The sequence below is a fragment of the Cytobacillus firmus NBRC 15306 genome (assembly GCF_001591465.1).
In the GTDB taxonomy this organism is placed as follows: domain Bacteria; phylum Bacillota; class Bacilli; order Bacillales; family Cytobacillaceae; genus Cytobacillus; species Cytobacillus firmus.
Genome location: NZ_BCUY01000002.1, coordinates 57205 through 114875, shown reverse-complemented (window position 1 = coordinate 114875; position 57671 = coordinate 57205). Strand labels below are relative to the sequence as shown.

General features: G+C 43.1%; 50 protein-coding genes (2 of these 50 only partly in view). 2 read left to right on the top strand and 48 right to left on the bottom strand.

Annotated elements, in window-relative coordinates:
• The 17 genes from BFI01S_RS01260 to BFI01S_RS01180 form a co-directional block, all read right to left on the bottom strand.
• On the bottom strand, positions 1-448 hold the 5' portion of the coding sequence (locus BFI01S_RS01260) for a DUF58 domain-containing protein (RefSeq protein ID WP_061790987.1). The gene continues 419 nt to the left of window position 1, outside the view; only the first 448 of its 867 coding nucleotides appear in the window; it begins with the start codon at positions 446-448; its stop codon lies off the left edge, out of view.
• The gene (locus BFI01S_RS01255) at positions 448-1452 is read right to left on the bottom strand and encodes an AAA family ATPase (RefSeq protein WP_061790986.1); all 1005 of its coding nucleotides are present in this window, start codon (positions 1450-1452) and stop codon (positions 448-450) included. Before BFI01S_RS01255 ends, BFI01S_RS01260 begins: the two co-directional genes overlap by 1 nt.
• A gap of 5 nt (positions 1453-1457) precedes the next feature.
• A complete protein-coding gene (locus BFI01S_RS01250; protein ID WP_061790985.1) occupies positions 1458-3044 on the bottom strand; it encodes a DUF8809 domain-containing protein in 1587 nt (528 codons plus the stop codon).
• A 183-nt stretch (positions 3045-3227) separates the two neighbouring features.
• The gene (locus tag BFI01S_RS01245; RefSeq protein WP_061790984.1) at positions 3228-4076 is read right to left on the bottom strand and encodes an ABC transporter permease; all 849 of its coding nucleotides are present in this window, start codon (positions 4074-4076) and stop codon (positions 3228-3230) included.
• Positions 4073-5008: an ABC transporter ATP-binding protein gene (locus tag BFI01S_RS01240; protein ID WP_061790983.1), complete on the bottom strand. Its 936-nt coding sequence runs from the start codon at positions 5006-5008 to the stop codon at positions 4073-4075. Before BFI01S_RS01240 ends, BFI01S_RS01245 begins: the two co-directional genes overlap by 4 nt.
• Positions 5005-7380 (bottom strand): DUF8725 domain-containing protein, encoded by a 2376-nt coding sequence (locus BFI01S_RS01235; protein ID WP_061790982.1) that lies wholly within the window; start codon positions 7378-7380, stop codon positions 5005-5007. The genes BFI01S_RS01240 and BFI01S_RS01235 overlap by 4 nt, the downstream gene beginning before the upstream one ends.
• 312 nt (positions 7381-7692) lie before the next feature.
• Positions 7693-8694: a signal recognition particle-docking protein FtsY gene (gene ftsY, locus BFI01S_RS01230; protein WP_061790981.1), complete on the bottom strand. Its 1002-nt coding sequence runs from the start codon at positions 8692-8694 to the stop codon at positions 7693-7695.
• 69 nt (positions 8695-8763) lie between these two features.
• Positions 8764-12330 carry a chromosome segregation protein SMC gene (smc, locus tag BFI01S_RS01225; RefSeq protein ID WP_061790980.1) on the bottom strand — a complete coding sequence of 1189 codons (3567 nt, stop codon included), beginning with the start codon at positions 12328-12330 and terminating at the stop codon, positions 8764-8766.
• 59 nt (positions 12331-12389) lie between these two features.
• Entirely contained in the window at positions 12390-13130 is a 741-nt protein-coding gene (gene rnc, locus BFI01S_RS01220) for a ribonuclease III (protein ID WP_048009056.1), read from the bottom strand.
• Between the two features lie 331 nt (positions 13131-13461).
• On the bottom strand, positions 13462-13695 hold the full coding sequence (locus BFI01S_RS01215; protein ID WP_009330799.1) for an acyl carrier protein: 234 nt from the start codon (positions 13693-13695) through the stop codon (positions 13462-13464).
• A gap of 91 nt (positions 13696-13786) precedes the next feature.
• The gene (gene fabG, locus BFI01S_RS01210) at positions 13787-14530 is read right to left on the bottom strand and encodes a 3-oxoacyl-[acyl-carrier-protein] reductase (RefSeq protein WP_061790979.1); all 744 of its coding nucleotides are present in this window, start codon (positions 14528-14530) and stop codon (positions 13787-13789) included.
• Complete coding sequence (gene fabD, locus BFI01S_RS01205; RefSeq protein ID WP_061790978.1) at positions 14527-15474, bottom strand: ACP S-malonyltransferase; 948 nt, start codon at positions 15472-15474, stop codon at positions 14527-14529. Before fabD ends, fabG begins: the two co-directional genes overlap by 4 nt.
• Positions 15475-15500: 26 nt before the next feature.
• A complete protein-coding gene (plsX, locus tag BFI01S_RS01200; protein WP_061790977.1) occupies positions 15501-16505 on the bottom strand; it encodes a phosphate acyltransferase PlsX in 1005 nt (334 codons plus the stop codon).
• A gap of 20 nt (positions 16506-16525) precedes the next feature.
• Complete coding sequence (fapR, locus tag BFI01S_RS01195) at positions 16526-17086, bottom strand: transcription factor FapR (protein ID WP_061790976.1); 561 nt, start codon at positions 17084-17086, stop codon at positions 16526-16528.
• A 111-nt stretch (positions 17087-17197) separates the two neighbouring features.
• Positions 17198-19246: an ATP-dependent DNA helicase RecG gene (gene recG, locus BFI01S_RS01190; protein WP_061790996.1), complete on the bottom strand. Its 2049-nt coding sequence runs from the start codon at positions 19244-19246 to the stop codon at positions 17198-17200.
• A 234-nt stretch (positions 19247-19480) separates the two neighbouring features.
• Complete coding sequence (locus tag BFI01S_RS01185; protein ID WP_061790975.1) at positions 19481-21157, bottom strand: DAK2 domain-containing protein; 1677 nt, start codon at positions 21155-21157, stop codon at positions 19481-19483.
• Positions 21158-21173: 16 nt separating this feature from the next.
• Positions 21174-21536: an Asp23/Gls24 family envelope stress response protein gene (locus BFI01S_RS01180; protein WP_009330806.1), complete on the bottom strand. Its 363-nt coding sequence runs from the start codon at positions 21534-21536 to the stop codon at positions 21174-21176.
• A gap of 446 nt (positions 21537-21982) precedes the next feature.
• On the opposite strand from BFI01S_RS01180, the gene rpmB reads away from it, so the two are divergent.
• The gene (gene rpmB / locus BFI01S_RS01175; RefSeq protein ID WP_019381740.1) at positions 21983-22171 is read left to right on the top strand and encodes a 50S ribosomal protein L28; all 189 of its coding nucleotides are present in this window, start codon (positions 21983-21985) and stop codon (positions 22169-22171) included.
• Positions 22172-22315: 144 nt separating this feature from the next.
• On the opposite strand, the gene spoVM is transcribed toward rpmB, so the two are convergent.
• The 17 genes from spoVM to BFI01S_RS01090 all read right to left on the bottom strand — a co-directional run bounded on the left by spoVM (position 22316) and on the right by BFI01S_RS01090 (position 40281).
• Positions 22316-22396: a stage V sporulation protein SpoVM gene (gene spoVM / locus BFI01S_RS01170; protein WP_019381739.1), complete on the bottom strand. Its 81-nt coding sequence runs from the start codon at positions 22394-22396 to the stop codon at positions 22316-22318.
• Between the two features lie 177 nt (positions 22397-22573).
• The gene (locus BFI01S_RS01165) at positions 22574-23221 is read right to left on the bottom strand and encodes a thiamine diphosphokinase (RefSeq protein WP_061790974.1); all 648 of its coding nucleotides are present in this window, start codon (positions 23219-23221) and stop codon (positions 22574-22576) included.
• Between the two features lie 68 nt (positions 23222-23289).
• Positions 23290-23940 carry a ribulose-phosphate 3-epimerase gene (gene rpe / locus BFI01S_RS01160; RefSeq protein WP_061790973.1) on the bottom strand — a complete coding sequence of 217 codons (651 nt, stop codon included), beginning with the start codon at positions 23938-23940 and terminating at the stop codon, positions 23290-23292.
• A gap of 3 nt (positions 23941-23943) precedes the next feature.
• Complete coding sequence (gene rsgA / locus BFI01S_RS01155; protein WP_061790972.1) at positions 23944-24825, bottom strand: ribosome small subunit-dependent GTPase A; 882 nt, start codon at positions 24823-24825, stop codon at positions 23944-23946.
• Positions 24826-24840: 15 nt separating this feature from the next.
• On the bottom strand, positions 24841-26823 hold the full coding sequence (pknB, locus tag BFI01S_RS01150; RefSeq protein ID WP_061790995.1) for a Stk1 family PASTA domain-containing Ser/Thr kinase: 1983 nt from the start codon (positions 26821-26823) through the stop codon (positions 24841-24843).
• Positions 26816-27580: a Stp1/IreP family PP2C-type Ser/Thr phosphatase gene (locus BFI01S_RS01145; protein WP_061790971.1), complete on the bottom strand. Its 765-nt coding sequence runs from the start codon at positions 27578-27580 to the stop codon at positions 26816-26818. The genes pknB and BFI01S_RS01145 overlap by 8 nt, the downstream gene beginning before the upstream one ends.
• A 4-nt stretch (positions 27581-27584) precedes the next feature.
• A complete protein-coding gene (rlmN, locus tag BFI01S_RS01140) occupies positions 27585-28670 on the bottom strand; it encodes a dual-specificity RNA methyltransferase RlmN (RefSeq protein WP_061790970.1) in 1086 nt (361 codons plus the stop codon).
• Positions 28671-30026 carry a 16S rRNA (cytosine(967)-C(5))-methyltransferase RsmB gene (gene rsmB, locus BFI01S_RS01135; RefSeq protein ID WP_061790969.1) on the bottom strand — a complete coding sequence of 452 codons (1356 nt, stop codon included), beginning with the start codon at positions 30024-30026 and terminating at the stop codon, positions 28671-28673.
• Positions 30023-30973, bottom strand: a complete 951-nt coding sequence (gene fmt, locus BFI01S_RS01130; RefSeq protein ID WP_061790968.1) for a methionyl-tRNA formyltransferase — start codon at positions 30971-30973, stop codon at positions 30023-30025. The genes rsmB and fmt overlap by 4 nt, the downstream gene beginning before the upstream one ends.
• A complete protein-coding gene (gene def / locus BFI01S_RS01125; RefSeq protein ID WP_061790967.1) occupies positions 30970-31455 on the bottom strand; it encodes a peptide deformylase in 486 nt (161 codons plus the stop codon). The genes fmt and def overlap by 4 nt, the downstream gene beginning before the upstream one ends.
• A gap of 107 nt (positions 31456-31562) precedes the next feature.
• A complete protein-coding gene (gene priA, locus BFI01S_RS01120) occupies positions 31563-33977 on the bottom strand; it encodes a primosomal protein N' (RefSeq protein WP_061790966.1) in 2415 nt (804 codons plus the stop codon).
• Positions 33974-35182, bottom strand: a complete 1209-nt coding sequence (gene coaBC / locus BFI01S_RS01115; RefSeq protein ID WP_061790965.1) for a bifunctional phosphopantothenoylcysteine decarboxylase/phosphopantothenate--cysteine ligase CoaBC — start codon at positions 35180-35182, stop codon at positions 33974-33976. The genes priA and coaBC overlap by 4 nt, the downstream gene beginning before the upstream one ends.
• Before the next feature lie 196 nt (positions 35183-35378).
• Entirely contained in the window at positions 35379-35600 is a 222-nt protein-coding gene (rpoZ, locus tag BFI01S_RS01110; RefSeq protein WP_035328865.1) for a DNA-directed RNA polymerase subunit omega, read from the bottom strand.
• 3 nt (positions 35601-35603) lie between these two features.
• Positions 35604-36218 carry a guanylate kinase gene (gene gmk / locus BFI01S_RS01105; protein ID WP_061790964.1) on the bottom strand — a complete coding sequence of 205 codons (615 nt, stop codon included), beginning with the start codon at positions 36216-36218 and terminating at the stop codon, positions 35604-35606.
• A 10-nt stretch (positions 36219-36228) separates the two neighbouring features.
• Positions 36229-36492 (bottom strand): extracellular matrix/biofilm regulator RemA, encoded by a 264-nt coding sequence (gene remA / locus BFI01S_RS01100; RefSeq protein WP_026585597.1) that lies wholly within the window; start codon positions 36490-36492, stop codon positions 36229-36231.
• A gap of 60 nt (positions 36493-36552) precedes the next feature.
• A complete protein-coding gene (locus BFI01S_RS01095) occupies positions 36553-37425 on the bottom strand; it encodes a YicC/YloC family endoribonuclease (protein WP_061790963.1) in 873 nt (290 codons plus the stop codon).
• A gap of 177 nt (positions 37426-37602) precedes the next feature.
• On the bottom strand, positions 37603-40281 hold the full coding sequence (locus BFI01S_RS01090) for a calcium-translocating P-type ATPase, SERCA-type (RefSeq protein WP_061790962.1): 2679 nt from the start codon (positions 40279-40281) through the stop codon (positions 37603-37605).
• 626 nt (positions 40282-40907) lie between these two features.
• Here BFI01S_RS01090 and BFI01S_RS01080 point away from each other — a divergent pair.
• Positions 40908-42623, top strand: coding sequence for an Rqc2 family fibronectin-binding protein (locus tag BFI01S_RS01080; RefSeq protein ID WP_061790960.1), 1716 nt, complete (start codon positions 40908-40910; stop codon positions 42621-42623).
• A gap of 44 nt (positions 42624-42667) precedes the next feature.
• Here BFI01S_RS01080 and pyrE read toward each other — a convergent pair whose 3' ends face one another.
• The 14 genes from pyrE to ileS form a co-directional block, all read right to left on the bottom strand.
• A complete protein-coding gene (pyrE, locus tag BFI01S_RS01075; protein WP_061790959.1) occupies positions 42668-43303 on the bottom strand; it encodes an orotate phosphoribosyltransferase in 636 nt (211 codons plus the stop codon).
• The gene (gene pyrF / locus BFI01S_RS01070; RefSeq protein ID WP_061790958.1) at positions 43293-44009 is read right to left on the bottom strand and encodes an orotidine-5'-phosphate decarboxylase; all 717 of its coding nucleotides are present in this window, start codon (positions 44007-44009) and stop codon (positions 43293-43295) included. The genes pyrE and pyrF overlap by 11 nt, the downstream gene beginning before the upstream one ends.
• Entirely contained in the window at positions 43981-44922 is a 942-nt protein-coding gene (locus BFI01S_RS01065; RefSeq protein ID WP_061790957.1) for a dihydroorotate dehydrogenase, read from the bottom strand. The genes pyrF and BFI01S_RS01065 overlap by 29 nt, the downstream gene beginning before the upstream one ends.
• The gene (locus BFI01S_RS01060; RefSeq protein ID WP_280525182.1) at positions 44919-45695 is read right to left on the bottom strand and encodes a dihydroorotate dehydrogenase electron transfer subunit; all 777 of its coding nucleotides are present in this window, start codon (positions 45693-45695) and stop codon (positions 44919-44921) included. Before BFI01S_RS01060 ends, BFI01S_RS01065 begins: the two co-directional genes overlap by 4 nt.
• Positions 45695-48907 (bottom strand): carbamoyl-phosphate synthase large subunit, encoded by a 3213-nt coding sequence (carB, locus tag BFI01S_RS01055; protein WP_061790955.1) that lies wholly within the window; start codon positions 48905-48907, stop codon positions 45695-45697. Before carB ends, BFI01S_RS01060 begins: the two co-directional genes overlap by 1 nt.
• Positions 48886-49992, bottom strand: a complete 1107-nt coding sequence (locus BFI01S_RS01050) for a carbamoyl phosphate synthase small subunit (RefSeq protein ID WP_061790954.1) — start codon at positions 49990-49992, stop codon at positions 48886-48888. The genes carB and BFI01S_RS01050 overlap by 22 nt, the downstream gene beginning before the upstream one ends.
• Positions 49989-51275: a dihydroorotase gene (gene pyrC / locus BFI01S_RS01045; protein ID WP_061790953.1), complete on the bottom strand. Its 1287-nt coding sequence runs from the start codon at positions 51273-51275 to the stop codon at positions 49989-49991. Before pyrC ends, BFI01S_RS01050 begins: the two co-directional genes overlap by 4 nt.
• On the bottom strand, positions 51238-52176 hold the full coding sequence (locus BFI01S_RS01040; protein WP_061790952.1) for an aspartate carbamoyltransferase catalytic subunit: 939 nt from the start codon (positions 52174-52176) through the stop codon (positions 51238-51240). Before BFI01S_RS01040 ends, pyrC begins: the two co-directional genes overlap by 38 nt.
• 160 nt (positions 52177-52336) lie before the next feature.
• Positions 52337-53632, bottom strand: coding sequence for a solute carrier family 23 protein (locus BFI01S_RS01035; protein ID WP_061790951.1), 1296 nt, complete (start codon positions 53630-53632; stop codon positions 52337-52339).
• A 138-nt stretch (positions 53633-53770) separates the two neighbouring features.
• Entirely contained in the window at positions 53771-54316 is a 546-nt protein-coding gene (pyrR, locus tag BFI01S_RS01030; protein WP_061790950.1) for a bifunctional pyr operon transcriptional regulator/uracil phosphoribosyltransferase PyrR, read from the bottom strand.
• Between the two features lie 191 nt (positions 54317-54507).
• Complete coding sequence (locus BFI01S_RS01025; RefSeq protein WP_061790949.1) at positions 54508-55419, bottom strand: RluA family pseudouridine synthase; 912 nt, start codon at positions 55417-55419, stop codon at positions 54508-54510.
• A complete protein-coding gene (lspA, locus tag BFI01S_RS01020) occupies positions 55391-55888 on the bottom strand; it encodes a signal peptidase II (protein WP_009330836.1) in 498 nt (165 codons plus the stop codon). The genes BFI01S_RS01025 and lspA overlap by 29 nt, the downstream gene beginning before the upstream one ends.
• Positions 55889-55967: 79 nt before the next feature.
• Positions 55968-56255, bottom strand: coding sequence for a hypothetical protein (locus BFI01S_RS01015; RefSeq protein WP_061790948.1), 288 nt, complete (start codon positions 56253-56255; stop codon positions 55968-55970).
• Between the two features lie 174 nt (positions 56256-56429).
• A protein-coding gene (ileS, locus tag BFI01S_RS01010) for an isoleucine--tRNA ligase (protein WP_061790947.1) crosses the window boundary here: on the bottom strand, positions 56430-57671 show its final stretch. It continues 1530 nt past the right edge of the window; the window shows 1242 of its 2772 coding nt (coding positions 1531-2772); its start codon lies beyond the right edge, outside the window; it ends in the stop codon at positions 56430-56432.

The window sequence follows — 57671 nt, the reverse complement described above, 5'->3', positions numbered from 1 at the left end:
CAATTTTCTGGATTTCCATGAATGTTCGCCTGCTGTAAACAGAGCCTTTTCTTTTGATAGGCTGTAAGCCAGCTGAAGAAACAGGTGAAAACAGGAGGCGGTCTTCACCAGAAAGAACCATAAAGCTCAAAGCCGCAGCCAGCGCTTTGGCATACTCCCATTTTGCTACCATTTTGGTCATTGATGAAGTGGCATCCAGATAAACAGCAATAGACAGTTCCTGCTCATCCAGGAAACGTTTAATATAATGTTTTTGTGTTCTGCCAAAGACATTCCAATCTATTTGCCGGATATCGTCTCCGGGCTGATATGCCCTGAAATCAGAAAATTCCATGGAAGATCCGAATTTATGGGATTGCCTGGAACCTGAATGAAACCCTCTTTTCCTGGTCTTTACAGCAATTTTACGCTTCTGCAGCTTTCCAAGAAGGATTTGATGGCTGTTCATCAGCTCTTAGCTCCCCGGGAATTTTCTTTTATTAGAGCTTCAATAATCGAATCTGCTGTAATCCCCGCTGCTTCTCCTTCAAAGTTTAAAATGAGGCGGTGGCGCAAAACGGGATAGGCAACATTTTTAAGGTCGCCTATTGAAACATGGAATCTTCCTGAGCACAATGCTCTTGCCTTTGCCATATTTATCAGACTCTGAAGGCCGCGGGGACCGCTGCCATATTGGACGTATTCTTTTACTGTTTCCGAAGCATCCTCTGAATCCGGGTGTGTGGCTGTGATCAGCCATACAGCATAATCCAGGATATCCTCTGATACGAGGATTTCTCTTGAAAGTTCCTGAAGAGCAACAACATCATTCAGCCCAGCTGCCTTATTTAAATGAGTATTTTGAACACCCGTAGTTCTCCGGGCAATTTCTTTTAATTCTTCTTGTGTCGGATAAGCTACATTTACCTTACATATAAACCGGTCGGTTTGGGCCTCCGGCAGAGGATATGTTCCTTCCATATCAATCGGATTTTGAGTTGCGAGAACAAAAAATGGCTTTTCCATTCTTTTGGTTTCACCCATAATGGTAACCGTTTTTTCTCCCATTGCCTCAAGCAGGGCACTTTGTGTTTTAGGTGTTGCCCTGTTAATTTCATCTGCCAGGATGATGTTGGCGAATATGGGCCCTTTATGAAAACTGAATGTTTGCCTGCCTGCTTCATCAGGCTGAAGCAGCATCGTTCCGGTTATATCGGATGGCATAATATCAGGGGTAAATTGAATGCGGGAAAATTTCAGATCCAGCACTTCTGCAATAGTCTTAATTAGCATCGTTTTACCAAGCCCAGGCAAACCTTCAAGCAAAACATGGCCTCCTGAGAAAATGCTCCATAATACTTGTTCGACTACTTCCCCCTGGCCTACTATAAATGATTGAATTTCATCTCTTACTCTCGCAATAATATCTGCTGCTTGTGCGAATTGCTGTTCTTTTTCCTGTGTTACGGACATTGAAGTCACTCCTTGTCAGGATCTATACTTGTAAAATAATTTTTAACGATTTCCTCTAAATCAGCCGGCAGCTTATACCGGTCGGTGCTCTGCCTGTATGACGCCTCATAATTTCCAAATACCTCACTGTAAGGTCTGATCGTTCCCTTTAATACAGGACCTTCCCCGTCAAATTGCTGGCCAGGAGTCCCTTGACCAAGACCGCCATTGTCATTTTCAATCTTCGTCTTCCCTTCCATGCCAGATGGAATGGTGAGCAGATCCCTGGATCCCTGTCCAAGTCCGGCACCTCCACCAAGACCACTGCCCGAACCACTCCCTGAACCAGATCCTGTACCACTTCCGGAGCCGCTGCCTGAACCACTTCCGGAGGCACTGCCATTTCCGTTGTTTGGGTTATTGCCAGGCTGATTTTGATTATTTTGCGAATTTGAATTATTCTGCTGCGAAGGAGGCGATGAATTAGGATTATTTGCCTGGCTACCCGGCTGCCCGGGAGGCGAAAATGCAAGCTGCCCCGGCGGCAGTCCATTGGCAGCCATTTGCTGCTGTAATGAAAGACCTGAACTCTGAAGAGCATTTTGAGCTGCTGCCAGCTGTTTTATGAGGTCTTCTGATTGCAAGAGGTTCTCGAGCTGTTCAATAAGTTTTGACAGCTCCTCTTCAGACAGCTTCTCCTCACTGCCGGTAAGCTGTTTCAATGCATTGCTTTGGTCTTCACTAAGTTCCTTCTTCTGCTTATCAAGCTTTGATAATTCTTCCCGAAAAGAAGACAGATCTTTTTCCTCAAGCATTCGGCTTAATTGCTTTAAATCGCTATTATTAAGGGTGTTTTTCATATTTTCCAGGCTCAGCGATTTTTCTTTTTCTTTGATTGCCTTTAATTCCAGGCTTTTTGTTTGTTTCGCCAGCTCCTTCAAAGCTTCCTCAGCTGACTTTTTTTCTGCAATCTTCTCTTTCGCTTTCTCTAATGCTTTTTTTACTTCAGGATTCTTTTCTTTCACAGCTTTTTTCTCAAGTTCCTCTTTTGCTTCTTCAACTATCTTGTTTTCCTTCTCCCATTTTTGAGCCAATTCCATTTTCTCTCCCGGAATCATGTATAAAAGTACTGCCAGGCAAAGAAAAGCCAAACACATTAAAACAGGTTTAGGGTGAATGAAAACCTTCTTCCTGCCTAAAACCTGATGGTGTACCTTTTTCATATGCTTTACTGCATCTGCAAGCTGCAATCTTGCCAGAACAGCATTATCCAAAAGGAAAGAATGGGCTGTAATGACCCTGTCTTCCGCTACAAACCCGTTATATAATGAAGCCGCCTGGATTATGTCAGGCTGCTTCTTCCAAATCCGAATAGCAGCGCCAAAAGCTGAGAGCAAAATAATCAGCAGAAAATAGTTTTGCAAGTATGGGATAACGAAAATTCTTGCTAAAACCATAAGACAACAGGCCAAGACAGCGGCTGCTAAAAGGAACACCTGAAATTCCTTAATAATCAGCTGAATGAGGAGCTGTCTTTTTACCGGTTTTAAGAGTTTAAGATATTGATTGCGGTCTTCCACCGATATCATTCCCTTATTATAAATTTCGGGCAATCCCCTCTTCAGGGGACTTGCCCGAATAAAGTGAAACTTCAATCAGTGGGGGGCTTTATCCCCCACTGATTGTTAGTTGAACCAATCGGGCCTTTACGGGCAGTCTGACTCCCACTTTTCCTCCTTTGATTCCTCTTAGACTTGAAGTGGGGATCTTACTGCCCGTTAGACTGCGATAACCTACTAACCCTTTTTCATATTGGGACGGAGTTTTTTTATGCTAAGCAGCACGGCTCCAATGAAAATTAAAGTGTAAGAAATTAAGTATGACATCCACAAAGGAAATTCAATGCCTGTTGATCTTGTAATTTCATTGGTCATTTCCGGCTCAAAGGTACTCATCAGAATAATGACCGGATTGAGCATAGCCGGAAAATATGCCAGCGGATTAGTCGGCTGAGTCCCTGTATACCCATATGCATTTGTCAATTGCATAAAAATCAAAGCAAGGAATGCAGTTCCGCCTGCTAAGAATAAAGTAACCCCATAGGTGGTCACCATCGAGACAATCGTTTTTCTAATGAGCGTCGAAAATAAGACTCCAATGCTTCCATAAACCAGGATTGTAAACAAATAAAATCCCATTGTCGTAAGCAGCTGGCCTGGAGAAATACCACCAAACAAAAACACAAAGCTATAAAGAGGCAAACTTGCCGCAATCAGCAGAATTAAATATGAAATGGAAGAGATCAGCTTGCTTATTATTATGCTTGAGGAGCTTTGGGTCGTCGTGAGCATGATATTTAAGGTCTGCCTCTCTCTTTCGCTGCTGATAACCCCTGCTGTTAATCCGGGGGTAATGAACAGAATCAAGCCAAGCTGCAATATTGATAAAACCATAAACATTGTCCGGCTTTGTTCCGGTTTAAAAAATCCCTGCATGTTGTTTGACAGTGATTCAATAAAAATGAATCCAACAATGATAAGCCCTAATGCGAGGAGGTAAAATAGGACCCCGAGGTAACTTTTAAAGCTTCGGAAGCGGAGCTTGAATTCTTTATTCAGTACAGGATTTACGACTAAATTCTTCATGTCAGCTCAACTCCCTTTGTAATTTCCATAAAGACATCTTCCAGGTCTGTTTCCGCTTCAGCAAAGCTGGTGATTGCCAGATTATTTAAAATGGCTCTTTTAAGAAGTTCTGTTTGCTCTTCAGCTGTCCCTTTATAAATAAACTGAAAAGATACTCCGTCCTCCTGCGAAGACAATTTAAAAATATTAGGATCATCTTCGAAAAAGGAGATGGCATTTTCTGCATTTCCATGAACTTTTACAAGAATGAGCCTTTCTCCTCTGAGCTGCGACTGGATATCAGCAACAGACCCCTGAGCCACCAGTTTACCCTGATCAATTATGCCGATGGTATCGCACATTTCTGCAAGCTCAGGCAGAATATGTGAAGATATTAAAATCGTTTTGCCCATACTTTTCAATTCTTTTAATATTTCCCTCATTTCTACCCTTGCTCTTGGGTCAAGTCCTGATGCAGGTTCATCCAGAATCAGGACTTCAGGGTCATGTATCAGGCATCTAGCCAGGCAGAGGCGCTGTTTCATGCCCCTTGATAGAAGGTCCACATATGACTCTCTTTTATGTGACAAGTTGACAAGGTCGAGCAGCTGTGGAATCAGCTTCTCGCGTTCTGCGAAAGGAATACCGTAACTTGCACCGTAGAAGTGCAGATACTCATCAGCCTTAAGCTGATCATAAACCCCGAAGAAGTCGGGCATATACCCAATTTGCTTTCTTACAAGCTTTGGCTCCTTTTGCACATCATACCCGTTTACGTAAGCCGATCCCGAAGTTGGGGCAAGCAGGGTAGCCAAAATGGAAAAGGTTGTGGATTTTCCTGCACCATTCTGTCCGACAAAACCAAAGACACTGCCTTTTCCAATATTAAGATTTAAGGAATCAAGTGCTGTGAATTTTCCATATCGTTTCGTTAAATCTATTATTTCGATCATTTCGCCACCTCCCCTTTTATTGTTGCAGCCGGCAATGGAACGAAAGGATCTCCCTGTGAAGATTTAATAAGCTTCAAAATAAAAAGCCCCTCTTTTGAAACATACTGAGACAAGTCATCTTTACTTGTCAGCTTTAAGCTCCTTTGATCCGGTTCAATCGGCAGCCATTCACCTGTTTTATGGTTTTTTAATGAATACTGTACGTTTTGGCTATTAATCCTTACCGAAATTTCTTCTAGTTTATAGGTTTTCTCTTTCAGCTGCTTTGGAAGGCTTAGAGAATATTCATATTCTCCGTCTTCAAGCATCATTTCACTACTCGTGCTGCCCATGCCTTTTTCATAAATCTGGCCCTTGATCACATTCCAATCAGCTGCCATCATGCCATCCTTCAATGTAAATTTGCCGGAAAACTCATTTTTGGCCTCAAATGGCTGAACAATCAAATTGGTGTTATTCTGTTTTGCTTTCTTCCCTTTCATGGCTACATCAATGACAGATTCTCTTGTAATTCCTGCAAGGACTGGCTGTGCAACATCTCCGAGAAGAAATGTATTGGAAGCATATTCTAGCTTTTCTCTTCTTAATCTATTAATATCATTGTGGCTATTGGCAGGACTTCCCCCATTAAATGTTCCTCCGTACGGTCTGCTCAGAAGGGACTGTTTTGTGGCTTTATCTACTTTAATGGTCTCGCCTTTTTTGATTGAACCCAGTTTAATTGCTTCATTTCCTGACCAAATATATAATTCTTCAAAATCAAAGTCACTTTGGTTTTTAATTGTTCCCGTTAATCTTTTTTTCCTAAGTGTGATATCTGCTGCTAACTTCCCATTTATTTCTGTTTGAGCTTTTCCGTAAATGGTTTTGGATGACCAATATTCTACATCAGGGAAAATTATCTCATTGTTTTTTACTTTTTCAGCCATGATTCCGCCTCTAAGGGGGTCAGATGAAGTGGAATTGTTTGAATAAACCACAGCATTAAATTCACCTTTTGGCATTGAGAGGATATATTCACCGCTTTTATTTGACAGCAGGGTTGAAGCCTGATAACCGGTAAGCAGATTGTTATTCGCTTTATATATCCCCATCTGGTTCAGCTGCGGCTGAGAAATTCTGTCTTTTGCCCCCATGCCAAAGACAGCTGCACCCATCAAAATGGCTATAGAAGGAATGATCCACCATGAATGCTCCCGTTTATCAAGCTTTCTTAACACAAAATAAAGCACAGGCACTATGAGAATTATATAACCGGCAAAAAGTCCAATAAGCTGTCCGACTGAAAAATTGGATGCAGGAAAGAATTCATTTACTTCTGCAAATTCCCAATAAAGCTGGTCGAGATAATCCTGTGAATAGGGGGTTGATCCAATGCCTGCACCTGACGCCTGTTTCATATAGCCTTCAAACCATGTGTCATATCCCTGCCATGAAGATAAAGGCTCATCTCCCAGTGAAAAAGCTGTCTGCAAAATTGTCCCGCTTCCATACTCCTTTTTCAACGCTGCAGGGAGATCGCCGCTTTTTGCAATAACTTCTGCACCCTTATCAACCGGACCAGTGAAGAAATTGAGCTCATCAAATTTTGGCTCCTCTCCCTTTGCCGTCTGCAGGAATTTGACTGGGGCGGATGCCTCATTTTCTGATTTCATCGGCAGCAGTGAATATAACTCTCCATAGGAGCCGCTTGCATCTGGTCCTCCTCCGGCAATCAATGTTCCACCACTGAATATCCAGTCCCTTATAGCTTTTTGCTGTTTGTCACTAAGCTGGGAAACCTTAAACTCATCAATGAGCAAGTAATCGAGTGTTTCCATCCCTGTTGCATCATCCGGCAAATCTTCCCCTCTAAGTTCGAGCAGCGATTTAGAAGGAAGTGTCCTAAGCTCTTTTACACGGTCATAGTTTTCACTTAGAACTCCAATTACTTCAGTGGCCATATCTACAAATTTAGGCTTTAGTGTATTTTCTCCTTTAAAACTAACTTTTTTTCCGTCTTCCCAATCTCCATCATAAAGGGTCAGCAATGGAATGTTCTGATACATGGAGGGGTGATCCTCCGTCATTCCAGGTATGGAAATCAGATATTCCTTAGCTGTTCCGGCAGGCAGCTCTACTTTTACAGTAACCGCACCGCTGGTATTGTAGGATGGATGGTAACTTATCAGCAAATCTCCGCTAAACGAGTCACCTGAATTTTCCATTTTTATCCTGAGAGGAAATCCCTCTCCTCTTTTTACTTTTCCGTCAAAGCCCTCATCGAGAGTAACTTTAATCCCTGTACCGGCCGCTTCTGCTGATTGGAAAGGATGAAACATTAACACAAAGCAGAATAAAACCATAATGATCACTTTTAATTTACCGTGCAACCCAATCTCCCCCATTAAAAATCGTAAGTATCAGCCTTTTGTTTTTTTATAGGCAGTCTTTATAAAATTAAATTATTGCCAGCCTGATGACTTCTTCCATATTATAGACGCAGCTTACTGACAAAAAGTTCCTGAGGATATATATTTAATTAGTTTGCTAAGACCTGATGTGAAAGAAATTTATCAGCGTAGTGTAATTTTACACTAAAAAGTATAAATTTCAAACTATTTTTTATATTTAAAATATATATCTATTCATGATAAAAAAACAGCCGGAGACCTCGCTCTCCGGCTGTTTATCAATTCTTATTCTTATTCTTCTTCTTCTTCTGCTTCTTTTTCGACTATGTCGGCAAAGAGTCCATAGACATACTGTTCTGCATTGAATTCCTGCAGGTCATCCATTTTTTCTCCTAAGCCTACAAATTTAACCGGGATTTCAAGTTCATTCCTGATTGCCAGAACGATGCCGCCCTTTGCAGTTCCATCCAGCTTTGTAAGAACAATACCTGAAACATCAGTTGCTTCCTTGAAGGTCTTAGCCTGAATCATGGCATTTTGTCCAGTTGTAGCGTCAAGAACAAGCAATACTTCGTGCGGGGCACCAGGTACTTCTCTTTCAATTACGCGCTTCACCTTTTCCAATTCTTTCATCAGATTGACTTTATTCTGGAGGCGTCCCGCTGTATCACAGATTAAAATATCGGCCTTGCGCGACTTTGCAGACTGAACAGCATCATACATGACAGCTGCAGGATCAGAGCCGGGTCCCTGCTTAATGACATCAACACCGACACGTTCGCCCCACACCTCAAGCTGTTCAATCGCTCCTGCACGGAAAGTATCACCTGCTGCAAGAAGAACATTTTTCCCTTCACTTTTGAACTTATGGGCAAGTTTTCCAATTGTCGTTGTTTTTCCGACACCGTTAACACCAACAAACAGGATAACCGTGAGTCCATCTGTCTGTATATTTAATTCTGTCGAGGTTGTGCCTGCGCTGTCATAAATGTCTACAAGCTTCTCAGATATAACTGCCTGAACCTCGCGCGGATCCTGAATATTCTTGCGCTTTACTTCTCTTCTCAGCTCATCCACCAGTTCCATGACAGTGTCAAAACCGACATCCGCCCCAATTAAGATTTCTTCCAGTTCTTCGAAAAATTCCTCATCCACTTTCCGGTATCTTGAAACAAGGTCATTAACCTTATTTGAAAAATTATCGCGCGTTTTGGTTAATCCGTCTTTAAACTTTTCTGTAACACTATCCGTCTGCTTTGTGATTTTTTCTTTTAGTTTTTTAAAGAAACTCATGTTTTCACTTCCTTAATGCAATATGTATAAGTGCGGAACAATGCTGCACACAGTTCCGCATTAAGGCTGCTATTGAGTAATTAATTCCCTGGTTTCTTCCAGACGTACAGATACCAGTTTGGAGACACCGGATTCCTGCATAGTTACACCGTAAAGGACATCCGCTTCTTCCATTGTTCCTTTTCTGTGGGTGATCACGATGAACTGGGTTTCGGCGCTGTATCTTTTTAAGTATTGGCTGAACCTTTGGACATTCGCTTCATCCAAAGCAGCCTCAACTTCATCAAGAATACAGAATGGAACAGGCCGGACTTTCAAAATGGAAAACAGTAAAGCAATGGCTGTAAGTGCCCTTTCTCCCCCAGATAATAATCCGAGGTTCTGCAATTTCTTGCCTGGTGGCTGTGCGACAATTTCCACACCTGTATTCAATAAATCTTCAGGCTGGGTCAAGCGTAAATCTGCTCTTCCGCCACCGAATAAAGATTGGAAAACCGACTCAAAATGAAAACGGATCCCTTCAAAGGTTTCTTCAAATCTCCTTTTCATTTCAACATCCATTTCATCAATAACCTGGAATAATGTATCCTTTGCTTCCTGAAGGTCTGTTTTTTGCTCAAGCAGGAATTCATAGCGTTCCGATACTCTTTCATACTCCTCGATTGCTCCGAGATTTACTGTGCCAAGTTCCTCGATAGCCAGCTTTATGAGTTTTACTCTTTTTCGCGCTTCCTCAATTTCAATTTGCAGCGGATATTCCTCTTTAGCCGCTTCAAAAGACAGCAGGTATTCTTCCCTTAAATGATTCAGCCTATTCTCAAGCTCAACATCCAGCCTGTTCTGTTTAACTTCCTCATCTTTCAGAACTTCTATGAGGCCTTTATGCTGGCGTTTTAATTCTTTTACCTCAAGCTCAAGGTCCTCTAAAGATGCTTGGAGCTTTAATCGCTCATTCCTTCTTGAAGCAATCAGTTCAAGTGTTTCATTCTTTTCCTTCAGTTTTTGCTGTGCTGCTTCTTCCAGATACTGTTCACCTGAAGAGCTGTTTGTCATTTCGGATGAAAGCAATTCTAAATCTTCGTTTACGGTTTTCAGTTTCTCCTGGGTAACAGCAAGCTCAGAATTTATGGCGGCCAGCTTTTCCTCAGCATGATTCAGCTGCTCACTTTTGGAAGCGAAGCTAATTTTCAGCTCATTAATTTCAGATACTACAGTTTCCTTTGAAGTCTGCTGCGTGTTTTTTCTTTCAGTTAATGCTTTTATCTCCTGATCAAGATTAGCGATTTGCTTTTGCTGCTGATCCAATAAGACTGAAAGCTCGCTCTTTCTTGCCAGCAGTCTCTCTATATCTTGAGAAAACTGTGCTTTGTCCATATCATAAAGGGATAGGCGCTCATTAATGCTTTTCTCTTCAAACTCTGCTTCTAAAAGTTCTCCTTTTACCTTCTGTTCCATCAAACGAAGTTCTTCGCCTGTTTTTCTAAGCTGCTCAATGCGTAAATCCTGTTTTTGAATTTCACTTTTTTGCAGTTTTACTTGCTTTTCGAGATTTGCTGTTTTGGATTCCATATCCGTAATTCTGGACTTCAGCTCTTCAAGTTCACCTTTACGTGAAAGAATTGAAGTACTTTTCTGTTTCACAGCTCCACCGGTCATGGAGCCGCCCGGATTAACCACATCTCCGTCAATTGTTACGAGCCTCACGCGGTATTGAAGCAGCTTCGCAAGTTCATTGGCACCTTTAAGATCCCGGGCAATAACCACATTGCCAAGCAAGTTCTCGATAGCATGCTGGTGCCTTTCTTCAAATTGTATCAGTGAAGCAGCTTCACCAATAAAGGCAGGGTGGCCTTGAACGGACTGCATTTGCGTGATATTCAGCTTCTTCCCCTTAATTACACTTAAAGGCAGGAAAGTGGCTCTGCCATATGAATTCTTTTTCAAGAATTGAATGGCACTTCTCCCATCCTGTTCATCCTGTACGATGATATGCTGCATGGCACCCCCGAGAGCTGTTTCAATCGCAGTTTCATACTCTTTTGGCACTTGAATTAATTCCGCTACGGCTCCTTCAATTCCCTGCAGCTTGCTGCCTCTTGCTTTCAATACTTCTTTTACCCCTTGGAAGAAGCCCGAAAAGTCCTCTTCCATTTCTTCAAGCATTTCCTGCCTCGATTTTGCCTGCTGCAAATATTGATAAGCCTGATACAAGGTTTTTTCCTGCTTTTGATAATTATTCTTTAATGATTCAAGCTTGCGGTCTTCATTTCTGAATAGATGAACTTGATTTTCTAATTCCTTTTGCAGATTTTCAAGATTTGATTGTATCTTTTGTTTTTTCTCTTCATTTTTCTTGCGGTCAGCAATATATTTTTCATTATCCATTTCAAGCCTTGAACTGCGCTGACCCTGCTGGCTCAGCTGCTGATCAATATTCTGCAATTCATTCCTTGAAGCTGCCTGGCTGTTCAGCACTTCAATATAATCACTTTTCAGCGATTCAATTTTTTCTTCTGTATTTTCACTGAATAGTTTGAGCTGCTCCTGCTTTTCCTTTAAAGCTTTTTGAAGCTTAACTGCTTCTGTCTTCACTTTTCCTCTGAGAGCCGAGTGCTTTTCTTCCTGCTCTTTTAACTCAGCAATCTTCATTGTAAGTTCTCTCATGTTTCTATGAAGCTGGTCTTTATTCTGGCTGGCATTTTTCTTTCGCTCTTTGAGTACTTCTTTTCTGCCTTCCAGCTTTTCCAGCTCTTCACTGGCATGAAGGAGGACATCCTGCAGATCATTTACTGATTCATCAATTGCAGCAATATGCTCCTTTAACTCTTCCATTTTCGCTTCTTTGTTTTGGATAACTGCCGAGAGCTTCATTTCATCTTCCGTATGAAGCTCGAGCTGACGTGAAAGCTGCTCCCATTTTGAATGCAGATCCTCTATCTCATAAACTGTAAGGGCAACCTCTATTTTCTCCAGCTCTTCCTTCTGCTGAAGATAATCTTTTGCGATCGAGGCCTGTATGTTCAAAGGCTCTACCTGGGTTTCCAGTTCATGAAGAATATCATTCACCCTGTTTAAGTTATCCTGGGTTTCAGAAAGCTTGCCTTCCGCCTTTTTCTTTCTTGTCTTGTATTTAAGCACGCCGGCCGCTTCTTCAAATATTATCCGGCGTTCTTCAGCTTTGCTGTTTAGAATTTCTTCAACTCTGCCCTGACTTATGATTGAAAAAGCTTCCCTGCCAAGGCCAGAATCCATAAATAAATCTACGATATCTTTAAGTCTGCATGTTTGTTTATTGATCAGGTATTCACTGTCGCCGGACCGGTAGACCCTTCTTGTAACACTGACTTCGCTATATTCGATCGGCAGACCCTGATCGGCGTTATCAAGCGTCAGCGTCACCTCTGCAAAATTCTGGGCTCTCCGGGAATCACTGCCCGCAAAAATGACGTCCTCCATTTTTGCACCGCGAAGGGACTTAGCTGATTGTTCACCCAATACCCAGCGGATGGCATCAGTTATATTGCTTTTCCCGCTTCCATTCGGACCGACAACTGCTGTGACGCCTGGAACAAAATCAACCGTTATCCGCTCAGCAAACGACTTAAATCCAATAACATCAAGCCTTTTTAAAAACAACCTTGGTCCCCCTCTGTCTCCTCATGTTTCTGCTCTTTGATGTCAGAGTTAGAAAATGTTCACTTTATATGATTTTTTAATACTTCAAGAGCCATTTGGGCCGCATGCTGTTCCGCTTCTTTCTTTGACCGGCCAGTGCCTGTCCCAAGTTCCCTGCCATTTAGAGAAACAGTGGAAACAAATTCACGATTGTGGGCAGGCCCTTTTTCCTGAAGGATTTTATATTCAATTGCACCTGCACCATCCCGCTGCACAAGTTCCTGCAGCTGGCTTTTAAAATCCATCACATGCGAAAAAGCACCTGAATCAATCTTTGGAAAAACAACTTTTTCCAAAAAACCGACAACTGTATCTAATCCTTTATCCAGGTATAATGCACCTATAAAGGCTTCAAATACATCTGCAAGCAGAGCAGGACGGGTTCTTCCTCCTGTCATTTCCTCCCCTTTACCAAGGAGCACCAGGCTGCCAAATGACAATTCGTGGGCAAATGAGACCAGGGATGGTTCGCAGACAACCGCAGCCCTCAGCTTTGTTAATTCACCCTCGCTCATCATCGGATATTTTAAGTAAAGGAATTTTGAAACAGTCAGTTCTAGGACGGCATCACCCAGGAATTCCAGTCTTTCATTGTCTTCATATGGCTTTCTCCGGTGCTCATTCACATAGGATGAATGGGTAAAAGCTTGTTTGAGTAATTTTTCATTTTCAAAGTGAATTCCGATTTCCGTCTGAAATTCTTTAAATTGTTTTTCGATTGCGCGAAATGATTTTCTTTCTTTATCTTTATTGCTGCGCATATTGCATCCACCTTGCTAATATTAATATTCTTCTTGAGTAAAATACTTAAATGGTCTTCCCTAAGTTTACGTAATAAAGAGGGAAAACGCAAAAAAACTTCTATATAGCAATTTTATGTTTCATGGTTACGGCTATTTTCACAGAAGAAAGCCCCGTTATCAAACGGAGCTTTTGAGAAACGTATTTACTGTCCACAGTCACCTGCTGCAGGCTGGAAGCTTTATTCCATGCTGTCCTTTCGATGCTGCAGGTAACACCGGACAGTAAACATCTGAAAAAAATTGCTGCAGTGAGGGGGATTCCCTCACTGCAGAGTGGTTCTACTAACGATTATTGGCTAGCTTTTATGTAATTTACAGCGTCACCGACTGTTGCGATTTTCTCAGCATCATCGTCAGAAATTTCCATGTCGAACTCATCTTCTAATTCCATTACTAATTCTACTACGTCAAGGGAATCAGCACCTAGATCATCTTTGAAAGAAGCCTCCAATTTCACTTCAGACTCTTCAACGCCAAGACGGTCCACGATGATCTTTGTTACACGTTCTAATACTTCTGCCATGCTTGTTCACCTCCCCTCAAGTATTATAGAGTATTTTTAGCCTTTATTGAAAGGTTTTATAAAAAAATTTGCATTACAACCCTGTTACAAATTACATGACCATTCCGCCATCAACATGCAGGGTTTGCCCTGTCATATAACGGCTGTCCTCTGAAGCAAGAAAAACTGCCACATTTGCAATATCTGCAGGATCGCCGAAGCGCGCCAATGGGATTTGCTTTAGCATCTGCTCCCTTACATCCTCGTTCAGCTTATCCGTCATATCAGTTGTGATGAAACCCGGTGCAATGGCATTGACTGTTATCCCTCTTGATGCAAGTTCTTTTGCAGAGGTCTTTGTCAGGCCGATAACCCCCGATTTTGCAGCGACATAATTAGCCTGACCAGGATTGCCGCTGACCCCAACAATGGATGAAATATTGATAATGCGGCCGCTGCGCTGTTTCATCATCTGCCTTGTAACTGCTTTGGTACAAAGGAAAACACCTTTCAGATTAATGTTAATAACATCATCCCATTCGTCTTCCTTCATTCTCATAAGCAGGTTGTCCTTTGTAATCCCTGCATTATTAACCAGAATATCCAGCTTGCCAAACTTTTCTACTGTTTCTTTTACCATGCTTGCCACTGAATCACTGCTGGATACATCGCATTGGATAGCAAATGCATTTCTGCCTAATGCTTTTATTTCATCAACGACTTCGTTCGCCCTAGCCTCACTTCCGGAGTAGTTAACCGCAATATCTGCACCTTGCCTGGCAAGACCCAAAGCGATTTCTCTTCCGATTCCTCGGGAAGCTCCTGTTACTAAAGCGGCTTTTCCCTCTAGCTTCATCTCAATTCCTCCTTCAAGGATTCTGTAACTGACTGGCATGATTCTGCATCTGAAACGGCATACGCTTTAAGGGAACGATCTACCTTTTTCGCTAAGCCTGACAGTACTTTTCCTGGCCCTATTTCAATAAATGTATCCACTCCAAGCTCCATCATCCTGCGGATTGAATCCTCCCAGAGTACAGGAGAATACAGCTGTTCAATTAATCTGCCATTTATTTCTGAAGCCGATGTCATTTCAGAGGCGGTTACATTGGCAATGACAGGAACCTTTGCATCCTTAATCTCAATTTCGTCAAGGATTTCCCTGAACTTCTCCGCTGCAGGCTTCATTAAATGGGAATGGAAAGGGCCGCTTACCTCCAGTGGAAGCACACGCTTGGCACCTTCTTCTTTGGCCTTTGCAGAAGCCAGTTCTACTCCTGCTTTTGAACCTGAAATGACAATTTGTCCAGGACAGTTCAAGTTTGCAAGCTGAACCGGATTTCCTCCTGCAGTAACTTCTTCTGTAACTGCTGTAAGCTTGTCCCTGTCAAGGCCCAATACCGCAGCCATTGTTCCCTCTCCATTAGGAACTGCTTCCTCCATGAATTCCCCCCGCTTACGGACAGCATATACCCCATCCTCAAAGGATATAGCTTCCGCAGCGACTAGCGCAGTATACTCACCAAGGCTATGTCCCGCCACAAAATCGGGTGTTATTCCAGATCTTTTGAAATAATCGAGAATGGCAATGCCGGTGGTCAACAGTGCAGGCTGTGCGTTTGTTGTCAAAGTCAATTTGTCCTGGGGTCCTTCAAAAATAAGTGCCGATAATGAAAAGCCAAGTTTTTGATCGGTCCTTTCAAAAAATGATTTTACTTTTTCATCCTGTTCAGCTAGCGCTTTTCCCATCCCTGCAGTCTGGGACCCCTGCCCAGGGAATAAAAAGGCGATTTTACCCATCGTGTTTCCCCCTAGTTAAAATGTGTTTATTTAAGAGCTGTTTTTTTAGCTTCTTTTTCAACTGCTTCCTTAATCGTATCAGCAACATTGTTTTCGACCATGTTCCTGGTCTGCCTCACTGCACTGAATAAAGCTGTTGCATCTGAAGAACCATGCGCCTTGATAACCGGCGCCTTTAATCCAAATAATCCGGCACCGCCATATTCCGAATAATCCATTTTAGATTTAAGCTGGTATAAATCAGGCTTTAAGGCTGCTGCTGCCAATTTTGTTTTAAAGCTGCTGGTCAGAGCTGTTTTTAGCATTTTAAATACAGATAAAGCAGTACCTTCAATTGTCTTGAGCACCATATTGCCGGTAAAGCCATCCGTCACTACAACATCCGCAGCTCCCTCAAGCAAATCGCGCGCTTCCACATTACCGATAAAATTGATATCCGCCTTCTTCAAGAGATCAAATGTATTTTTTGCCAGCTCATTGCCTTTTTTCTCTTCCGTTCCGATATTTAGAAGGCCTACTCTGGGATTGGCAATACCCCGGACCTTTTCGGTATATATAGATCCCATAATCGCATATTGAAGAAGATGCTCAGGCTTCGCGTCCACATTTGCCCCTACATCGAGCAAAAGGAACCCTTCTCCCCCTATTGTTGGAAGTGTAGGTGATAATGCCGGGCGTTCAATACCCTCAATCCTTCCTACCACAAAAAGACCTGCTGCCATAAGAGCACCCGTGTTTCCTGCGGAAATGCATGCATCCGCCTTACCATCTGTGACAAGCTGCGCTGCAAGCACCATAGAAGCATTTTTCTTTCTGCGTACAGCTCTCACCGGCTCATCATCCGGCAAAATCACTTCATCAGTATGCAAAATGTCAATTCGCTCTTTTGAAGTAAGGTACTGGTTTATTTTTGACTCATCGCCTACAAGGGTAATATGTACATCTTTAAACTCTGCGGCAGCTTTCATTGCCCCAAGGACAATTTCCTTTGGGGCATTGTCGCCTCCCATTGCGTCTATGGCAATTTTCATGATGCTTCATCCTTTAGTGATTATTTTTTTCTGAACATGTCAAATTCGCCCTTAAATACCTGTTCGTTATTCACAAAGCTGTTGACTTCAACCATCGTCCTTCCGCTGTCAATATCAATTGTAAGGACCTTTGCTTTTGCGATGACACGTTCATTTAATCTCACTGGCCTTGTAAATTGAATATTGGCTTTTGCCGTTAATGCCAGCTCATCATTTATTACAGCGACTGCCAGTGAGTTGGCCTGTGCAAACAAGTGGTGGCCCCGGGCTATTCCATTACGCTTGAAGACATGTTCACTTTTTACATCGAAAATGGATATCGCCGTTTTATCCAATTCTATATCTATTATTTCACCGATTATTTCTTCTATTGGTAAAGATCGCACTTCATCCTCAAAACTTTTCTCGGCAACATGCTTGATTCGCTCACGCAATTCCGGAATTGATAATTCCAGCCGATCGAGCCTGATTGTCTGGACACTGACAGAGAACTTGTCCGCAAGTTCCTCGTCCGTGACAAAAGGATTTTCTTTTATTGTGTCCGTTAATAATGTTTGACGTTCTTTTTTGTTTCTTTTCATTAAAACCCCACCGTCCGAGATATTAAGACTAGGTACTAATAGTAGTATATAATCAAAAAAAGCAGATTGCAAGAAAGAACTTTTCCGCAATCCGCTCTGATTACCTTATTTCTAGTCCAGTTTTTCCCCTTCCAGCACTCCCGCTTCCTTTAAATAATGCCGCAAAGGCAGGTACTCATCTGAGTGCCAGAATTCATCGGATTCCACTAGAGTTGATGCATCGTTCCTGGCGGTTTCGAGCGCACGGTAATCATGGACCATATCAGCGACTTTAAATTCCGGGAGCCCGCTTTGTTTTCTTCCGAAAAAGTCTCCAGGACCTCTCAGCTCAAGGTCCTTTTCACTTAGGGCAAAACCATCATTGGTTTCTGTCATGATTTTCATGCGTTCTTTTCCAACTTCCGACTTCGGATCAGCCAGAAGCACACAATAAGATTGTTTATCTCCTCTTCCTACCCTCCCCCTCAGCTGATGCAGCTGTGCAAGTCCAAACCGCTCCGCATCATAGATCACCATCATCGTTGCATTTGGAACATTTACACCCACCTCAACAACCGTCGTCGAAACAAGAACCTGAGTTTCATTACGGCTGAAAGCTTTCATAACACTTTCCTTTTCGTCCGGATGAAGCCTGCCATGCATGAGTCCGACATCATAACGGCCATGAAAATGATGCATCAATGTTGCGTGGACATCTATAGCGTTTTGAACATCCAATTTGTCTGATTCCTCAATAAGCGGGCAGATCACATAAACCTGCTGACCTGCTGAAAGCTCCTTTTCCATAAAACCTAGGACCCTGTCCAGCATATCAGGTTTTGCCCAATAGGTTTCAATTGCTTTTCGTCCTGCCGGCAATTCATCTATGATGGACATATCCATTTCCCCAAAAATAGTAATGGCCAATGTTCTTGGAATTGGCGTTGCAGTCATGAACAGAACATCAGGGTTTTCGCCTTTCTCCCTGAGTATCCGCCGCTGCCCGACCCCGAATCTATGCTGCTCATCGGTAATGACAAGTCCCAATTTATTAAATTCCACTTCATCCTGGATAAGTGCATGTGTGCCTATGAGAACATCAATTTCTCCTTCCTTGAGATGCTGGAGAATTTCTCTTCTGCGTTTTCCTTTTACCGAGCTTGTCAGGAGTTCACATCGCATCCCAAACGGCAAGAGCATCGACTTTAAAGATTCCGCATGCTGCTCTGCCAGGATTTCGGTCGGGACCATTAATGCTCCCTGGAAGCCCGCTGTCCTGCTGGCAAAAAGAGCAATCGCCGCAACTGCCGTTTTGCCGGAACCAACATCCCCCTGTAAGAGCCTGTTCATCCGGTATGGAGATTTCAGATCAGTCATGATCTCATTAACTACTCTTTTTTGTGCTCCGGTTAATGCAAATGGCAGTGAGTCAATGAACTCCATTAGTCTTGAAAGATCATAAGCCTGTGCAACCCCTTTTGACTGCTCTCTTTCAATCTTTCTTAGTGCCTGCATTTTTAACTGAAAATAGAAGAACTCCTCATAAACAAAACGCCGCCTTCCCTGTTTGAGTTCCTGATCATCGGCAGGAAAATGAAGTGATCTCACAGAATCTCGCCTATTTAAAAGTCTATATTGCAATAAATATTTTTCAGGCAAATTTTCTGATATGTCATTCCCATACTGTGAGAAAGCCAGTTTAATAAATCGCCTGATTCCCTTGACTGTGATATTTCCTTTTACAGCGTATACCGGCTCAAAATCCTTATTGTTAGAGGCATTTCCTATTTTAAGTTCACTGGCTGTTATGACCTGCCGATGCTGGTCCCATTTGCCAGTCACCGTAACAGTTTCATTTAATACAATTTTGTTCTTCAAATATGGCTGATTGAACAGGATCACTTGAATAAGATACCGTCCTACAAGCACTCGAACAGTCAGCCTGGAGCGTTTCCTGCCGTAATAAGCAAGTGAAGGTTCACTGTGAACCTTTCCTTCAACCGTCACTCTTTCATCATGCTTCATTTCTGCCAGGTCCTTGAGCCTGTAATCTTCATATCTATATGGAAAATATTCAAGCAAGTCTTTTACAGTGTAAATATTCATTTCAGCCAGTAATTCAGCTGATTCCTCTCCGATGCCTTTGACAGCTGTAACAGACTGGATTAAATTTGGATTCACATTTATTGAACGGCTGCCAATTATATTTTCTTTCAGGCAGTCCGCCACCCCTCCCTGCTCCGTTACTTTTATATACAGGCTTATAAAGCGCCTGCTTTATAACTAGCACATTGTGATTTAAAAATGCAAGAAAGTAAACTTTAAACAAAAAATTCATGCTTCAAAAGCATTAATTAAATGTTGAAAATGGACAAAAGCGAAGGCTTGGCCCTCGCTTTGTTTATTATTTATTGGTTATTCAATTGCGAAAATGAAAGAGTATAGAGGCTGTTTTCCATCATGAAGCTCGACCTCAAGATCTTCATATTTATCTTTAATATAGCTGATAAGTGAGTCTACTTCCTCTTCTGCTGCATCTTCACCTTTTAAGACGGTAATGATTTCAGAGTCATCGTCGATCATTCCTTCAAGAAGATCTTTGGCAGCCTGTACTCTATCCTTGTTTTTCACAACAATTTTCCCGTCTGCAATGCCCATGAAATCATCTTTTTCAATCTCAAGGCCATCGATGCTTGTATCACGGACAGCAAACGTAATTTGGCCTGTTTTCACATGCTGAAGAGCATCTGTCATGCCTTCTTCGTTTTCTGCAAGTTCAGCACTTGGATTAAAGGCAAGAAGTGCCGCCATTCCCTGTGGAACGGTCTTTGAAGGAACAACCACTGCTTCTTCTTCAGTCACTTCTGCAGCCTGCTGTGCAGCCATGATGATATTTTTATTGTTTGGCAAAATGATTACTTTTTTTGCATTTACTTCTTTGATGGCTTTTACGATATCTTCCGTGCTGGGATTCATTGTCTGCCCGCCCTCAATGACAGCATGTGCACCGATGCTTCGGAAAAGATCTGCGATGCCGTTGCCCATTGATACTGTCACAATTCCGTACTCCTGCTTTTCTTTTGGCTTAGCCTGAGCCGCCAAAGGTGTAGGAACATCTTCGACCAAGTTGGTGTGCTGCTGGCGCATGTTTTCAATCTTCATATTGATTAAACTGCCATAGCGCTGTCCGTATGTCAGGCAATCTCCCGGCTTTTCAGAGTGGATATGTACTTTTACAAGCTGCTCATCCGCAATCACCAGAAGTGAGTCGCCATATTGGCTTAAGTCCTGGCGGAACCTGTCTTCTGAAAAAGGATTAGCAGAAATTTTTTCATCTTCAAATTTGACCATAAATTCAGTGCAATAACCGAACTCAATATCCTCCGTGTTCATAAAACTGTGAACATTTTTATGGTGTTCTGCGCTAACCAGGTCATCCATCTTTGGAAGGGCTGCCGGTGTATCAGGAAGTTTTTCGCCCTTTAGCTCGGCAAGGAATCCTTCATATACAAAAACAAGGCCCTGGCCGCCGCTGTCTACAACCCCTACTTCTTTTAAGACTGGAAGAAGATCTGGAGTGCGGTTTAGGGAAGCCCTTGCTTCTTTTAAAACTTCCTCCATAATCACGATAATATCATCTTCATGATTCGCAGCCTGAACCGCTTTCTTAGCGGAATCTTTTGCAACAGTAAGGATCGTTCCTTCAACCGGCTTCATCACAGCTTTATATGCCGTCTCTACCCCAGAATTCAGAGCATCAGCAAACTCTTTTCCGTTGATAGAAGCTTTATGTTCAATCGCTTTTGAGAAGCCTCGGAACAGCTGGGAGAGAATTACACCCGAGTTCCCCCGTGCCCCCATCAGCAAACCTTTGGAAAGAGCAGAGCCTACCTTTCCAATATGCTCCTGGATATTAGCTTTAACTTCCTTTGCTCCGGAAGTCATTGACAAATTCATGTTGGTTCCTGTGTCTCCATCAGGAACAGGGAAAACATTTAACGCATCCACTAATTTTGCATTAGCAGATAAATGGTTCGCTCCTTGTATGACCATTTCGGCAAAAAGCTTCCCATCTAAATCTTTTTTTGACACAAGTCTTTCCTCCTCACTACGGGTTCGTTACTCGAACTCCCTGAACGTAAATATTTACCGAGTCAGTGCTTAGCCCAACTGTTTTATCAAGGGTGTATTTCACTTTAGATTGCACATTGTGGGCAACCTCGGAAATTTTCGTTCCGTAACTTACAATAATATACATATCGATATGTACTTCATCTTCTTCCTGGCGGACAATTACACCACGGGTAAAATTCTCTTTTCGCAGTATATCTGTAAGGCCATCCTTAATTTGATTTTTAGAGGCCATTCCTACGATGCCGTAGCAGTCAACTGCTGCTCCGCCTGCGATTGTTGCAATTACATCATTAGAGATATCAATTTGCCCGAAATTTGTTTTTAATTCGATGGACATGGTTCGTTCCCCCTTTGGAAATTGCTTTTCATAAAAGCTTCTTCAAGCACTCCCGCTTAACGATAGTGCTGGCTTTCCCCTGAATTGCACTGAAGGCTAAGCCTGCCGGCAAAAGACAATTCACCTATTTTAGCTGGGCAGCGATCTTTCTAACTTCAAAGCGTAAAGCATACCTTATAATATTTTACTATATGGGCTGTGATATTGAAAGTCATACTTCTCCATCTCTATTATAGCTCATGTTCCATCCCCCTATGTCAAGGAAATTTTCTTGAAAGCAAACTATTGCAATCAGAAGGGTTGTATGATAAATTATTAAAGTATCTTTTAATGTCGAAACCCGCAAAGGGATTCCGCATTAATTCAGTTGGATGAATCTGACTATTGCAGATGAAAGCATTGAAAAATAGTTTCAGCTTATGCTTTTAGTAAGGAGGGAAACATACATGCCACGCAAATGTGTAGTAACTGGTAAAAAAACAACTTCAGGTAACGCACGTTCTCACGCAATGAACGCTAACAAGCGCACTTGGGGTGCTAACCTTCAAAAGGTACGTATTCTTGTAGACGGTAAACCTAAACGTGTTTGGGTTTCTGCAAGAGCACTTAAATCAGGTAAAGTTGAGCGCGTTTAACATGCTCAGGGACATCCCTTTTGGATGTCCTTTTTATTTTCCTTTTTTGACCCACTATCATTCTCCCCCATTTAGACAAAAAATAAAAGCACCCCAGGTGAGGTGCCAAGTTTTGATGCTATTTTCTTTTTAATTTATGGGTGTCTACCCCTTTTTGAAGGTCCCTAACATGGCACGCACAATGCCCCCTAAAAATTTAGGAAGTTTGATTGTATAAAATCTCATTACTCGTGTCCCTCCTCACGATCTTACGCATCCATTCTGTCCTTAAATCGTCTTTACCATCTTATTCAAATAATGAAAGATGAGTACTCATGATTACAAAAAATGATCAGAAAGCAATTCATGCTAAGACTCTTTTCCAGCTTACCCGCATCTTGCAGGGCAGCACCGGCCCGGCACTTAATCCTTGCTTCTTACAACCATTAATATGCCTTCAGTAAAAGAAAAAGTACCACAATCATCAATAAGTTCATTACTGATACAAAGAGTAGAACCGGCAGAGACGGTCCGATCTGTCAGCGGATACTTGAAATTTCTTAGGGTGAGGCCTTTAATTTCCATAGTGATCGGAACAAAAGAAATGTATTTGAAATTTGAATGCTGCTTTATGCTGTATTTACCTGGAGCCTTAACATAAATCTTATTCGTTTTGTCAATAATTTCGACTGGAACAAAGACTTCCGCAAGTGCAGGCTTTATTAACAGCTGAATATTTGCAAATAAGTGGTCAAGTCTGCCTCCTGTGGCTCCAAGCAAACGGACTTTTTCAGGTTTTTGGCCAAGTGCCCAATTCAGGGCAAGCTCCATGTCCGTTTCGTCCTTCTCCGGCTTGAACCTGTTCAGCTCTTTTACATTTTCTTCAATGATTAAAAGCTCTTCATTTGACACCGAATCAAAATCACCAAATGCCATTTTTGGCTGAATGCCACTTTGAATTAGAGTAAGCACCCCTCTGTCTACTCCGACCCAAATATCAGCTGTATTACTGAACGAATGCAGATCAGGCAGCAAGTCATCTGGGCCGCCAGCTAAAATATTAATAATCATTTTACATTGCTCCATTCATTTATGTATCTTAAATGACAAAAAGCCAGCTGTATTCCAGCTGACCTTTTTTATTGCGAACCCTTTAAAGCAGCAATCGCCGCTGCTCTGTCTTTCTGATTATAAATTGCCGACCCGGCAACCAGAACATTGGCTCCAGCTTCAATGCACAATCGGGCTGTTTCTTCATTCACTCCGCCGTCCACTTCAATTTCAATATTTAGACCTTTTGCGTCTGCCAATTCCTTAACGGCTGCAATCTTAGGTAGAACGGCTGGGATGAATTTTTGCCCTCCAAAACCAGGATTAACAGACATAAGCAATACCATATCAATATCTTCGATAACATGCTCTATCATATTAACGGGTGTAGCTGGATTAAGAACCACTCCTGCCTTGACGCCAAAGGATTTAATAAAATGAACCGTTCTATGAAGGTGCTTGCATGCTTCTGCATGAACAGTGATGTAATCGGCCCCCGCATTAGCAAATGCCTCAATGTAGCTATCCGGATCTTCTATCATCAAATGAACGTCAAGGGGCAGCTTTGTTACAGGACGGATGGCATCAACTATTAATGGACCAATTGTAATATTCGGCACGAAATGGCCGTCCATTACATCCACATGAATATAATCAGCGCCGCCGCGTTCAACATCTTTAATCTCTTCTCCCAATTTAGAAAAGTCTGCCGATAAAATAGAAGGTGCGATTTTTACCATGAATTAATACCTCGGCTTTCTATCTTTGATTTCCTGCAGAAAGGTTTTGTAATGTTCATACCTGTAGGATGGAATTTCACCGTTTTCACAGGCGGCCTTTACAGCGCATTTAGGCTCCGCCATGTGCAGGCATCCTCTAAATTTGCAAAGTTCGCTTTTGTCCTGAATTTCAGGGAAGCAATAATTGAGATCCTCCAGTTCAATATCTGTGAATTCAAGTGAGCTGAATCCCGGGGTATCAGCAACAAGCCCTTTTCCAACCTCGATCAGCTCTACATGCCTGGTCGTATGCTTTCCCCTGCCCAAATGTGAAGAAATGTCATTTGTTTTCAGCTCCAGGTCAGGTCTTAAAACGTTTAACAAAGAAGATTTCCCCACCCCTGACTGTCCGGCAAAAACAGATATCTCACCTTCCAGATAGGGCATCAGATCTTTAACGCCTTCTTCTGTCTCAGAGGAAGTCAGCAAAACATCATAGCCGGCTTTGCGGTAATCTGAAGCATATTGCTGAATTTTCCTATACTCAGTTTCGTCCGCCAGGTCAATTTTAGTAATGCAGATGAGCGGCTTAATATGATTGAATTCAACCAGCACCAGGAAACGATCCAGAAGGGATGTGCTAAAGCCCGGTTCAACAGCTGAGAATACAAGAATGGCCTGATCAACATTGGCAATCGGCGGACGAATCAGCTCGTTTTTCCGTTCCTTTACTTCTAAGATGTATCCTTCTGTATTATTTTCTGCCTGAAACACTACTTCATCACCGACTAGCGGTGTGACTTTATTTTTCCTGAAAACTCCGCGTCCGCGGCACTGAATGGTTTCATTTCCGCTTAAAACATAATAAAACCCTGCTAAGGCTTTAATAATTTTGCCCTCAGGCATAGCAACACTCCTAGCTTATGATTCTTCATCCGGATAAGGTATTTCCTTTTCCTCAAAAACCTGGCCATCCCGCAGAACCTTATAAGTGGCATTCTGTCCAGGAGCTATTGTCAGATCAATTGGTATTACCACATCTTCATATATTAGCTCTGTATGCATTGGTTCAGAACCTGTATTATTCATATCCTTAATGATAATCTGAACTTCATTCGGCTCACCTTCGGCGGCAGGCTCATACGGTACGCTGATCTCAATATTTTCAGTCTTAGGAAGGAGTTCTTTTTTTCCTTTTGAAAGAACCACCGTCACCTTCTGTCCCCTTGTCAGATTTGTGCCTGGTGCCGGGTCCTGTTTGATGACCAGCCCTTCAGGGACTTCTTCATGGTACTCTTCTTCCCCATATTCCACTTTCAATCCGGAAGATTCTTCGTACTCCTGCAGACCCTTTTCGTTATAGCCGCGTAAATCTTTTAATCCTATCGGCGCAGGGCCTTTGCTGACGGTGAAAATCAATTCCGTATCCTCAGGAACGACGAGATCGCCTTCTGATAAGTTTTGATCCAGGATGGTCCCAGCCGGCTCACTATCATTAGTTTCTTCGTTTTTTTCAATGCTTTTAAAATTTTTGCTGTCAAGCAGGCGGACAACATCATCATATTGCCTGCCCTCGTAATCTGCTAATTCAAATTTTTCCTTGCCAGAGCTTTCATAGATATCAATGGACGTTCCCTCTTTGACAGTCCTGCCTGCTTTCGGATCTGTTTTAACTACCAGGCCTTCTTCAACCTCAGGGTCACTGATCGGCTTTGTATCCCTGACCGTAAACCCAGCGGCAATCAGCTCTGCAACTGCATCTTCCACCTCTTTGCCGGACACATCCGGAACCTGAACATCCTTTGGCTCCATAAGATCAGGAAAAACGGTTATGGCCAGGATTGCTGTCACAATCAGAAACATAAAAACTGATACGAGAATTATCGGCCATTTCTTTTTCTTCTTTTTTTCCTTTTTCTTTTCAGGGAGAGGTTTTGCTGCAGGCTGCGTGTCGCCCTTCAGGTCCTTTGCATGCACAAGGGTTTCGTCCATACTTTGGTATGAGCGGTCATCTGTAATAACAGGGATAGCTTTTGTAGCATCATCGTCAATCGGCACTATAAACTTTTTTTCATGAAGCCTTTCGGGCTCAAGAGCTGTTCTGATATCTTCTTCCATTTCTTCAACGGAATCATACCTGTGGAAAGGATCTTTAGCGGTCGCTTTTAGAACGATATTTTCAACACTTTGCGGTATGGATGGATTCCACCTCTTAAGTGAAGGCGTTTCCGATTGCAAATGTTTGAGTGCTATTGATACCGCAGATTCGCCCGAGAAAGGAAGCCTGCCTGTCAACAGCTCAAACATAACAATGCCAAGGGAATAGATATCAGACTTTCTGTTGGCCATTCCCCCTCTGGCCTGTTCAGGTGAAAGATAATGAACAGAGCCTAACACTGAATTGGTCTGGGTTATGCTGGTAGCGCTTAATGCCATGGCAATCCCAAAATCAGTAATCTTAACATTACCATGCCTGTCTATCAAAATATTATGCGGTTTTATATCCCGGTGTATGATATGGTTTTGATGTGCATGAGATATGGCTGAAGTCAGCTGTTTCAAAATTTCCAGGGCATCATCTATGCGAATAGGGCTGTTTTGCTGTATGTATTGCTTTAACGTTTGTCCATCTACATATTCCATCACAATATAGTAGATTGTATCCTCCTCGCCAACATCATAGATATTGACGATATTCGGGTGGGCTAAGCTGGTAGCAGACTGGGCTTCACGATGAAAACGGCGGATAAATTCTTCATCTTCGGCAAAGTCCATCCGAAGCACTTTCACCGCTACATCACGATCAAGAATCATATCATGGGCCAGGTAGACATTCGCCATGCCGCCTCCGCCAATCATATCAATAATCTTATAGCGGCCGCTTAATCTTCTTCCCTTAATCATCATTAATCATCCCGCTCTCATTGCTTTCATAATACTCAGCAATCACGAGCGTAATATTATCTTCGCCGCCATTATCATTGGCCTTTTCAATCAGCACAGAGGCTTTTTCTTCCAGTGTGCCTCCACTATTAAGGATTTCACTCATTTCTGCCACAGACACCTTGTTGGACAATCCGTCAGAGCATAATAATAGTAAGTCGCCTTCTTCGAATGTAATTGTTTTAATATCCATCTCAACAGCTGATTCCGTTCCCAATGCTCTCAGCAGCACATTTTTTCTTGGATGATGCTCGGCATCTTCCTTTGTAATCTGCCCTGACCTTACAAGTTCATTCACCAGGGAATGGTCTTCCGTCAGCTGCTGAAAACCTGATTCATTTAAAATATAACATCTGCTGTCGCCGATATTCGCAATAGTCGCAAAACGGTCGGTACATATCGCAGCAACAACAGTAGTGCCCATACCTTCGCATTGTTCATTCACTTTCGAATGCTCATAAAGAATGGTGTTGACCTCTGCAATATGCTTCTGCAGCCACCCTTCAGCCTCATCGGCAGTCTGAAAGTCATCTGTCTGATCCCATAATCCTTTTAAGCTTGTTAAGGTCATTTCGCTTGCCACATCGCCGGCACGGTGACCGCCCATGCCATCTGCTACGATGGCAAGGCGCTGCCCCCTGCTGTTCATATAGATGCCGCCATTATCTTCATTATGCTGCCTGACTTTGCCCCTATCTGTCATAAAAACAGCTTTCATTCTGTCACCTCGTCTCCTCTTTTCGCTCCTTTGCACGAAGTTGTCCGCATGCTGCATCTATATCATGACCGTGCTCCCTGCGAATGGTTACATTAATGCCGTGGTTCTTCAGTGTCTTTTCAAAAGCAAAAATTTGATCTTTGGGTGTCCTCACATAATCTCGTTCAGGCACATAGTTTACTGGAATCAGGTTAACATGGCACTTCATATTTTTTATTAACTTTGCCAGCTCTTCGGCATGTTCCACCTGGTCATTGACCCCTCCGAATAAGCCATATTCGAAACTCACCCGTCTGCCTGTTTTATTTATATAGTACCTGATTGAATCCATAAGGTCCGGCAGCTTATAAGCTCTATTTATCGGCATCAGGCGGCTTCTGATTTCGGTGTTTGGAGCATGTAATGAGATCGCGAAATTGATCTGCATATTTTCATCTGCAAATTTATAGATTTTTGGGATGATTCCGCTAGTCGAAACAGTGATATGGCGTGCACCGATATTCAGCCCTTTATCATGGTTGATTATCTTCAGGAATGACAGCATACTGTCATAATTATCAAATGGCTCACCGATCCCCATAATAACAACCGAGCTGACCCGTTCATCTGTCTCATCTAGTGCTTGTTGTACTTTTACGACCTGAGCAACGATTTCTCCTGCTTCAAGATTACGTTTTAATCCGCCTAAAGTTGAAGCACAAAATGTACAGCCGATTCGGCAGCCCACCTGAGTAGTTACACATACTGAATTCCCATAGTCATGCCTCATCAGTACAGTTTCAATGGAATAGCCATCATGAAGTTCAAATAAAAATTTAATTGTCCCATCAGCTGACTCCTGCTGAATGATCGTTTTAAGAGTTGTCAGCGAAAAATTTGCTGATAGCGTATCTCTTAACCCTTTTGACAGGTTCGTCATATCCTCAAATGACGTGACTCTTTTTGTGTAAAGCCAATCGAAAATTTGCTCAGCCCTGAAAGCTTTCTCATTATTTTCTTTAAGCCAATCCTTCAGCTCATGCAGCTGTATAGTATAAATGGATGGTTTTTGTTCGGCTTCTGTTATTTTCTCTGCTGCATTTTGTTCCATTTATTGCACCTTCTTTCTCAGACAGGCTATATAAAACCCGTCCGAACCAATATCCTGCGGTAAAATCTGCAGTTCAAAGCCATCTATTAATGGAGCAATCGCATTAGGCATCCGCTCCTGAACAGATAGATCTCCCTCAAATTCCGCATTGTCCTTTAAAAACGCGTGAACAACATGCTGATTTTCTTCTTTGTCCACTGTACATGTACTATAAACAAGAATACCACCTTTTTTCAGTAAAGGTGAAACGGCATCCAATAGATTCCTCTGAATCTTATGGAGATGATATAAATCTTCTTCTTTTTTGGTGTATTTCATATCAGGCTTTCTTCTCATAACTCCAAGGCCTGAACATGGGGCATCCACTAAAATGCGGTCAAAAGATTCTTTTTCATAATGCTCCTGGACCTTTCTGCTGTCAAGGGCATTTGTTTTTATATTTGTTAGTCCCAGTCTATCGGCATTATCATTGATCAGCCTTACTTTATGCTCGTGAAGGTCCAGTGAAATGACCTGACCGGTATTTTGCAGTTTTTCTGCTATATGTGTCGTTTTACCTCCCGGAGCTGCACAGGCATCCAGGATCTTCTCATCGGGATTTCCTCCAAGGGCATAAGCAGCAAGCATAGAGCTTTCATCCTGAATAGTAATCAGCCCATCCTTGAAGACACGGGAATTGGCCAGGTTGCCTCTTAAACATTTAATGGCAACTGGAATAAACGGACTTGGCTCCACTTCAAATCCCTCTTCCTGAAGAAGTGACAGGCACTCCTCCCTTGAAGCCTTTACCTCATTTACCCTTGCCGTCTGCAGCGGGGCAGTTAAGTTTATTTCACACATTTTCTTTGTTTCTTCAAATCCAAGCTGATCGGCCCATCTTTTTACAAGCCATTCGGGATGGCTGGTCTCAATGGAGAGGCGCTTCATCCTGTCTTCAATTTGTTCGGGATCCGGAAGCCCCTTCCTCTGAATGTTTCTCAGCACACCGTTGACCATGCCGGAAATCCCTTTATGCCCTCTTCGTTTTGCTATTTCTACTGCCTCGTAAATTGCTGCCCGGTCAGGAATTTTGTCAAGATAAACCATCTGATACAGTGTCAGCCTCAAGAGCTGATTTACCCAGCTTTCGATTTTTTTATTGCCTGCCAAAAAGGGCTTCAGGTAAAAATCGAGTGTCATCCGGCGCTGCAGGGTACCATATGTCAGTTCGGTAAGCAGTCCAATGTCCTTCTGGTCAATTTCATTCTTTTTTATGGCGTTATTCAGTAAAAGATTGCTGTAGGACTGATTTTTTTCAATCGACTCAAGAAGCTCAAGTGCCGTTTCTCTAACATTTTTCGTCTTTTGTTTTTTCATTCGGTGTCTCCCAGACGGCCGCCGGCAGTCAGATTGGATCCTGCACCTCTTAAGAATTGTTCTGCTGGCATCTTTTTCTTTCCTGAAGGCTGCAGTTCAGTAATTTTAACGGCTGTATCATTCCCAGCCGCCACAACGATTCCGTCTTCCTCAAGCCTGATGATTGTTCCCGGCTCTTCGCTTTTAGCATGTTTGACTTTCTTTGAATTCCAGATTTTAACCACTTTGCCGTCAAATGTTGTATAAGCAACCGGCCATGGATTTAACCCTCTAATGTGGTTATAGATTTCTTCTCCGGTTTTGCTCCAGTCGATTTTTTCCTGTTCTCTTTTAATGTTATAGGCAAAAGTGGCTTCTTCTTCATTTTGCCTGATGGGATTCAGTTCACCATTAAGCAGCTTTGGAAGGGTTTCAGACAAAAGCCTGGATCCTGCCTCGCTAAGTTTATCGTGAAGAGTGCCAACTGTATCTGTTTCAGTAATCGGCACCTCTACTTGTGTTAATATATCGCCGGCATCCAGCTTTTCAGCCATATACATAATGGTGATTCCTGTTTTTTCTTTCCCCTGCAGAATGGAGTAATGAATGGGTGCACCGCCCCGCAATTCCGGAAGCAATGATGCATGTACATTTATACATCCAAACTTAGGCGCATCCAGAAGCTCCTTCGGCAAAATTTGCCCAAACGCCGCTGTGACGACAAGGTCAGGCTTAAGAGCAAGAACTTTCTCCAGCTCTTCCGGCTGGCGGATTTTTTCGGGCTGATACACAGGGATGCCCTGTTTTTCAGCTTCGACTTTTACAGGAGGGGGAGTAATGACCTTTTTCCTTCCAACCGGCCTGTCAGGCTGAGTAACCACTCCGATCACTTCATATCCGTCCTCTATTATTTGCTTTAGTACCGGCACTGAAAAATCGGGTGTGCCCATAAAAACGATTTTTGTCATTCAGCTTCCAATCCTTCCAATTCTTCTTCATTCAAGTATCTTGTTACTTTTGAGGTAAATAGCACCCCATGCAAATGATCAATTTCATGGAGGATTGCTCTTGCCAGGAAATCCTCAGCCTCCAGGGTAAAAAATTTCCCTTTGCGGTTCTGCGCCTTTATTTTGACATATACAGGCCTTGTAACTTCACCATATAACCCTGGAAAACTCAAGCACCCCTCAGGGCCTGTCTGCTTCCCATCCGTTTCAAGAATTACCGGATTGATCATTTCAATTGTTCCAAACTCATCATCTATATCAACAATGGCAATTTGCAGCTTTTGCCCAATTTGCGGAGCAGCAAGCCCGACACCATCGAATTCAAGCATCGTATCATACATATCATTTAACAATTTGCCAAGCTTCTTATCAAATACTTTGACTGGTTCGCATTCTGCTTCCAGAATTTCAGCCGGATAAGTAACAATTTTTTTAACCGCCAAAACATTTCCTCCATTTTTATCTATTTTCAACCAATTTGGGTTTATTCATAACCAGAAAAGCAGAAGCGACTTGAGGTACTCCTTATAAAAGATGACTCTTGTAGAAACTACATTAAAATATATGGATTCAGGTCAATTGAGACGGTTAGGCCCCCGGCAGAAATTTCCTGCTGGTAATTATCCAGAATCTTTTTCAGCGTCTGGCCAAGTTCCGGCTCCCGCTTGTATTTTATCAGACATTGATACCGATATCTATTATTGATCCGCGGTATTGGGGAGGCAACCGGACCAAGAACAATGCTCTCTGCAGATAATTTTGACTGAATGTACTGCGTGATCTTCTCGGTTACCGAAACAGCCTTCATTAATTCCTCGTGGCTGACGGTGACAAGGGAGATATAGAAGAAAGGAGGATATCTATGGATTTTGCGGGCCATCATTTCTCTATCATAAAATTTATCGTAATCCTGCTCCCCCGCCAGCTCAATACTATAATGTTCAGGCGTGTAGGTCTGAATGATTACCTCACCCTCTAATTCATGCCTCCCGGCTCGCCCGCTTACCTGTGTCAGCAGCTGAAAGGTTTTTTCAGAAGAGCGGAAATCAGGCAAGTGCAGCATGGTGTCTGCCGAGAGGACGCCCACTAAGGTAATATTGGGGAAATCAAGGCCTTTAGCAATCATCTGAGTCCCAAGAAGAATATCTGCATGTCCTTCCTGGAATTGATCGAGGAGCTTTTCATGTGCACCCTTCCTGCTGGTAGTGTCGACATCCATCCGGATTACCTTCGCTTCTGGCAGAATCTTTGCCAATTCCTCTTCCACTTTCTGCGTACCGGTCCCAAAATAGCGGATATGCTCACTTTCACATTCCGGGCATGCATTCGGAACCAATGCTTCATAGCCGCAGTAATGGCATTTCATCTGCTGGTTATAACGATGATACGTCAAAGATATATCACAATGCGGACAATTAATAACATATCCGCAATCCCTGCACATTACAAATGAGGAGTGTCCTCTTTTATTTAAAAATAAAACAATCTGCTCCTTTTTTCCAAGACGGTCTTTTATTTTTGCAAGGAGTTTCCTGGAGAACATAGACCGGTTTCCTTCTCGCAGCTCTTCCCGCATATCAATGATATCAACTGCAGGGAGAGCCTGATTGTTCATTCTGTTTTCGAGAGTGAGGAGATGGTAAACTCCTTTTTGTGCCCGCGCGAAAGATTCCAATGAGGGAGTTGCACTGCCGAGCACCACAGGACATTTATAATTTTCCGCTCTTTTGATGGCAACGTCCCTTGCATGGTATCTTGGGTTTTCTTCCTGTTTATAGCTGGTTTCGTGCTCTTCATCAATTATAATAATTCCGAGGTTTTCAAAGGGGGCAAAGATCGCCGACCGGGCTCCGACAACAACCTTGACTTCCTTCCGCTGAATCTTTCTCCATTCATCATACTTTTCTCCCGCTGAAAGGCCGCTGTGCATAACCGCAACCTGATCGCCAAACCTTCCTTTAAAGCGTTTGACCATCTGCGGAGTTAAGGAAATCTCAGGCACAAGGACAATGGCTTCTTTGCCATCCTTAAGCACCCGCTGGATGGATTGCAGATAAACCTCCGTTTTTCCGCTTCCTGTTACCCCATAAAGCAAAAAGGTTTCATGCCTGTTATCTTCAATAGAATCAAGGATGGGGATAATGGCTTTTCTTTGTCCATCAGTCAAAGAGAGCGGTTCGGTTCTTTGGAATTCACGGTCTCCAAAAGGATTGCGGTAAATTTCAACGTCCTTCTGGCCAAGCAGCCCTTTTTGCAAAAGTCCTTTTAACGTGGAAGAGGTGATTCCAAGCAAGGAAAATAACTCCTTCTGATCAACCGGTCCCTCATCCTGAAGGAAATACTCCAGCACTTCCTTTTGCTTAGTTGCATTGCCTGGAAGCTTTTGAAGGTAATCAGTAAGCTCTTTAGCGGCAGCGGCCGCAAAAACCTGCTTGACTTTTTTCTTTTTGACCCGTTCTTTTACCTGGTGAATAATTTCAATATTTCCATTTGATGTTTCCTTCTGAAGAAGCGGTAAAGCACCGCCCTTTACTGCATCATCCCAGGTAATTTCTTCAGCATTCTGAAAAAGTGTGCTTACTTTTTCAGGAAGCAGCTTACGATCTGCATTTTCCGCCATTACGAGCTTCTTTTCATATTTTGCCTTCAATGCTGCAGGCAGCATAGCCTGAAAGGCTGAAATTTTGTAGCATAAAGTTTTTTCTGTCAGCCATTCACCAAGGGTCAAAAGCTCACGATTAAGGACTGGATATAAATCCATCGGTTCTAAAATGGATTTTAACTGCTGAAGATCCGACTCTGCTTTTAATCCTGTAACAAATCCCTGTATTTTCCTCGGCCCAAATGGAACAACCACCCTCATGCCGGGGAAGATGACGCCATTCAGATGAGAGGGTATTTTATAGTCAAACGCCCGGTCAGTCTGTTTGGCAGGAACATCGACAATTACACTTGCTATATTCATTCATGCTCATCCTTTAGCAGCTTCGAGGCTTCTTCAAGAATTTTTTCGGCAACATCCTTTTTAGACATTAGCGGAAGTTTTTCCGATGATTCATCCTTTTTAAAAAATGTAACAATATTAGTGTCAGTTCCAAAGCCTGCACCTTCTGCAGTTACATTATTGGCAACGATCATATCGGCGTTTTTCTTCATTAGCTTGCCCTTTGCATACTCTTCGACCTGTTCGGTTTCTGCCGCAAACCCTATCAGGATTTGCTTCTTCTTTTTTTGTCCCAGCTCGAACAATATATCCTTTGTTCTTTCAAGCTCCAACACTTCATCCCCAGGCTTTTTCTTCATTTTTTGCGCAGAAGTCACCTTTGGACGATAATCGGAGACTGCAGCAGTCTTTATGACAACATCGGCATGATCAAATTCATTTATTGCCGCCTGATACATTTCTTCAGCAGATTCCACCTTTATCAGTTTTAAACCGGCAGGCGCATTAATTGAAACAGGGCCGGATATTAATACAACTTCAGCACCTGCAGAGACGGCAGCTTCCGCTATTGCATAGCCCATTTTCCCCGTAGAATGGTTCGTAATATAACGGACAGGATCAATTTTTTCCCTCGTTGGACCTGCAGTTATGACCACTTTTCGGCCCGTAAACTCCAATCTGGAAGGCTTGAAAAATTCACTGATTGTTTCTGTAATTTTCTCCGGCTCTTCAAGCCTGCCTTTTCCAACATAACCGCATGCAAGATACCCTTCTGAAGGCTCTATGAATCTGCAGCCAAAACCATATAGGGTTTCAATATTTTTTTGGACAGCAGGATGGCTGTACATATGCACATTCATTGCAGGTGCAATCCAGATCGGTGATGATGCTGCCAAAAGGGTTGTTGTGATCATATTATCTGCAATTCCATTGGCAAGCTTCCCAATAACATTTGCTGTAGCCGGGGCAACAAGAATTAAATCTGCCCAATCAGCCAGGTCGATGTGAGCGATAACCTTCGAGTCTTTTTCATCAAAAGTGTCGGTGTAAACATCATGTCTTGAAAGGGCCTGAAATGTTAATGGTGCAACAAAATTAGCTGCCGATTCACTTAGGATAACTTTTACCTTTGCCCCGGCCTGTGTCAGTTTGCTCGTTAAGGCTGCAGCTTTATAAACAGCAATTCCTCCGGTTACACATAATAATATCTTCTTTCCAGTCAGCATTATATGACCCCACCAATCTCAAAAATAATTCTTCTCTATGAAAAACGGCCTGGCTATCTATTTCTATATAAAGCCTGGCCATTAATGGCAATTAGCTTTCATGATAGTTTTATTATGCAAGAAGAGCAGTGAATTTTCATCTAATAAAACCTCAAACAAAAATAACAACCTTTTGAAAGGTTGTTATTCAGCGATTTCACTCGTATGATTCATTGGCTGTTTTTTCGCCCAGGCGGTAATGAAGCTGGTCTGCATGTATTTCCTCAAGTGCTTTGCCCACATTTTTATGTGATTTGTATCTTTCAAGCTGCGGTCTGGCATTAAGCTGAAGCTTGCGGGCCCGCTTGGCAGCAACTGAAACAAGTGAATATTTGGAGTCAATCTTTGTCATTAGAGAATCAATAGAAGGATAAAGCATAATTTATTCTACCTCCAGCATTTTTTTATATTTAGGTTCTACACGTTCCCTGCGGCAGTGTTCAGCTACCACAATGGATTTTATTCTTTCACAGGCCAGATCGATTTGATCATTCTCTACAACATAATCATATAGATTCATCATTTCAATCTCTTCTTTCGCTGCATTCATGCGATTGTTGATGATATCTTCTGTCTCTGTCCCTCTCGTCACGATACGGTTCTTAAGCTCTGATAAACTAGGTGGAACCAGGAAGATGAACAGGCCGTCCGGAAATTTCTCTCGTACCTGGCGGGCACCCTGAACTTCAATTTCAAGGAAAACATCTTTGCCGCGGCCGAGTGTTTCTCTTACATAATCAACCGGCGTTCCGTAGTAGTTCCCGACAAACTCTGCATATTCAAGCAGCTTATCCTGCCTAATGAGCTCTTCAAACTCCTCGCGTGTTTTGAAAAAATAATCAACTCCATTGACTTCTCCCTCCCTCGGAGATCTCGTTGTCATTGAAATAGAATATTCAAACGCAGTATCAGACTGAGCAAATATCTCTTTTCTTACTGTTCCTTTTCCTACACCTGAGGGTCCGGATAGAACGATCAATAACCCTTTTTCTTTCATTTATAAAATCCTACCCTTCCTCAATAATTTCATCACGGTCATTTAATCGGTGCGCGACGGTTTCCGGCTGGACCGCAGACAAAATGACATGGTCACTGTCCATAACTATAACTGCACGGGTGCGCCTGCCATATGTAGCATCTATTAAAGAGCCCCGGTCCCGCGCGTCCTGAATAATCCGTTTTATCGGGGCAGATTCGGGACTGACTATTGATATAATCCGGTTGGCAGAAACAATATTGCCAAAACCGATATTGATCAGTTTAATTGACATTTGGGTCCTCCAATCATCAGTTATTTAGTTTGACCCCCAGAGCCGGAATCTAAACAACTGCTATTCAATATTTTGAACCTGTTCCTTCATTTTTTCCAATAAACTCTTTATTTCAACGACCTCGGCAGCTATATCTGCACTATTTGCCTTGGAGCCGATCGTATTGGCCTCCCGGTTCATTTCCTGCAGAATAAAGTCGAGCTTTCTTCCTGCCGGATCTGTAAGCTGAAGTGTATGCTCAAACTGGCTAATGTGGCTATGCAGCCTTATCAGTTCTTCACTGATATCCGCTTTATCAGCGAATACCGCTACCTCTGTCAAAATTCTCGGTTCATCCACCTGGCCATCAAGAAATTCCTTCATACGCTTATGCAATCTTTCCTGGTAAAGCTGTGCAATCTTTGGTGCATACTCTCTCAGTTTGCTGACACTATTGCTTAAAAGACTAAGATGGCTGCGAAGATCTTTTTCCAGCTCATCGCCCTCTGCTTTCCTCATTTGCATTAACTGCAGGCATGCCTCTTCAGCAGCAGAAAGGACCAGCTGGCTCATTTCCTCATTGCCGGTCTCTTTTTCTTCAATGCTAATTAATTCTTCACGGATGACATCCCCGATGGATAGTTCAGTTTGAATTTGATACTTTGCTTGAATTGCAGTTATGTATTGATAATATTCATCTAATAGTTCCCAGTCAACATTTACTTGCCTGCTGGCCAGGACATCGCCTTCAATGGTGATAAAAACCTCGATTCTTCCTCTTTTGATATGCCTATTAAGCTTTTTCTTTATTTTGTCTTCAATATGCATCAGCTGTCTGGGCATTCTTATTTGAAATTCGGAAAAACGATGATTTACAGTTTTTATTTCAACCGTAATGGAGCCTTGCCCGGAATCTTTCTTGCTTCTGCCATAGCCAGTCATGCTTACTGCCATTTCTCACACTTCCTTTTGGGAAAAGCACAGCTTATAAAAAGCACTCACTTTCAGTTAGCGGCATGATGCCTGTGCAGTTTATGTATAAAAATCAAGTAGTGATGGAGATTTATATGTTTGCGCAAAAAAGAAAGGTAATAGAGTTCTTCTCTACTACCTAAAGGATTATAACATATTTTATTTTGTTTTTCTTGCCAAAAATGTGCCAGCCAGTAAAAATGTTGGAATGGCTGAGAGTCCTGTAATCATAAACCAGTCGCGCAATTCAATAGGGACAGTGTGGAAAATTGGCTGAAGCGGCGGATAGTATATGACAATCAGCACTAAAATCAGGGAAGAGATGACTGCCCAGACTAAATATTTATTGCCAAATGGATTTCTTGAGAACACTGATTTTTCACTTCGGCAATCAAATACATGAATCAGCTGAGCCATTACCAATGTGGCAAAAGCTACTGTCTGCGCGTATGCAAGATGATCCGGATTTGCCCGGTAGGCAAAAATAAACGCCAGTAATGTCACAAGTCCAATTAAAAATCCTCTTGAAACCACTTTCCAGCCAAGCCCTCTTGAAAAGACACCTTCCTTAGGGCTCCTTGGCTTCCGTTTCATCACATTTTCCTCAGGCTGGTCAAGACCCAGAGCCATTGCCGGAAGTCCATCCGTTACGAGGTTCACCCAAAGAATCTGAATTGGCACTAATGGCAGCGGAAGGGCTAGAAGCATAGCAAACAGCATAACCAGAATTTCACCAACATTTGATGCCAGCAAATACCTGATGAACTTGCGGATATTTTCGTAAATATTTCTTCCTTCTTTTATCGCGGCTTTTATGGTAGCAAAATTATCATCAAGCAATACAAGTGCAGATGCCTCTTTAGCAACATCTGTGCCTGTAATGCCCATTGAAATGCCAATATCTGCTGCTTTAATGGCCGGAGCATCATTGACTCCATCACCTGTCATGGCAACGATATGACCTCTATTCTGGAGTGCCTTGACAATTTTCAATTTATGCTCAGGCGATACTCTGGCAAATACTGCGACATCCTCAACCACATCCTCAAGGTCTTCTACAGACATCTCTGCCAGGTCTTTGCCCTGAAGTACTTTGGAACCTTCTGTTAAAATGCCTAACTGTTTGGCAATGGCCTGTGCTGTAATCACATGATCTCCTGTGATCATGATCGTTTTGATTCCTGCTTCCCTGCACTTCTTGACTGCTTCTTTAACCTCCGGCCTTGGCGGATCAATCATCCCCTGCAGCCCGATAAAAGTTAATCCCTTCTCCGCCTCTTTTTCATCAAGAATGACATTTTTAGCTGGGATTTCTTTATAGCCAATCGCGATCGTTCTCAATGCTTGTGATGCCAGATCTTCTATGGCTGCCTGAATTTCACCTGAAAGCTCCCTCGAAAGAATCTGCCGCCTTCCCTCCCAAAGAACCGATTCGCTTTTCCCGACTAAGACATCGGGAGCACCTTTGGTAACAATAAATTGTCTTCCATTATGATCCTTTACCACAACACTCATCATTTTTCTGGCAGAGTCAAACGGAAACTCATTAATAATCTGAAATTGATTCAGCAGACTGCTCCTGTTATAGCCAGCTTTCATGGCTGCTACAAGGAGAGCACCTTCAGTTGGGTCCCCGTCAATCACAAACTCATTATTTTTCTGCTGTATTTCCGCATGGTTGCATAGCATGCCAAACATCAGCATCTGCTGGAGCGCCTTATCACTTTTCGGCTCAATTTGGCTCTCATTTCGATAAAACTGCCCTTGCGGTTCATACCCGACTCCATCTACTCTCCATTCTTTCCCTCCGCTCCAGAGATGGGTGACGGTCATTTTGTTTTGGGTCATGGTTCCGGTTTTGTCTGAACAAATAACAGACGCACAGCCAAGTGTTTCAACTGCAGGAAGCTTCCGTACGATTGCCTTTTTCCTGATCATTCTTTGAACACCAAGCGAGAGCGCCACCGTGACAATGGCAGGCAGCCCTTCGGGAATTGCCGCAACAGCTAATGAGACACCAGCAAGAAACATTGTATATAATTCCTGTCCCTGCATCACACCTGCCGCAACAACGAGAACTGTAAGGAAAATCGCTGCCGTAATGAGGATTTTGCCGAGCTGTTCCAATCTCCGCTGAAGCGGTGTTGTCATGGTTTCGGCATTTTGCAGAAGATCAGCAATTTGTCCCATGGCGGTATTCATTCCTGTACCGACAACTACACCCATTCCGTTGCCGCGGGTCACCATTGTACCCATAAAAGCCATATTTTCCATATCGCCTATAGCAAGGTTTGGTGTTTTCAGGGAACCTGTTCTCTTTTGAACAGGCAGCGACTCTCCCGTTAAGGCAGATTCCTCAATTTCAAGGCTATTGGATTCTACTATTCTTACATCTGCTCCCACTCTGTCACCCGTGGAAAATTTAAGAAGATCCCCAACAGCTACTTCTCTTGACGGAATTTTCTTCCATTCCCCATCCCGAAGCGCAAGTACCTGGGGAGCAGATAACTCTTTAAGTGCACTTAGCGACTTTTCTGCTTTCCTTTCCTGAAAAAAGCCCAGAAACCCATTTATGATTACAATCGCAATAATGGCAATCGCATCAATATATTCACCAAGCAGCCCCGAAATCAAGGTGGCAGCTAATAAAACAAGAACCATGAAATCCTTAAATTGACTAAAAAATAAGAGTAAAGCAGACTGCTTTTCTCCTTCTTTCAATTCATTTAGGCCATATTGTTTATGGCGCTTTTTTACATCATCCTCTGTTAAGCCTGCCTTAATGTCTGTATTTAAGGCTTGCTCAACCTCCCTTTCGTTCATTTCATGGAACTTCATCCGGACATCACACTTCCTCCTTTGTGGTTTGAGAAAAGCCATAGTAGCCTCCGGTGCAGGAATTAAGAACCGAAAAAGAATACCGGGAGCACTCACAGCCAGACTTTAGAAAATCCGCCAAATGGCAGACTATCCTTTTCTGCTAAATCAAGGCAGAGTTGTCCAATCTCTTTCTAAAGAAAGCATATTCAGCCCTGTCCAAAAAAATGCTATTATTAAAAAGAAAAGCGGAAGGCGCCCGCTTATCGGCGACAAGCATAAGACGAGCCGGCTGAAAGGTTGTTTTTTAACCTTTTGGACGGATTGGCTTATGACCTCGAGCCGATGGCGCCTGGAGCTAGACAAAATTAGAAAAGCGGAAGCGCCTTGCTCACCCCCGACAAGCACAAGACGGGGCTGCCGAAAAGGCGTACTTTGCCTTTTTGGAAGATTCGGCTTGTGACCTCGAGGGGGTAGGCGCTGGAGCTGGACAATTATCGAAGTACAAAGATAAAAATTTTAGTCTTATTAGAAAAGCGGAAGGCGCCTGAAAATAGAAAAACCAAGCAATAAAACTTGATTTTTATTTAATAAATGAAAGAATAAGGTATATCTAATGTTATTTTTATAGAAGAGGATGTTCCGATATGTCATTTGATGGTTTGTTCACAAGAGCTATGACGAAAGAGCTTATAGATACTTTAAATGGCGGCAGAATCAATAAGATTCAGCAGCCATATAAAAATGAAATCATTTTAGTTGTGCGGGCAAACGGGAAGAATCACAGGCTTTTGCTGTCAGCCCATCCAAGCTATGCGAGAGTCCAGCTTACGAATGAAACACACGAAAACCCTTCAGAGCCCCCGATGTTCTGCATGCTTTTAAGAAAGCACCTGGAAGGCTACATACTTGAAGATGTCCATCAAATCAGGCTTGACCGTATAATCGTGTTTGAGGTGAAAGGCAGGAATGAGATTGGCGATACATCCTATAAACAGCTGATTGTTGAGATTATGGGCAGGCACAGCAATATTACGCTGGTGGATAAATCCCGCAACATCATTCTCGACAGCATCAAACATGTTTCTTTTGCCGTTAATAGCCATCGTGCCATTTTGCCCGGACAGGAGTATATACTCCCTCCATCTCAGGATAAAATGAATCCCTTCGAGGCGGATGAAGAAGCTTTACTGCGCAAGATTGATTTTAACAGCGGGAAAGTTGATAAACAGCTTGTGGCGGGATTCGCCGGAATCTCCCCGCTATTTGCAAAAGAAGTGATGCACCATGCCGGTCTTGTAAACAGGACAACTCTTCCTAAGAGTTTCCGGCATTTTATCGGCTTGCTGAAAGACCATAGCATCAGGCCCGCCATTACAGAAGGGGAAAATAAAGAAAGCTTTTATTTATTGCCCCTGCAGCATATTAAAGGGGAAAGCAGGGAGTTTAATTCCCTGAGTGAAATGCTGGACCGCTTTTATTTCGGCAAAGCTGAAAGAGACCGGGTCAAACAGCAATCCAATGATCTTGAACGGTTTATAATAAATGAGAAAGAAAAGAATGAGAAGAAGATTGAGAAGTTGAAAATAACCCTTCATGAAGCAGAAAATGCCGATAGACATCAATTATATGGGGAATTGATCACGGCAAATATTTATGCGATTCAAAAGGGGATGAAGGAAGCGGAGGTCATCAATTATTACGATGAAAATGGCGCTTCAGTGATTATTCCTCTGGATCCGCAGAAGACTCCTTCGGAGAATGCACAAAAGTATTTTACAAGATACCAAAAGGCAAAAAATGCCGTTATTGCAGTAAAAGAGCAAATTAAAAAAGCAGAAGAGGAAGCGGCATACTTCGAATCCCTTCTTCAGCAAGTAGAAACGGCATCAACAAGAGACATTGCCGAAATAAGGGAAGAGCTTGCTGAAGGCGGTTATATTCGTGAAAGGCAGAAACGGGGAAACAAGAAACAGCAAAACCTTAAGCCTGTTCTGGACCGTTATACTGCCACTGACGGAACGGAAATTCTAGTCGGTAAAAACAACAAGCAAAATGATTATTTAACGAACAAATTAGCCGGAAGGGATGAAATCTGGCTGCATACAAAAGACATACCTGGTTCACATGTGGTGATCCGAAGCAAAGAGCCGGCAGAAAATACAATTCTTGAAGCTGCATCCCTCGCAGCTTACTTCAGCAAAGCACGCAATTCCAGTTCGGTACCCGTTGACTTCACACAAGTCAGGCACGTGAAAAAACCAAGCGGCGCGAAACCTGGATTTGTCATATATGACAATCAGCAGACTGTTTACGTTACGCCTGATGAAGAAACGGTTCTGTCCTTAAAACAAAACATTTAAATAAATGAAAAAAGCAAGCTCCGATGCTTGCTTTTTTCATTTGACTAAAACTGAGATACTTTTCCCCACTCAGCAGGGTCTTTTCGCCATTCAACCAGCTTCTTCATATCCTCTTCCTGGATAAAGCCCTTTTCAACTGCTGCTTCTGTCATAGCTTCAATATCAGTCAGTGTATATGCTTCAATTTTCTCTTCGGCCAGCATTTGTTTTCCTTTTTCAAGCTGGTATGTGAAGATGGCCGCCACACCCAGCACTTCACAGCCTGCTTCTCTTAAAGCCTTGACAGCAGTAATGGCACTTCCACCTGTTGAGATCAGATCTTCTACAACAACAACCTTCTGGCCTTTATCAGCTTTGCCTTCAATTTGCTTTCCTTTTCCATGGCCCTTGGCCTTGGAGCGGACATAGCACATTGGCAGCTCCATATTGTCACTGACCCAGGCTGCATGCGGAATGCCCGCTGTGGCTGTCCCTGCAATAAGTTCTGCTTCAGGAAATTTGTCCAGAATGATTGCTTGAAGGCCAGCAGCTATTTCTTTTCTAACTTCAGGGTATGACAATGTAAGACGGTTATCGCAATAGATTGGAGCACGCAATCCTGAAGACCATGTAAATGGATCGTTTGGGTTTAATGCAACTGCTTTTATATCTAATAATTTTTCTGCTATTTTACGCTTCATTTAGAATGCCCTCCCAAGATTGCTTGCATTGAATATATTTTTCAAATGGATTTTCCGCTCTGGTAATCGATCGGCCTACTACAATTGCGGAAGCCCCTTCCTTTCTGGCGAATTCAGGTGTTGCCACTCTTTTCTGATCTCCGGAGTCGTCAGATGAAAGGCGTATTCCCGGTGTTACAGTCAAAAAGGAAGATCCTATTCGCGAACTTATCGCCCTTGCCTCAAAGCTTGAACATACTACGCCATCAAGTCCTGCTTCTTTGGCAAGATTGGCATAATGAAGAACAGATTCGTTTAATGAAGCAGGAATTAATTGCTCTGATTTCATTTGCTGTTCGGATGTGCTTGTCAGCTGCGTCACAGCAATACAAAATGGCCTTTTCCCTGAACTCCCGGCTTCAAGTCCTTCACGTGCTGCTTCCATCATGGCTTTCCCTCCTGCGGCATGTACATTAACCATATCGCAGCCCAGCCCGGCAAGTCGCTTCATGGCACTTTTAACGGTATTAGGAATATCATGAAGCTTGAGATCAAGGAAAATCTCATGCCCTTGTTCTTTTAAATCGTGAACAATGGAAGGCCCCTCCTGGTAAAATAACTCCATGCCTACCTTAAGAAATAACTTTTCATTTTCAAAGTTTTTCAGAAAATGATGTACTTCCATTTTTCCTGGAAAATCAAGAGCAATAATGAGCGGTTTTTTCAAGTTTCTTCCAGCTCCTTCCTGTGCATTCGCTAATATGTTCATACCCTAGCTTCTCAATAAGTTCTGGCAGCTCACCGATAATTTTCGGACACACATAAGGATCTACAAAGTTAGCTGTTCCAACAGCTACTGCACTTGCACCTGCGTAGAAGTATTCGATGACATCCTCTGCAGATTCAATTCCTCCCATGCCGATGATCGGAAGGGATACCTGCTGGCTCACTTCATATATCATCCGGAGTGCGACTGGCTTGATGGCTGGCCCTGAAAGTCCGCCTGATTTATTTGCCAGAATCGGATTGCCGGTTTTTAGATCGATTCTCATGCCAACGAGTGTGTTGATCATCGTTAAACCGTCCGCTCCGCCACCTTCTGCTGCTTTAGCCATTTCTACAATATTTGTGACATTTGGCGAAAGCTTCACATAGACAGGTACTTCAGAAACCTCTTTTACTTTTTTCGTTAGATTTTTTGCAATTTCCGGAATAGTGCCAAATGCAATTCCGCCTGTTTTCACATTCGGGCATGAGATGTTGAGTTCAAGTGCATGTACATTCGGACTTGCAGAGATTTTCCTGGCAACCTCAATATAATCCTCTTCCTGCGAACCGGCTACATTGGCAATGATCGGTACATCAAATTGTTCAAGCCAGACCAGTTCTTCATTCACTACTTTTTCCAGGCCGGGATTCTGCAGCCCAATTGCATTCAGCATCCCTGCAGAGGTCTCAGCCACTCTTGGTGTTGGATTTCCAAAACGGGGCTCAAAGGTTGTCGCCTTTATCATGATTGCGCCCAATTGGCTCAAATCATACAGCTGGCTGAATTCCCTCCCGAAGCCAAAACATCCGGATGCAGGCATGATTGGATTTTTCAATTCCAGCCCAGGCAGACTGACGTTTAATGAATTCATAAAACTACCTCCCCTGCTTTAAAGACCGGTCCGTCACTGCAGACTTTTTTATAACTAAATCCTTCAGGGTCATCCCCTGTATGGCAGACACATGCAAAGCATGCCCCTATGCCGCATCCCATTCGTTCTTCCAATGACAGGAATGCCTTTTTATGAGGAAATTGATTTTCAATCGCCTTCAGCATCGGCGTCGGGCCGCAGGAATATAAAACATCGAAATCAATATTCAACCGATTAATAACATCTGTAACAAAGCCCTTCGTTCCTGCGCTTCCATCAGCTGTAGCCAGGTAGGTCTCGCCCAGCCGGGCAAAATTTTCCTCATAAAATACCGCTCCGGCCGATTGAAATCCCAGGACGTGAATTACCTTAACGCCGCGGTTTACAAGCTGATTTGACAGTTCATATAAAGGGGGGACTCCGATTCCGCCTCCCACAAGAAGTGCTGTATTCCCCCGGCCAGCTTCGCTGATAGGAAACCCATTTCCAAGCGGCCCCAATACATCAGTGTAATCACCGGGCTTTTTTTCTGAAAGTAATGCCGTTCCTCTGCCTTCAGCACGATAAATCATCTTAAACTGGCTTTCATCGGGTGAAATTTCTGCAATGCTGATTGGCCTTCTCAGCATTGGGTCATAGCCCTCTGATATTTTCAAATGGACAAATTGCCCGGGTTCTTTCATTTCATGAACAAGCTCACCTTGAAGGGTGAGCTCGTAAATGTTTTCGGCCAGTTTAATTTGTGATATAACTTTACAATTTTCCTGTCTGATCAAGATAAAACCGCCTCCTGGATTTCTTCTGGCTTATCCATCGCGTCTGCTGAAAAATTCATTGATTCGATAACTTGAAGAATTGCTTCTGCCGTATCAAGTGAGGTTAGACATGGCACGCCATTTTCTACTGATTCTCGGCGGATGCGGAAGCCATCTCTGGCAGGCTGTTTTCCTTTTGTTAAAGTATTAATAACAAATTGCGCTTCGCCATTTTTTATGACATCCAGAAGGTTTGGACCTTCTGACCCGATTTTTCCAGTCACTTTTACAGGAATGCCTGCAGTTTTAAGGAACAAAGCCGTTCCGCTTGTTGCCATTAGCCTGTAGCCGATTGATACAAATCTCTTTGCCAGCTGCAGAGCTTCTTCCTTATCCTTGTCTGCGACAGTCATTAGTACAGTTCCAAACGGCTGAATTTTCATGCCGGAAGCAACAAGGCCTTTATAAAGGGCTTTTTCAAGCGTTGAATCTTTTCCCATAACTTCTCCGGTTGACTTCATTTCAGGCCCTAAAGTGATGTCTACTCTTCTTAATTTCGCAAATGAGAACACCGGTACTTTTACAAACACGCCTTTTCTCTCCGGCAGAAGGCCTGATCCGCAGCCCTGCTGAGCCAAAGTTTGCCCCATGATAACCTTCGTAGCGATTTTGGCCATTGGCACATTTGTAATCTTGCTCAAGAAAGGAACGGTCCGGCTTGAACGCGGATTGACTTCAAGGACATATACTTCCCCTTTTGCCACTACATACTGGATATTCAGGAGTCCTATTATGCCAAGGCCCTTAGCCATCTTCTCGGTATACTCAACAAGCTTGTCTTTGATTGCCTCTGAAATGTTTTGCGGAGGATAGACGGCAATGGAATCTCCTGAGTGTACCCCAGCTCTTTCAATATGCTCCATGATGCCCGGGATGAGCACATTTTCCCCATCCGAAATGGCGTCCACTTCAATTTCCTTCCCAGTCAAATATCGGTCTATTAATACGGGATGCTCCGGGTTTACTTTTACAGCATTTTCCATATAGTATAGAAGTTCATCTTCTTTATAAACGATCTCCATTGCTCTTCCGCCAAGTACATATGATGGTCGGACGACCACTGGATATCCGATTTCACTGGCAATTGCTACTGCCTGCTCCACTGACAGGGCAGTCTTTCCTTTAGGCATCGGGATGCCAAGCTCTGCAAGAGCTTGCTCAAATTTATCCCGGTCTTCTGCCCGGTCTAAGCTTTCAAGCGAAGTTCCCAGAATTTTTACGCCTCTTTCTACCAGATCTGCTGCAAGATTAATAGCCGTTTGTCCGCCAAATTGCACAACTACACCTTCCGGTTTCTCAAGATCGATAATGTGCATGACATCTTCAATCGTTAGCGGCTCAAAATAGAGCTTATCGGAGATGCTGAAGTCAGTAGAGACTGTTTCAGGATTATTATTAATGATGATTGCTTCATATCCTGCTTCCTTAATGGCCCATACCGCGTGAACAGTTGAATAATCAAACTCCACTCCCTGCCCAATCCGGATTGGCCCTGAGCCCAGAACGACAACACTTTTGCGGCCGGATACTTCCGATTCATTCTCATCTTCATAAGTTCCATAGAAATACGGAGTTTCCGATTCAAATTCCGCTGCACATGTATCAACCATTTTATAAACCGGTTCAATCGCATTTTCTTTTCTCCAGCTGTATACTTCCAACTCATTTGAGTCCCACAGCCTGGCAATTACCGGATCGGCAAAGCCCATTTCCTTTGCAGCTTTCCCTGTATCAGGGTCAAAAGGATTTTCAGTTAGTACATTCTCAAAATCTATGATTTTCTTTATCTTATAAAGGAAGAATAAATCAATTTTGCTCCATTCATGGATCGTCTCAATAGTGACTCCCCTTCTGATGGCTTCACCGATGTAAAACAGACGTTCATCTCCGGCTTTACGGATTCGCTTTTCGATCAATTCATCAGAAATTTGGCCGGCATTCTTCAGCTCAAGATGATAAATGTTTGCTTCAAGTGAACGTACTGCTTTCAGGAGAGATTCTTCAAATGTCCGTCCTATCGCCATTACTTCTCCTGTAGCCTTCATTTGGGTGCCAAGCGAACGGTTTGCAGATTCGAACTTATCAAACGGCCAGCGCGGGATTTTTGAGACAATATAATCCAATGCCGGTTCAAAGCAGGCATATGTTTTTCCTGTCACAGGATTCATCATTTCATCAAGTGTCAGTCCTACCGCTATCTTGGCTGCCAGTTTGGCAATCGGATAACCTGTCGCCTTTGAAGCCAGCGCAGATGAGCGGCTTACACGCGGGTTGACTTCGATAATGTAATAATTAAAGCTATCCGGATCTAGCGCCAGCTGCACATTGCATCCTCCTTCAATCTCGAGGGCGCGGATAATTTTTAATGAAGTGTTTCTCAGCAGCTGATATTCACGATCACTCAAAGTTTGGCTTGGCGCTACAACGATTGAATCTCCCGTATGAACCCCTACCGGGTCAAAGTTTTCCATATTGCAGACAACAATCGCATTGTCATTGGAATCCCGCATCACTTCATACTCAATTTCCTTAAAGCCTGCAATGCTCTTTTCAAGCAAACACTGTGTAACAGGGCTGTTCTTTAAGCCGCTCGTCACAATTTCAATCAGATCTTCTTCATCGTGGCAGATGCCCCCGCCTGTTCCCCCCAATGTGAAAGCAGGGCGCACAATGACCGGATAGCCAATCCTGTTTACAAATTCATATGCCTCATCCAGGTTATGAATAATTTCACTTTCAGGCACTGGTTCGCCAAGTTCATTCATCAAGTTTCTAAAAAGGTCCCGGTCTTCCGCCTTTTGGATAGCAGATAATTTTGTACCGAGGATTTCAACCCCGCATTCTTCCAAAACACCTGATTCAGCAAGCTCTACTGCCAGGTTTAATCCCGTCTGTCCCCCAAGAGTTGGAACAAGCGCATCAGGACGTTCTTTCCGGATAATGCGGCTGACGAATTCCACCGTAAGCGGCTCTATATATACCGCGTCAGCAATCTCGGTATCTGTCATAATAGTGGCAGGATTCGAGTTTACAAGAATTACGCGGTAGCCTTCCTCTTTCAAAGCAATGCAGGCCTGTGTTCCGGCATAATCAAACTCTGCTGCCTGCCCGATGACAATTGGTCCTGATCCGATTACTAAAATACTTTTTATATCTGTACGCTTTGACATGCTGCAGCACCTTCCTCTTTATGTGATTCAATCATTTGCAAGAATTGTTCAAATAATCCGTTTGCATCCTCGGGTCCCGGTGAAGCTTCAGGATGATATTGAACAGTGAATGCAGGGACTTCTTTATGCTTTAAGCCTTCAATTGTTCCATCGTTTAAGGCGATATGTGTTACTTCAAGCGGCGTACCAGTTATTGAATTTTCTTCTACTGAGTATCCATGGTTTTGAGATGTTAAAGCGACTTTTCCGGTTTGCAGATCTTTCACCGGATGGTTTGAACCGCGATGGCCAAATTTCAATTTTTCTGTATTGGCACCGCAAGCAAGGGCAAAAAGCTGATGTCCCAGGCAGATTCCGAAAATCGGTACTTTTCCCAGCAGTCCTTTAATCATTGTGATGGCTTCCTCAACATCTTTCGGGTCTCCAGGGCCATTTGAAAGCATAACTCCATCCGGGCTCATGCTGAGTATTTCTTCGGCTGCTGTATTATAAGGCACAACAATCACATCACAATCCCGCTTGTTCAATTCTCTTAAGATCCCGTGTTTCATGCCGAAATCTACAAGGACTACCCTTCTGCCGCGGCCAGGGCTTGGATAAGGTGTCTTAGTTGACACTTGCTTAACCTGATCGTTTCGCAGCTTGGTTGCCCGCAGTTTCTCAATGATTACTTCCGGGTTTTCACTTATGCTGCAAATAGCACCTTTCAGCGTACCATGCTGCCTGATAATTCTTGTTAATTTCCTGGTATCTATGCCAGCAATTCCAGGGATGTTTTTCATCTTAAAATAGTCTTCAATCGATTGTTCATTTCTCCAGTTTGAAGGAAACTCGCACGCTTCTTTCACAATGAAACCGGAGATTGCCGGGGAGATCGATTCAAAATCGTCTCTGTTTATCCCATAATTTCCGATTAAAGGGTATGTCAAGGTTACGATTTGGCCGCAGTAGGATGGGTCAGACAGGATTTCCTGATAACCCGTCATTCCTGTATTGAATACTACTTCTCCAATTGAATTCGTATCACTTCCGAATCCCTTTCCAATAAAAATTGTTCCGTCTTCCAGAATCAGCTGTTTTTTCATGCTTTTACACTCCCTCTGTCCCAAACAATTTTTCCGCCTGCTATTGTCACTACCGGCCAGCCTTTACATTCCCAGCCGGTAAATGGCGTGTTTTTCCCTTTTGATAAGAACTGAGCTGGATCAATCTTTTCCTGACGGTCCAGGTCAAGCAGGACAAGATCTGCTATTTCACCAGCTTCCAATTTCCCTGATTGAATGCCGAATGCCTCTGCTGGCTTTATTGTTAAGTAATCAATCAGCTGCTTTAGTGTGAATATCCCCTTCTCAACGAAGTGGGTGTAAAGAAGCGGAAAGGCTGTTTCAAGTCCGACAATCCCGAAAGGCGCCAGTTCCATCCCCTCTTCTTTTTCTGCTGCTGTATGTGGCGCATGGTCGGTGGCAATAAAATCTATTGTGCCATCCTGCAATCCTTCGATTAAGGCAGCTCTGTCATCTGCTCCTCTTAATGGAGGATTCATTTTAAAGTTAGCATCCAGACCCGGGATATCTTCTTCACATAGAAGGAGGTGATGAGGTGTCACCTCGGCTGTTACCTTGATGCCTGCACGCTTTGCATCTCTTACCACCCTGACAGACTCTTTCGTGCTGATGTGGCAGACATGATAATGGCAGCCGGCAGCCTCGGCAAGAAGAACGTCCCTTGCGATTTGCACTGATTCACAGACAGAAGGAATACCATTTAAACCGTTCTCTTTAGCAAAAATTCCATCATGTACGGAGCCTTTGTTAATGAGGGTATTTTCTTCGCAGTGGGCAACAATCGGCATGTTAAGATCTGCGGCATTCCTCATTGCCTCAAGCATCATGGCTGCTGATTGCACCCCTACTCCATCATCTGTAAAAGCAAACGCCCCAGCTTCCTTCAAAGCTTTAAAATCGGTTAATTCCTGGCCAAGCTCACGGATTGTAATCGATGCATAAGGCAGAACCTTGACCGCCGCAGTCTCATCAATACGGCTGTTCAATTTTTCAAGCTGTTCTTTTGTATCAGGTACCGGCCGGGTATTCGGCATCGCAGCAACGGTTGTGAAACCGCCTTTAGCAGCTGCTCTTGTGCCAGTTTCGATTGTTTCTTTCTTTTCACCGCCTGGTTCACGCAAGTGGATGTGCAGGTCTATAAAACCTGGAGCAACCAGCAATCCTTCTGCATCAATCACTTCCTGCGCCTCTCTCCCCACACCTGCACCTATCTCAGCGATTTTTCCTGACTCTATGTAAATGTCCGTTTTTTCAAAGTTCCCTTCCTTAGTAAGCAACTGGCCATTTTTTATCAATGTTGACATGTTTAGCTCCCCCTTCAATATGTTCAATTGATCGTTTTAATACTGCCATTCGGATGTACACACCATTTTGCATCTGCTTGAAGATCCTGGAACGCCCGCATTCCACTAAACAATCTGCTATTTCAACACCCCGATTTACAGGTGCCGGATGCATAATAATGCTGTTTGGCTTCATTGTTCTTTCACGATCTTCTGTAAGGCCGTATGCCAGGTGGTATTCTTCAGCAGATTGGTCAGCTTTCGATTCATGCCTCTCATGCTGTATTCTCAGCAGCATGACAACATCAGAAGTTTCTATAGCTGTGTCAACATCTTCATACATTCCATTCTCAAGCATTTCTTCATTGAACCATTCTTTTGGACCTGAAAAAACAACCTTTGCACCGAGCCGGACAAGTGCATCTGCATTGGATCTTGCGACACGGCTATGTGCGATATCACCAATGATGGCTACTTTTAATCCTTCAAAGGATCCGAATTCCTGTTTAATCGTCAGCAGATCCAGCAGTGATTGAGTTGGATGGTGCCCGCAGCCATCCCCTGCATTCAGGATGGACACACCGCTTTTGTCTGCCAATTCGTCAAAGTAGCGATCCTCGCTATGGCGGATGACGACTGCATGCACACCAATCGCTTCCAGCGTTTTGACTGTGTCGTATAATGACTCACCCTTGGATACACTTGATGTGCTGACTTCAAAAGGAATTATGTCCAATCCAAGCCGCCTTTCCGCCACTTCAAAGCTGCATTTGGTTCTTGTGCTATTCTCAAAGAAAAGGTTAGCGACAAAAACCTTTTGTTCAGGAGTCCATGTTCCGCCGTTTAAAAAATATTGCGCATCTTCAAGAATTTTATTGATCTCTTTAATTTCCAACTCTGAGGTAGTGAGCAAATGTTTCATTTTTTATCCTCCCCTTCAAAAAAAGCACCCTGCCGATTTGGTCAGGGTGCTGCAAAGTTGAGGCAGCCGGGTATACGGATACACTGATACCGTATAGCCAGGTTTGCCGCCAACACCCTTTTAAGCCTCTCGGGACTTAGTTAAAAAGCATTAAGCTACTTTATTTTTTTTTTTTGGTTTCTGTTTCAAATATATCTTCCTTAGTCTCTTCCCTGCCAGGGAGAATCAGGTTCAGGAGAACACCGCTGATTGCTGCCAGTGCCATTCCTTCCAGTTTGAATGCCCAAATCTCGATGTGAGCTCCCCCAATTCCCAGGACAAGGATGACTGATGCGATAACCAGATTGCGGTTGTTTCCAAAATCCACTTTGCTGTCAACCAGCATTCTTAATCCAGATGAAGCGATGATCCCGAACAGCAGGATTGATACGCCGCCCATTACTGGAGTAGGGATCGAGCTGATCAGTGCTGTCACCTTGCCAATGAATCCGAAGATGATGGCGATGACTGCAGCACCCGCAAGTACATAGACACTGTAAATTTTCGTGATGGCGAGTACACCAATGTTTTCACCGTAAGTTGTCTTTGGCGGACCCCCGATTAATGCGGAGATCATTGTTCCTGTTCCATCAGCAAGGATGGAGCGGTGAAGACCCGGTTCTTTAATGTAATCTTTTCCAACTACTTTTCCAAGGACAAGCTGATGGCCGATATGTTCAGAGATTGTCACAACAGCTACTGGAATCATTAGAAGCGCAAGATCCAGGGTTATCCTCACTTCATAATCTGCGAACGGGAATAAGAATTCCGGCATTTCGAACCAGGCGGCCTGCTGTACAAGCGAGAAGTCAATCAGGCCCACAGCCAGTGAGTAAACATAGCCGATGATGATCCCTGCCAGAATCGGCACCATACTGAGCATACCTTTTGCATAGATGGAAAAGATGATTGTTGCACCTAAAGTGATAAGCGCTGCTGAGAAATGCAGCATGCTGTATTCACCAGTTTCAGGATTGTTCATAGCCATCCCGACCGCTGTCCCTGCTAATGCCAATCCGATTACAATGATTACAGGTCCTACCACAATTGGCGGAAGCAAATTCATAATCCAGCGGTAGCCTGCTTTCTTGATGATCAGGGCTACTGCCCCATACACAAGTCCAGCCATGAAGCTGCCGATCATGGCAGCACCCGGGCCTCCGGCAGCTTTGGCAGCTAAGATCGGGGCAATGAATGCGAAAGATGATCCAAGGTATGCCGGCACCTGCCATTTTGTAATGATTAGAAAGGCTATCGTTGCCAGTCCGCTTGAGATTAGTGCAATGGCAGGATTTAATCCTACTAAGTATGGTACAAGTATAGTGGCTCCGAACATAGCGAATAAATGCTGTAAACTTAATGTCAGCCAATGGGCTGGTTTTGGTACATCCTTTATATCCAAAATAGGCTTATTCATTACGATCTCTCCTCTGCATTTTATTAAAAAACCCTCTTTGCAGGAGTGCAAAGAGGGTGCAAGAGCACAGCAAAAGACAGACCGATTCTGCTGTGTTCCCCTTTGCCAGCCTCTCTGGACTGCATTTAAAAGGGCTATTTAATTTTCATATATACTTACCTGGTCGCTTTCATCCACTTCCTTCAGCTCGACGACAATTTTTTCTGAACTGGAGGTTGGAATGTTTTTTCCTACATAATCAGCTCTTATCGGAAGCTCCCTATGGCCGCGGTCCACAAGGACTGCAAGCTGAATCTGAGATGGCCTCCCAATATCGATCAGCGCATCAAGGGCAGCTCTAACTGTTCTTCCTGTATAAAGAACATCATCGATCAGGATCACCTTCTGATCGTTAATATCTTTTGGAACATCGGAGCCTTTGACAAGCGGCTCCTGATTTTCAGTCTTTTTCGTAAGATCATCTCTATAGAGAGTGATATCAAGTTCGCCTACTTCAATTTTGGCTCCCTCGATTTGTTCAATTCTTTCCGCCAGGCGGTTCGCCAGGTAAATCCCCCTGGTCCGGATGCCAATCAGAATGCAATTTTCAATGCCTTTATTCTTCTCTATGATTTCATGAGCAATCCTTGTCAGCGCTCTCCTGATTGCCTGGTCATCCAAAACAATAGCTTTTTGCTGCGGCATCATGATCACCCCTATTATCAAATTTCATATACAAAAAACCCTCTCACCGATCAGGTGAGAGGGTAAACGATTTCTTTCTGCAGAATAAAGATACAATTCTCCTTATTCAATCCGTTTCCTTCCCAGCCTCACGGGACTGTTTTAAAGGACTTATTCAACTATTGTCATCATATAGCACATTTGGACAATTGTCAACGATTATTAGCCAGGTTATCTACTAGTTCCTTAAAATAAGCAGGCGCAGGTGCTTCAAATTCAAGGTACTCGCCAGAACGTGGATGTTTAAAGCCCAGAACGCCTGCATGAAGTGCCTGTCCCCCAATATCAAGAGTCTTTCTGGGACCGTATTTAGGATCTCCTGCCAAAGGATAGCCAATGTATTTCATATGAACACGGATTTGATGTGTTCTTCCCGTTTCCAGCTGGCATTCCACCAGTGTAAAATCCCTGTAACGCTCAAGGACCTGAAAATGAGTAACCGCATGTTTTCCATTGTCCACAACACTCATGCTTTGACGGTCTTTCGGATCGCGGGCGATTGGCGCATCAATTGTACCGTAATCGTGTGGAATAACTCCATGGACAATGGCCCGGTACTTACGTGTAACAGTTTTGTTCATCAGCTGGTTCACAAGACTTTCATGTGCCATATCATTCTTTGCAACCATGAGAAGTCCCGACGTATCTTTATCGATTCTGTGAACGATCCCGGGCCTCATGACCCCATTAATTCCTGATAAGTCTTTGCAATGAGCCATAAGACCATTTACAAGTGTGCCTGTTCCATGCCCGGCTGCCGGATGGACAACCATTCCTTTTGGTTTATTTACAACTAGGACATCCTGGTCTTCATAATAAATATCCAAATCCATTTCTTCAGGCACTACATCGAGTTCTTCCGGATCAGGTATTGATATTTCAATTCTATCGTTTGCAGAACATTTGTAATTGGTTTTAGGCTTTTGGCCATTCACTAAAACATTGCCATCCTTGATCCATTGCTGCACCTGAGTTCTTGACCAATCCGCATTCAATGTGGATAATACTTTATCTATTCTTTCTCCTGCCTGTTCATCAGGAATGATGTGTTCCATTTTCTCCATAAGATTTCTCCTTTTTCTTTGCTTCTCTCTCTTCAAGCAGCATCTGAATCATCAATAGTCCTACACCGATAACCAGCGCCGAGTCAGCAATATTGAAAACGGGAAAGTCATAGCCAAAAATATAAGTGTTTACGAAATCCACCACTTCTTTTCGAAATACCCTATCAATAAAGTTTCCAATCGCTCCGCCCAGCATCAGGCCCAAAGAGACTCCAAGAAGCAATTTGCCTTTGGCTGCTTTTTGAATGTAATAAATGATACCAATTATGACAATAACGGTTATTACGTAGAAAAACCACATTTGCCCCTGCAGGATGCCCCAGGCAGCGCCACGGTTGCGGTGCGATGTAATATAAAGAAAGTCCTCGATAACTTTAACACTTTCCCCTAATTCAAAGTTCTTTACAATCAGCCACTTCGTAAACTGATCTAGTGCAATTACGAACAATGCAATTATGTAATAAAACACAAAGGCAACCCCCATATCTCATATCATTACCTTTGCATTTTAGCACAAACTTAATAAAAAACACAGCACGCGCTTAAACTCAGTGGAAAATAGACTTTCTGTAGAAATTCCCCAGCCTGCTGCAATCCTCCATTGTTTTTAATGTAGGAATCATCTGCAGCAAATCTTCCGGCAGCAGCTCACCTGAAATTTCACACTTGCCGAATTTTCCTGATTCAATTTTGCATAGTGTTTGTTCAATATCATGCAGCTCTTCCAATAAAATAGGCTTTATCAACGGGGAACTGTTGCCTTCCATTAGCCTTTCCAATATTTCCTGTCTTGTATTACGGAGTTCTGTATATAGCCCTTCTGCTTTTGCATCCATGCTTTTTCCTCCGTTCTCTGATGTTTACTTTATTATTTTCTCGGAACGGGTTTGAGACACGGACAAACTTTTAGCAAACGGCACAACATTTAGTGAAGGTGGAATTATTTATAAAAAGAATTTGAAGAAGTTCAATTAAAAAACAGTCCCCCAGTATTTGAGGGACTGCCGGTATTAAGCCAAGTGGCTATAATTATTTTTCACAACATCCGCACAGCGAGGGCAAAGCGTGTCATATCCTTCTGTCTGGCCGACTTCTGGAGTAACTGTCCAGCAGCGGTCGCATGTTTCACCTTCAGCTTTGGAAACAACAATAGCAGTGTTTTCAAATTTCACGGCATTTTCAGGTGCATCTGACAGGCTGCCTGCTACTTCGAATCCAGACACGATAAAGAGCTGCTGAAGATTTTCCTGAATTGAATCCAGAAGGCTCTTGGCTTGATCATTTACATAAAGGGTTACTTTAGCAGTAAGGGATTTGCCGATCACCTTATCATTACGTGCTTCTTCCAATGCCTTAAGGACATCATTGCGAAGCTTCATGAATGAAGTCCACTTGTCTTCCAGCTGTTTAGCATTCGGAAGCTCCGTATATTCAGGCATATCTGTTAATTGAACACTTTCTTCTTTCACATTCGGAATAAAGCTCCAAACTTCATCAGATGTATGGGAAAGAATAGGTGCAACAAGCTTCACAAGAGCAATCAGGCTCTCATAAAGAACAGTTTGGATTGCACGGCGTTCTGCATTATCTTTTACTTCAATATAAAGGACATCTTTTGCAAAATCAAGGTAAAATGCACTAAGATCCAATGTACAGAAATTATTTACAGCATGGTAGATACTGGCAAATTCATATCGGTCATAAGACTCGCGAACGCTCTTGATTAGCTTGTTCAGCTTCACTAGCATAAACTGATCCACTTCACGCAGATTCTCAAAGGATACCAAGTCTGCTGCTGGTTTAAAATCATCCAGATTTCCAAGCAAGAAGCGGAAAGTATTGCGAATCTTTCTATACACTTCGGCTACCTGCTTAAGAATAGCATCAGATACCCGGACATCAGCCTGATAGTCAACTGAAGCTACCCATAAGCGCAGAATGTCAGCGCCAAGCTGGTTCATGACTTTTGCCGGAACAACTACGTTTCCGATCGATTTACTCATTTTTCTTCCTTCACCATCAAGTGTAAAACCGTGGCTCAGTACTCCTTTGTAAGGTGCTTTCCCTGTTACTGCTACCGCAGTTGACAGTGACGAGTTAAACCAGCCTCGGTATTGGTCAGAGCCTTCAAGGTATAAATCAGCAGGACGCTGTAAATCGTCGCGTTCTAGAAGAACTGCCTGGTGGGAAGAACCTGAATCGAACCAAACATCCATGATATCCGTTTCTTTTGTAAACTGGCCATTCGGGCT

Excerpts from the sequence above, each read along its gene's own strand:
- BFI01S_RS01255 (WP_061790986.1), bottom strand. The coding sequence starts at position 1,452 with ATGTCCGTAACACAGGAAAAAGAACAGCAATTCGCACAAGCAGCAGAT.
- BFI01S_RS01245 (WP_061790984.1), bottom strand. The coding sequence starts at position 4,076 with ATGAAGAATTTAGTCGTAAATCCTGTACTGAATAAAGAATTCAAGCTC.
- BFI01S_RS01240 (WP_061790983.1), bottom strand. The coding sequence starts at position 5,008 with ATGATCGAAATAATAGATTTAACGAAACGATATGGAAAATTCACAGCA.
- ftsY (WP_061790981.1), bottom strand. The coding sequence starts at position 8,694 with ATGAGTTTCTTTAAAAAACTAAAAGAAAAAATCACAAAGCAGACGGAT.
- rnc (WP_048009056.1), bottom strand. The coding sequence starts at position 13,130 with ATGCGCAGCAATAAAGATAAAGAAAGAAAATCATTTCGCGCAATCGAA.
- BFI01S_RS01215 (WP_009330799.1), bottom strand. The coding sequence starts at position 13,695 with ATGGCAGAAGTATTAGAACGTGTAACAAAGATCATCGTGGACCGTCTT.
- fabG (WP_061790979.1), bottom strand. The coding sequence starts at position 14,530 with ATGAAGCTAGAGGGAAAAGCCGCTTTAGTAACAGGAGCTTCCCGAGGA.
- fabD (WP_061790978.1), bottom strand. The coding sequence starts at position 15,474 with ATGGGTAAAATCGCCTTTTTATTCCCTGGGCAGGGGTCCCAGACTGCA.
- plsX (WP_061790977.1), bottom strand. The coding sequence starts at position 16,505 with ATGAAAATTGCCATAGACGCAATGGGAGGCGACAATGCCCCAAAGGAA.
- fapR (WP_061790976.1), bottom strand. The coding sequence starts at position 17,086 with ATGAAAAGAAACAAAAAAGAACGTCAAACATTATTAACGGACACAATA.
- BFI01S_RS01180 (WP_009330806.1), bottom strand. The coding sequence starts at position 21,536 with ATGTCCATCGAATTAAAAACAAATTTCGGGCAAATTGATATCTCTAAT.
- rpmB (WP_019381740.1), top strand. The coding sequence starts at position 21,983 with ATGCCACGCAAATGTGTAGTAACTGGTAAAAAAACAACTTCAGGTAAC.
- spoVM (WP_019381739.1), bottom strand. The coding sequence starts at position 22,396 with ATGAGATTTTATACAATCAAACTTCCTAAATTTTTAGGGGGCATTGTG.
- BFI01S_RS01165 (WP_061790974.1), bottom strand. The coding sequence starts at position 23,221 with ATGATTATTAATATTTTAGCTGGCGGCCCAGATGACTTGCTGCCTGAT.
- rpe (WP_061790973.1), bottom strand. The coding sequence starts at position 23,940 with ATGGTAAAAATCGCACCTTCTATTTTATCGGCAGACTTTTCTAAATTG.
- rsgA (WP_061790972.1), bottom strand. The coding sequence starts at position 24,825 with ATGCCTGAGGGCAAAATTATTAAAGCCTTAGCAGGGTTTTATTATGTT.
- pknB (WP_061790995.1), bottom strand. The coding sequence starts at position 26,823 with ATGATTAAGGGAAGAAGATTAAGCGGCCGCTATAAGATTATTGATATG.
- BFI01S_RS01145 (WP_061790971.1), bottom strand. The coding sequence starts at position 27,580 with ATGAAAGCTGTTTTTATGACAGATAGGGGCAAAGTCAGGCAGCATAAT.
- rlmN (WP_061790970.1), bottom strand. The coding sequence starts at position 28,670 with ATGGAACAAAATGCAGCAGAGAAAATAACAGAAGCCGAACAAAAACCA.
- rsmB (WP_061790969.1), bottom strand. The coding sequence starts at position 30,026 with ATGAAAAAACAAAAGACGAAAAATGTTAGAGAAACGGCACTTGAGCTT.
- fmt (WP_061790968.1), bottom strand. The coding sequence starts at position 30,973 with ATGACAAAAATCGTTTTTATGGGCACACCCGATTTTTCAGTGCCGGTA.
- priA (WP_061790966.1), bottom strand. The coding sequence starts at position 33,977 with ATGAATATAGCAAGTGTAATTGTCGATGTTCCTGCCAAACAGACTGAC.
- coaBC (WP_061790965.1), bottom strand. The coding sequence starts at position 35,182 with ATGCTGACTGGAAAGAAGATATTATTATGTGTAACCGGAGGAATTGCT.
- rpoZ (WP_035328865.1), bottom strand. The coding sequence starts at position 35,600 with ATGCTTTATCCTTCTATTGATTCTCTAATGACAAAGATTGACTCCAAA.
- gmk (WP_061790964.1), bottom strand. The coding sequence starts at position 36,218 with ATGAAAGAAAAAGGGTTATTGATCGTTCTATCCGGACCCTCAGGTGTA.
- remA (WP_026585597.1), bottom strand. The coding sequence starts at position 36,492 with ATGTCAATTAAACTGATCAATATCGGTTTTGGCAATATTGTTTCTGCC.
- BFI01S_RS01095 (WP_061790963.1), bottom strand. The coding sequence starts at position 37,425 with ATGGCAGTAAGCATGACTGGCTATGGCAGAAGCAAGAAAGATTCCGGG.
- BFI01S_RS01090 (WP_061790962.1), bottom strand. The coding sequence starts at position 40,281 with ATGAAGTTCCATGAAATGAACGAAAGGGAGGTTGAGCAAGCCTTAAAT.
- BFI01S_RS01080 (WP_061790960.1), top strand. The coding sequence starts at position 40,908 with ATGTCATTTGATGGTTTGTTCACAAGAGCTATGACGAAAGAGCTTATA.
- pyrE (WP_061790959.1), bottom strand. The coding sequence starts at position 43,303 with ATGAAGCGTAAAATAGCAGAAAAATTATTAGATATAAAAGCAGTTGCA.
- BFI01S_RS01065 (WP_061790957.1), bottom strand. The coding sequence starts at position 44,922 with ATGAATTCATTAAACGTCAGTCTGCCTGGGCTGGAATTGAAAAATCCA.
- carB (WP_061790955.1), bottom strand. The coding sequence starts at position 48,907 with ATGTCAAAGCGTACAGATATAAAAAGTATTTTAGTAATCGGATCAGGA.
- BFI01S_RS01050 (WP_061790954.1), bottom strand. The coding sequence starts at position 49,992 with ATGAAAAAACAGCTGATTCTGGAAGACGGAACAATTTTTATTGGAAAG.
- pyrC (WP_061790953.1), bottom strand. The coding sequence starts at position 51,275 with ATGTCAACATTGATAAAAAATGGCCAGTTGCTTACTAAGGAAGGGAAC.
- BFI01S_RS01040 (WP_061790952.1), bottom strand. The coding sequence starts at position 52,176 with ATGAAACATTTGCTCACTACCTCAGAGTTGGAAATTAAAGAGATCAAT.
- BFI01S_RS01035 (WP_061790951.1), bottom strand. The coding sequence starts at position 53,632 with ATGAATAAGCCTATTTTGGATATAAAGGATGTACCAAAACCAGCCCAT.
- pyrR (WP_061790950.1), bottom strand. The coding sequence starts at position 54,316 with ATGCCGCAGCAAAAAGCTATTGTTTTGGATGACCAGGCAATCAGGAGA.
- BFI01S_RS01025 (WP_061790949.1), bottom strand. The coding sequence starts at position 55,419 with ATGGAGAAAATGGAACACATCATTCCTGATGAACAGGCAGGAGAAAGA.
- BFI01S_RS01015 (WP_061790948.1), bottom strand. The coding sequence starts at position 56,255 with ATGGATGCAAAAGCAGAAGGGCTATATACAGAACTCCGTAATACAAGA.